The organism is Labrys sp. KB_33_2, from assembly GCF_052114505.1.
GTDB lineage: Bacteria > Pseudomonadota > Alphaproteobacteria > Rhizobiales > Labraceae > Labrys.
The window spans coordinates 1-55798 of sequence record NZ_JBFREW010000020.1; the positions used below are offsets into that span (position 1 = coordinate 1).

At 62.2% G+C, this 55798-nt stretch carries 54 protein-coding genes, 1 other RNA gene and 1 pseudogene (1 of these 56 cut by a window edge); 26 read left to right on the top strand and 30 right to left on the bottom strand.

What is annotated here, in order from left to right; translation table 11 throughout:
* Positions 1-133, top strand: a pseudogene (locus AB4037_RS28650) (IS630 family transposase); the annotation flags it as partial.
* 214 nt (positions 134-347) lie between these two features.
* Here AB4037_RS28650 and AB4037_RS28655 read toward each other — a convergent pair.
* The 3 genes from AB4037_RS28655 to fumC all read right to left on the bottom strand — a co-directional run bounded on the left by AB4037_RS28655 (position 348) and on the right by fumC (position 2283).
* A complete protein-coding gene (locus AB4037_RS28655) occupies positions 348-563 on the bottom strand; it encodes a ribbon-helix-helix domain-containing protein (RefSeq protein WP_068282176.1) in 216 nt (71 codons plus the stop codon).
* Positions 564-572: 9 nt separating this feature from the next.
* Positions 573-761 (bottom strand): DUF4169 family protein, encoded by a 189-nt coding sequence (locus AB4037_RS28660; RefSeq protein WP_434955778.1) that lies wholly within the window; start codon positions 759-761, stop codon positions 573-575.
* A gap of 112 nt (positions 762-873) precedes the next feature.
* Positions 874-2283 carry a class II fumarate hydratase gene (gene fumC, locus AB4037_RS28665; protein ID WP_434955779.1) on the bottom strand — a complete coding sequence of 470 codons (1410 nt, stop codon included), beginning with the start codon at positions 2281-2283 and terminating at the stop codon, positions 874-876.
* A gap of 195 nt (positions 2284-2478) precedes the next feature.
* Between fumC and ssrA the strand changes: the two genes are divergently transcribed.
* Together ssrA and AB4037_RS28675 are read left to right on the top strand one after the other, a co-directional pair.
* Positions 2479-2829: a transfer-messenger RNA gene (gene ssrA / locus AB4037_RS28670) on the top strand.
* A gap of 105 nt (positions 2830-2934) precedes the next feature.
* Positions 2935-3555, top strand: coding sequence for an SspB family protein (locus AB4037_RS28675; RefSeq protein WP_434955780.1), 621 nt, complete (start codon positions 2935-2937; stop codon positions 3553-3555).
* Between the two features lie 270 nt (positions 3556-3825).
* Here AB4037_RS28675 and AB4037_RS28680 read toward each other — a convergent pair whose 3' ends face one another.
* Positions 3826-5328, bottom strand: a complete 1503-nt coding sequence (locus tag AB4037_RS28680) for a Do family serine endopeptidase (RefSeq protein ID WP_441773807.1) — start codon at positions 5326-5328, stop codon at positions 3826-3828.
* 173 nt (positions 5329-5501) lie between these two features.
* Positions 5502-5705 carry a DUF2065 domain-containing protein gene (locus tag AB4037_RS28685; RefSeq protein ID WP_434955782.1) on the bottom strand — a complete coding sequence of 68 codons (204 nt, stop codon included), beginning with the start codon at positions 5703-5705 and terminating at the stop codon, positions 5502-5504.
* A gap of 168 nt (positions 5706-5873) precedes the next feature.
* Here AB4037_RS28685 and AB4037_RS28690 point away from each other — a divergent pair, with 168 nt between their 5' ends.
* Positions 5874-6038, top strand: a complete 165-nt coding sequence (locus tag AB4037_RS28690) for a hypothetical protein (RefSeq protein ID WP_441773808.1) — start codon at positions 5874-5876, stop codon at positions 6036-6038.
* Between the two features lie 61 nt (positions 6039-6099).
* On the opposite strand, the gene hflC is transcribed toward AB4037_RS28690, so the two are convergent.
* The 3 genes from hflC to miaA form a co-directional block, all read right to left on the bottom strand.
* Positions 6100-7020: a protease modulator HflC gene (hflC, locus tag AB4037_RS28695; protein WP_441773809.1), complete on the bottom strand. Its 921-nt coding sequence runs from the start codon at positions 7018-7020 to the stop codon at positions 6100-6102.
* Complete coding sequence (hflK, locus tag AB4037_RS28700) at positions 7017-8147, bottom strand: FtsH protease activity modulator HflK (RefSeq protein WP_434955785.1); 1131 nt, start codon at positions 8145-8147, stop codon at positions 7017-7019. Before hflK ends, hflC begins: the two co-directional genes overlap by 4 nt.
* Before the next feature lie 271 nt (positions 8148-8418).
* Positions 8419-9351, bottom strand: a complete 933-nt coding sequence (miaA, locus tag AB4037_RS28705; protein WP_441773810.1) for a tRNA (adenosine(37)-N6)-dimethylallyltransferase MiaA — start codon at positions 9349-9351, stop codon at positions 8419-8421.
* A 17-nt stretch (positions 9352-9368) separates the two neighbouring features.
* Here miaA and serB point away from each other — a divergent pair, with 17 nt between their 5' ends.
* From serB to AB4037_RS28725, 4 genes are all read left to right on the top strand, one after another.
* Positions 9369-10259: a phosphoserine phosphatase SerB gene (gene serB, locus AB4037_RS28710; RefSeq protein ID WP_441773811.1), complete on the top strand. Its 891-nt coding sequence runs from the start codon at positions 9369-9371 to the stop codon at positions 10257-10259.
* 51 nt (positions 10260-10310) lie between these two features.
* Positions 10311-10859: a DUF4256 domain-containing protein gene (locus tag AB4037_RS28715; protein ID WP_441773812.1), complete on the top strand. Its 549-nt coding sequence runs from the start codon at positions 10311-10313 to the stop codon at positions 10857-10859.
* Between the two features lie 180 nt (positions 10860-11039).
* Positions 11040-11993 carry a thymidylate synthase gene (locus AB4037_RS28720; RefSeq protein WP_441773813.1) on the top strand — a complete coding sequence of 318 codons (954 nt, stop codon included), beginning with the start codon at positions 11040-11042 and terminating at the stop codon, positions 11991-11993.
* A gap of 7 nt (positions 11994-12000) precedes the next feature.
* Positions 12001-12513 carry a dihydrofolate reductase gene (locus AB4037_RS28725; RefSeq protein ID WP_441773814.1) on the top strand — a complete coding sequence of 171 codons (513 nt, stop codon included), beginning with the start codon at positions 12001-12003 and terminating at the stop codon, positions 12511-12513.
* Positions 12514-12700: 187 nt separating this feature from the next.
* On the opposite strand, the gene AB4037_RS28730 is transcribed toward AB4037_RS28725, so the two are convergent.
* Positions 12701-13768, bottom strand: a complete 1068-nt coding sequence (locus AB4037_RS28730; protein ID WP_441773815.1) for a DUF1963 domain-containing protein — start codon at positions 13766-13768, stop codon at positions 12701-12703.
* 393 nt (positions 13769-14161) lie between these two features.
* On the opposite strand from AB4037_RS28730, the gene AB4037_RS28735 reads away from it, so the two are divergent.
* The 6 genes from AB4037_RS28735 (at position 14162) to AB4037_RS28760 (ending at position 21210) form a co-directional block, all read left to right on the top strand.
* Positions 14162-15925, top strand: a complete 1764-nt coding sequence (locus AB4037_RS28735; RefSeq protein WP_434955792.1) for an acetolactate synthase 3 large subunit — start codon at positions 14162-14164, stop codon at positions 15923-15925.
* Between the two features lie 129 nt (positions 15926-16054).
* Complete coding sequence (gene ilvN / locus AB4037_RS28740; RefSeq protein ID WP_434955793.1) at positions 16055-16591, top strand: acetolactate synthase small subunit; 537 nt, start codon at positions 16055-16057, stop codon at positions 16589-16591.
* A 149-nt stretch (positions 16592-16740) separates the two neighbouring features.
* Positions 16741-17760, top strand: a complete 1020-nt coding sequence (ilvC, locus tag AB4037_RS28745; protein WP_434955794.1) for a ketol-acid reductoisomerase — start codon at positions 16741-16743, stop codon at positions 17758-17760.
* Positions 17761-18008: 248 nt separating this feature from the next.
* Positions 18009-19304, top strand: coding sequence for an MFS transporter (locus tag AB4037_RS28750; protein ID WP_434955795.1), 1296 nt, complete (start codon positions 18009-18011; stop codon positions 19302-19304).
* A 172-nt stretch (positions 19305-19476) separates the two neighbouring features.
* A complete protein-coding gene (locus tag AB4037_RS28755; RefSeq protein WP_434955796.1) occupies positions 19477-19746 on the top strand; it encodes an usg protein in 270 nt (89 codons plus the stop codon).
* Between the two features lie 156 nt (positions 19747-19902).
* Complete coding sequence (locus tag AB4037_RS28760) at positions 19903-21210, top strand: class I SAM-dependent methyltransferase (protein ID WP_441773816.1); 1308 nt, start codon at positions 19903-19905, stop codon at positions 21208-21210.
* A 22-nt stretch (positions 21211-21232) separates the two neighbouring features.
* Here AB4037_RS28760 and AB4037_RS28765 read toward each other — a convergent pair whose 3' ends face one another.
* Complete coding sequence (locus AB4037_RS28765; protein WP_441773817.1) at positions 21233-22492, bottom strand: FAD-dependent oxidoreductase; 1260 nt, start codon at positions 22490-22492, stop codon at positions 21233-21235.
* A gap of 319 nt (positions 22493-22811) precedes the next feature.
* Between AB4037_RS28765 and AB4037_RS28770 the strand changes: the two genes are divergently transcribed.
* From AB4037_RS28770 to AB4037_RS28785, 4 genes are all read left to right on the top strand, one after another.
* The gene (locus tag AB4037_RS28770; protein ID WP_434955799.1) at positions 22812-23849 is read left to right on the top strand and encodes a sugar ABC transporter substrate-binding protein; all 1038 of its coding nucleotides are present in this window, start codon (positions 22812-22814) and stop codon (positions 23847-23849) included.
* Between the two features lie 224 nt (positions 23850-24073).
* Entirely contained in the window at positions 24074-25600 is a 1527-nt protein-coding gene (locus tag AB4037_RS28775; RefSeq protein ID WP_441773818.1) for a sugar ABC transporter ATP-binding protein, read from the top strand.
* Positions 25601-25641: 41 nt separating this feature from the next.
* On the top strand, positions 25642-26685 hold the full coding sequence (locus AB4037_RS28780) for an ABC transporter permease (RefSeq protein WP_434955801.1): 1044 nt from the start codon (positions 25642-25644) through the stop codon (positions 26683-26685).
* 49 nt (positions 26686-26734) lie between these two features.
* Entirely contained in the window at positions 26735-26983 is a 249-nt protein-coding gene (locus tag AB4037_RS28785; RefSeq protein ID WP_441773819.1) for a putative hemolysin, read from the top strand.
* Between the two features lie 96 nt (positions 26984-27079).
* Here AB4037_RS28785 and leuA read toward each other — a convergent pair whose 3' ends face one another.
* Positions 27080-28786 carry a 2-isopropylmalate synthase gene (gene leuA, locus AB4037_RS28790; protein ID WP_434955803.1) on the bottom strand — a complete coding sequence of 569 codons (1707 nt, stop codon included), beginning with the start codon at positions 28784-28786 and terminating at the stop codon, positions 27080-27082.
* A 400-nt stretch (positions 28787-29186) separates the two neighbouring features.
* Here leuA and AB4037_RS28795 point away from each other — a divergent pair, with 400 nt between their 5' ends.
* Positions 29187-29459, top strand: a complete 273-nt coding sequence (locus tag AB4037_RS28795; RefSeq protein WP_434955804.1) for a hypothetical protein — start codon at positions 29187-29189, stop codon at positions 29457-29459.
* Positions 29460-29474: 15 nt separating this feature from the next.
* On the opposite strand, the gene AB4037_RS28800 is transcribed toward AB4037_RS28795, so the two are convergent.
* From AB4037_RS28800 to pdxY, 3 genes are all read right to left on the bottom strand, one after another.
* Entirely contained in the window at positions 29475-30179 is a 705-nt protein-coding gene (locus tag AB4037_RS28800; RefSeq protein ID WP_441773820.1) for an NUDIX hydrolase, read from the bottom strand.
* Positions 30172-31074 carry a PhzF family phenazine biosynthesis protein gene (locus AB4037_RS28805; protein WP_441773821.1) on the bottom strand — a complete coding sequence of 301 codons (903 nt, stop codon included), beginning with the start codon at positions 31072-31074 and terminating at the stop codon, positions 30172-30174. The genes AB4037_RS28800 and AB4037_RS28805 overlap by 8 nt, the downstream gene beginning before the upstream one ends.
* A 144-nt stretch (positions 31075-31218) precedes the next feature.
* Entirely contained in the window at positions 31219-32067 is an 849-nt protein-coding gene (gene pdxY, locus AB4037_RS28810; protein WP_441773822.1) for a pyridoxal kinase PdxY, read from the bottom strand.
* A gap of 245 nt (positions 32068-32312) precedes the next feature.
* On the opposite strand from pdxY, the gene AB4037_RS28815 reads away from it, so the two are divergent.
* Positions 32313-33323, top strand: a complete 1011-nt coding sequence (locus tag AB4037_RS28815; protein ID WP_441773905.1) for a S1C family serine protease — start codon at positions 32313-32315, stop codon at positions 33321-33323.
* 30 nt (positions 33324-33353) lie between these two features.
* Here the strand turns inward: AB4037_RS28815 and AB4037_RS28820 are convergent, their stop codons facing one another.
* The 7 genes from AB4037_RS28820 to AB4037_RS28850 form a co-directional block, all read right to left on the bottom strand.
* Entirely contained in the window at positions 33354-34250 is an 897-nt protein-coding gene (locus tag AB4037_RS28820) for a hypothetical protein (protein WP_441773823.1), read from the bottom strand.
* A 433-nt stretch (positions 34251-34683) separates the two neighbouring features.
* The gene (locus tag AB4037_RS28825; RefSeq protein WP_441773824.1) at positions 34684-35520 is read right to left on the bottom strand and encodes a methyltransferase, TIGR04325 family; all 837 of its coding nucleotides are present in this window, start codon (positions 35518-35520) and stop codon (positions 34684-34686) included.
* Between the two features lie 320 nt (positions 35521-35840).
* The gene (locus AB4037_RS28830) at positions 35841-36584 is read right to left on the bottom strand and encodes an outer membrane protein (RefSeq protein ID WP_434955810.1); all 744 of its coding nucleotides are present in this window, start codon (positions 36582-36584) and stop codon (positions 35841-35843) included.
* A gap of 434 nt (positions 36585-37018) precedes the next feature.
* Positions 37019-37813 carry a 5-deoxy-glucuronate isomerase gene (gene iolB, locus AB4037_RS28835; RefSeq protein ID WP_441773825.1) on the bottom strand — a complete coding sequence of 265 codons (795 nt, stop codon included), beginning with the start codon at positions 37811-37813 and terminating at the stop codon, positions 37019-37021.
* Positions 37814-37958: 145 nt separating this feature from the next.
* Positions 37959-38849 (bottom strand): myo-inosose-2 dehydratase, encoded by an 891-nt coding sequence (gene iolE, locus AB4037_RS28840; RefSeq protein ID WP_441773826.1) that lies wholly within the window; start codon positions 38847-38849, stop codon positions 37959-37961.
* Between the two features lie 269 nt (positions 38850-39118).
* Complete coding sequence (gene iolD / locus AB4037_RS28845) at positions 39119-40945, bottom strand: 3D-(3,5/4)-trihydroxycyclohexane-1,2-dione acylhydrolase (decyclizing) (RefSeq protein WP_441773906.1); 1827 nt, start codon at positions 40943-40945, stop codon at positions 39119-39121.
* A gap of 166 nt (positions 40946-41111) precedes the next feature.
* Positions 41112-43031: a bifunctional 5-dehydro-2-deoxygluconokinase/5-dehydro-2-deoxyphosphogluconate aldolase gene (locus AB4037_RS28850; RefSeq protein ID WP_434955813.1), complete on the bottom strand. Its 1920-nt coding sequence runs from the start codon at positions 43029-43031 to the stop codon at positions 41112-41114.
* Between the two features lie 465 nt (positions 43032-43496).
* On the opposite strand from AB4037_RS28850, the gene iolG reads away from it, so the two are divergent.
* Entirely contained in the window at positions 43497-44483 is a 987-nt protein-coding gene (iolG, locus tag AB4037_RS28855; RefSeq protein ID WP_441773827.1) for an inositol 2-dehydrogenase, read from the top strand.
* 106 nt (positions 44484-44589) lie between these two features.
* Here iolG and AB4037_RS28860 read toward each other — a convergent pair whose 3' ends face one another.
* Positions 44590-45417 carry a MurR/RpiR family transcriptional regulator gene (locus AB4037_RS28860; protein WP_441773828.1) on the bottom strand — a complete coding sequence of 276 codons (828 nt, stop codon included), beginning with the start codon at positions 45415-45417 and terminating at the stop codon, positions 44590-44592.
* Between the two features lie 180 nt (positions 45418-45597).
* Positions 45598-45750, bottom strand: coding sequence for a hypothetical protein (locus AB4037_RS28865; RefSeq protein ID WP_434955816.1), 153 nt, complete (start codon positions 45748-45750; stop codon positions 45598-45600).
* Between the two features lie 219 nt (positions 45751-45969).
* Between AB4037_RS28865 and AB4037_RS28870 the strand changes: the two genes are divergently transcribed.
* Positions 45970-47112: a Gfo/Idh/MocA family protein gene (locus AB4037_RS28870; protein ID WP_441773829.1), complete on the top strand. Its 1143-nt coding sequence runs from the start codon at positions 45970-45972 to the stop codon at positions 47110-47112.
* A 70-nt stretch (positions 47113-47182) separates the two neighbouring features.
* On the opposite strand, the gene AB4037_RS28875 is transcribed toward AB4037_RS28870, so the two are convergent.
* The 3 genes from AB4037_RS28875 to AB4037_RS28885 all read right to left on the bottom strand — a co-directional run bounded on the left by AB4037_RS28875 (position 47183) and on the right by AB4037_RS28885 (position 49064).
* Positions 47183-47656 (bottom strand): hypothetical protein, encoded by a 474-nt coding sequence (locus AB4037_RS28875; protein WP_441773830.1) that lies wholly within the window; start codon positions 47654-47656, stop codon positions 47183-47185.
* Positions 47657-47942: 286 nt separating this feature from the next.
* Positions 47943-48503, bottom strand: a complete 561-nt coding sequence (locus tag AB4037_RS28880) for a GNAT family N-acetyltransferase (protein ID WP_434955819.1) — start codon at positions 48501-48503, stop codon at positions 47943-47945.
* A gap of 198 nt (positions 48504-48701) precedes the next feature.
* Complete coding sequence (locus AB4037_RS28885; RefSeq protein WP_441773831.1) at positions 48702-49064, bottom strand: hypothetical protein; 363 nt, start codon at positions 49062-49064, stop codon at positions 48702-48704.
* Positions 49065-49333: 269 nt separating this feature from the next.
* Here AB4037_RS28885 and AB4037_RS28890 point away from each other — a divergent pair, with 269 nt between their 5' ends.
* Complete coding sequence (locus AB4037_RS28890; RefSeq protein WP_441773832.1) at positions 49334-50260, top strand: PfkB family carbohydrate kinase; 927 nt, start codon at positions 49334-49336, stop codon at positions 50258-50260.
* A 251-nt stretch (positions 50261-50511) separates the two neighbouring features.
* On the opposite strand, the gene AB4037_RS28895 is transcribed toward AB4037_RS28890, so the two are convergent.
* From AB4037_RS28895 to AB4037_RS28905, 3 genes are all read right to left on the bottom strand, one after another.
* Positions 50512-50859, bottom strand: coding sequence for a GCG_CRPN prefix-to-repeats domain-containing protein (locus tag AB4037_RS28895; RefSeq protein ID WP_434955822.1), 348 nt, complete (start codon positions 50857-50859; stop codon positions 50512-50514).
* Positions 50860-51015: 156 nt separating this feature from the next.
* Complete coding sequence (locus AB4037_RS28900) at positions 51016-51765, bottom strand: arginyltransferase (protein ID WP_441773833.1); 750 nt, start codon at positions 51763-51765, stop codon at positions 51016-51018.
* Positions 51766-51882: 117 nt separating this feature from the next.
* Positions 51883-53220, bottom strand: coding sequence for a branched-chain amino acid ABC transporter permease (locus AB4037_RS28905; protein ID WP_441773834.1), 1338 nt, complete (start codon positions 53218-53220; stop codon positions 51883-51885).
* A 198-nt stretch (positions 53221-53418) separates the two neighbouring features.
* On the opposite strand from AB4037_RS28905, the gene AB4037_RS28910 reads away from it, so the two are divergent.
* Complete coding sequence (locus AB4037_RS28910; RefSeq protein WP_434955825.1) at positions 53419-53700, top strand: SelT/SelW/SelH family protein; 282 nt, start codon at positions 53419-53421, stop codon at positions 53698-53700.
* A gap of 18 nt (positions 53701-53718) precedes the next feature.
* Here the strand turns inward: AB4037_RS28910 and hemB are convergent, their stop codons facing one another.
* On the bottom strand, positions 53719-54756 hold the full coding sequence (hemB, locus tag AB4037_RS28915) for a porphobilinogen synthase (protein ID WP_434955826.1): 1038 nt from the start codon (positions 54754-54756) through the stop codon (positions 53719-53721).
* A 226-nt stretch (positions 54757-54982) separates the two neighbouring features.
* On the opposite strand from hemB, the gene AB4037_RS28920 reads away from it, so the two are divergent.
* Together AB4037_RS28920 and AB4037_RS28925 are read left to right on the top strand one after the other, a co-directional pair.
* Positions 54983-55390, top strand: coding sequence for a DUF6163 family protein (locus AB4037_RS28920; RefSeq protein ID WP_434955827.1), 408 nt, complete (start codon positions 54983-54985; stop codon positions 55388-55390).
* Between the two features lie 291 nt (positions 55391-55681).
* A protein-coding gene (locus AB4037_RS28925; RefSeq protein WP_434955828.1) for a L,D-transpeptidase family protein crosses the window boundary here: on the top strand, positions 55682-55798 show its 5' end (the start). 1128 nt of this gene lie beyond the right edge of the window; the window shows 117 of its 1245 coding nt (coding positions 1-117); the start codon lies at positions 55682-55684; the stop codon falls past the right edge of the window.

Sequence of the window (55798 nt, forward strand, 5' to 3'; positions counted from 1 at the left end):
CAAAGCCCATCTGAGGGCGGCTGCCGCTCGAACTTTCGAACAACTCTGGAACGCAATCGGCGATATCTGCGATCTCTTCAGCCCAAAAGAATGCTGGAACTATCTTAACGCCGCTGGATATGCGTACGATTAAATGTCCGATGCGCTAGCCTTTATGGACGCGCTAAGTCTGAAGCAAGCTAGGTCTTCAATTGTTCGAATGGGCTATGGCCGCTGCCGTAGAGACAAACTCCTGCAACATGATGAAGGCAAGCATCAAGCGGGAGCAAAACCAGGCCTGCCGGATGGAACCTGCTTTCCATCAATCAGGCGAACGCGACTGCAGGCCGGGCCGAATCAAGCCACCCTCATCCTCGGCGCACATTCTCCAGGACGAAGAGCCGGATTGCCGAAGACAGATTTCCTTGGGCGCGTGTGGCATCGATCTCGGCAACGACGTCCGAGAGCGTGAGATCGCGCTTGGCGGCCAGTTCTTTCAAGGTTTCCCAGAAGGCATCCTCCAGGGAAACGCTCGTCTTGTGGCCGGCAATGACGATGGAACGTTTAACGACTTTGCTTTTCATGGCAGCCCATCACTCTACATTATTGGGCTTCAGGCGGTGTCTGTCGAGGTGCCTTTCGGCCTCCTGCTTATCCGCCTGCAGCCTTTCTCTATCGATGCGCGAGAGTCCATGGATCGAGCGTTTCCGGGCAGCTTCCTGCTCGGCTTCGGCCCTTGCCCGAGCCTTGCGTACTCTCCTCAAATTCACGATCTCAGTCATCAGCTTACCGGAAAGGAACTTTCTCTCAAGTGAACAACTTCACTATCGACTTGAGGCCCGATCTGGGCACATCTTGTAAGACATATGCCTTGATTGGAAAACAACGTTCCTGTCATTCTTTATCTGGCGTTATCATCCGTGCAAGGCTCATCGCATTTTCAAAAGCTCTTTCATCCATTATTTTTGCCGCCAATATTTCCTGAAGTAGAGTGGTACCGTTATGGTGCGCTGTCTTCGCAATATAAGCTGCCTTATCATAGCCGATGACAGGTGTTAGTGCCGTCACCAGCATGAGGGAACGCGCCACGAGATCGCTGATTCGGGAAGTGTCGGCCTCGATTCCGCTGACGCAGTGATCGGTAAAGCTGTTGGCTGCGTCGGCAAGCAGGCGGATAGACTGCAATGTCGCGTCGGCGATCACCGGCTTGAACACGTTCAGTTCCAAATGCCCCTGGCTGCCGGCAAAGGTGATGGTGCTCTGATTGCCGAACACCCGTGTGCAGACCATGGTCATCGCCTCGCATTGGGTCGGGTTGACCTTGCCCGGCATGATGGAAGAGCCCGGCTCGTTTTCAGGCAGAATCAACTCGCCGAGGCCGGCTCGAGGGCCCGAACCGAGCAGCCGGATGTCGCTGGCGATCTTGAACAGGCTGACGGCCACGGTGTTGAGCGCACCATGGGCCGCCACCAAAGCATCATGCGTGGCGAGGGCCTCGAATTTGTTGGGGGCGGTGACGAAGGGTAGGCCAGTCAGGGCAGCAAGTTCAGCCGCGATCCGTTCGGCGAACCCCTCGCGGGTGTTGAGGCCGGTGCCGACCGCCGTGCCGCCCTGCGCCAGGGGCATCAATTCGGCAAGGCCAGCCTCGATCCGCCGGATGCCCTGCTGCAACTGCGTGGCATAGCCTGAGAATTCCTGACCGAGCGAGAGTGGGGTCGCGTCCTGCAAATGGGTGCGGCCGATCTTGATGATGTCCTTGAAGGCTTCGGCCTTCTGTTCCAGGGCGGAAGCCAGATGGCGCAGTGCCGGCAGCAGCCGGTCATGGATCTCCCGGGCGGCAGCCACATGCATGGCGGTGGGGAAGGTATCGTTGGACGATTGGCCGCGATTGACATGGTCGTTGGGATGCACCGGCTTCTTAGAGCCCATGGTGCCGCCGAGCATCTCGATGGCGCGATTGGAAATCACCTCATTGGCATTCATGTTGGTCTGCGTGCCGGAGCCTGTCTGCCAGACCACTAGGGGAAACTCGTCATCAAGCCTGCCGTCGGCGACCTCGCGAGCCGCGCGCTCGATGGTCTCGGCCAAAGCGGGGTCGAGCACGCCGAGCTCGCGATTGGCGCGAGCGGCCGCCAGTTTGATCAGCCCGAGAGCGTGAATCAGCGGGCGGGGCATCTTCTCGGCGCCGATGCGGAAATTCTCGAGCGAGCGCTGGGTCTGTGCCCCCCAATAATGCCCGGCGGGCACCTCGATCGTCCCGAAGGAGTCGCTTTCCTGGCGGCTGGCGGGGGTGGCTTCAGTCATGATGGTCTCCTGCAACTGGCCCCATGCGGTCAGCCCTGGATTTGGGGAGCGCATGGCGGCTCGTATTCGAGTCTCCGGTGGGGCATCCAAGGCCGCTGCCGCATGCCGATTGAGGATGGCACGGGCAGGGCGAGACGCCCTCTCTCTCAAATAAGGCATGTCAAGCCTGAGGAAAGCTCCGTCAAACCGCAATCGCCTCTTTTTTCTGCCGAACAGGCAGCCTATATTCCCTTTGCCGGCTCGCGCCGGCTATGGCGATAAATGGTCATCGAAATAAACCTTTCGGACCCGGGGGCAGTACCCGGCGCCTCCACCAGAGCCCGTCAGGGCGGGCTGCGGCGGGGGCGAAACAGGATCGACGAGGGTGTAAAGGGTGTGCTTTCGCTCGGCATGGTTCCGCCGATATCGGGCCTTTTCAATAGTTGCCAACGACAACTATGCTCCGGTTGCGGTTGCCGCGTAAGCGGTAACTAGACCGAAATCAAGTCCTGACGGGTAGCACCGGCAGGCGGGGTTCGGAGGCACCTGGCAACAGAAGCCTCCACTTCATTCCGGTCTGCCTGCAGGCCATCCGAAGATGCGGTCTGCAAGGCGTATGAATGTGCCAGCGGGCCTGATGTAATCAAAAGCTGGCCTGGTAAGAATTGCGCGATGAGTATTGACCATATCCGGTATGATCTTCTCACTCAGGATGCGCTGCGCGGCATGGTTCGCCGCGTGCTGGCCGATGCTGCCCGCATCGGACTGCCGGGCGACCATCATTTCTTCATTTCCTTCAAGACGCAGTTTCCCGGCGTCAGTATTCCGGCGCGTCTGGCGGAAAAGTTTCCGGAAGAGATCACGATCGTCCTCCAGCATCAGTTCTGGGATCTCACAGTCAGCGATTACGGCTTCGAGGTTGGGTTGTCTTTTGGCAATGCGCCCGAGCGGCTGGTCGTGCCTTTCGCTGCCATGACGGCCTTCTTCGATCCGTCAGTGGATTTCGGCGTGAAGTTCGAGGTCGACGAAGTCGAGACGGAAGAGGAAGCCGCACCGGTACCGGCGCCGGCTGCGATTCGCGCAGTTCCGCGTAGTGACGAGGGCGAAGCCGGCAAGCGTGCACCGGCCAAGGAAGCCGGGACCAAAGAGGTTGCGGCCAAGCCTGCTCGCAAGAAGGCCAGCGCTCCTGTTGAAGAGCCGGTTACTGCGACGGCAGGCGAAGGCGGTGAGGACGAGCAGCCCGCCGAGAGCGAGAAAATCGTCAGCCTCGATCATTTCCGTAAGAAGAAGTAAGCGGCCTCACACGAGTGACATCCTCGCCAGCATGAGCGGGGTCACGTCCTGCTCTGCATCAAGCTGACGGCTTGGTTGTCGGCTGAGGCCGCAGATGCCTCGTCCGCCTCTCCCTTCCCCGCACACGCTGCGTTTCCAGGAGCAGGCGAGACGCCCGCAGTTCCAGGCACATTGCTTCCCCGCACACCTTTAATTGGATCGCCCGAAGCAATTACGAATGGGCCTCCGCAAGGCGGAGACCCATCGTCTTGTAAGATCTGAAGCTCAGGCTCAGTTCAGGCTAAGTGCCACGAAGCGCAGCTCACCCTGCGTGTTCGACAACAGCAGCAGAGCCTGCTTGGTGCCGGACTTCTTCAACTCCTCGATGCGCTTGCTCACATCCTCAGGGTTGGAAACCGCTTGCTGGCCGACCTGGAGGATAACGTCGCCGATCTTGACCTGCTTGTCCTCGGCCGAGGAGCCGTTGTCCACCTTGGTCACCACCACGCCCTTGGCATCGGTGGCAAGCTTGTATTTGTCGCGCAGCTCCTTGGTGATGCCGGACATTTCCAGGCCGAGGGCCTTGGTGATCTTCGGTTTTTCAGGCGTTTCGGTGCCGCGGGTGGATGCCTTGATGGCGGCGTCGCTCTCGTCGAGGCGTGCGACGGTCACCGTCTTGGTCAGGGTCTGGCCCTTGCGCAGAATCACCACCTCGACCTTCTTGTCCACCGCCGTGTCGGCGACGAGGCGGGGCAGGTCCCGCATTTCCTTGATGTCGTGGCCGTCGAATTTCAGGATCACGTCGCCCGGCTCTAGGCCTGCCGGCTTGGCCGGGCCCTTGTCGTCGACGCCGGCGATCAGCGCGCCCTGCGCCTTTTGCATGCCCAGGCTTTCGGCGATGTCGTCACTAACGCCCTGAATACGTACGCCCAGCCAGCCGCGCCGCGTCTCGCCATAGAGCCGAAGCTGCTCGATCACGGGCTGCACCGTCGCCGACGGCATGGAGAAGCCGAGACCGATCGAGCCGCCTGTGGGCGAGATGATCGCCGTGTTGATGCCGATGACGCCGCCATCCATGTCGAACAGCGGCCCGCCGGAATTGCCCTTGTTGATGGCGGCGTCCGTCTGCAGATAATTGTCGTAAGGCCCCGAATTGATGTCGCGGTTGCGGGCCGAGATGATGCCCAGCGTCACCGTGCTCGACAGGCCGAAGGGATTGCCGATAGCCATGGCCCAGTCACCGACGCGGACCTTGTCGCTGTCGGCGAACTTCACCGCTTTCAGCGGCTTGGGCGGGTCGACCTTGAGCACGGCCACATCGACCTTCTTGTCGCGGCCGAGCAGTTTGGCCTTGAGCTTGGAACCGTCGTTGAAATTGACCTCGATGTCGTCGGCGTCGTCGATGACATGGTTGTTGGTGACGATGATGCCGCTGGGGTCGATGACGAAGCCCGAGCCGAGAGCTTCGGTCTTGCGGGGACGCTGCATCCCCTTGCCTTCCTTGTTGAAGAACTGGTTGAAGAATTCTTCAAAAGGCGATCCGGGCGGCAGCTTGGGCATCGGGGCCCGCGGCTGGTCCTCGCCGTCTTCGTCATTGCTGCCGGAGGCCACCGTCTGCGAGGTCGAGATATTGACGACGGCATCGATCAGTTCGGCCGAGAGATCAGCGACGGAGGGCGGGCCCGCCGCGGCCATGGCAGGCGGCGCCACCAGGGTTGCCGGGCTGGCGGCGATCAAGGCGGCGATGGCAACGGCGCCGCTGCGGCGCATCAGGCTGTTGAGTTGAATCGGCATCAAGTCCTCGGATGGTCACCCGCATCGGTGTTGATGTGGGGCGCGGTCGGATTGAATTTCAAGTGCGGAATGCGGCGCGAGCGTGACGCACTCGCAAGTTCACGCAAAGTTGGGGCTTGTCAGTTTCGTCTGCAACAGGAAGCGGCGGTGCGGCCCAACACCGGGCCGACACGTCACATGCCCCTTACAACCCAGATTATGATGATACCGATGATGGCGGAAATGAAGCCGGCGAGGCGAAGCTGTGCGTTGGGGGAGTTGGCGACCGAGACCATCATGCGCCGTACCGGCTCGGGAAAGGCCAGAAAGAACAACCCTTCGATCGCAAAGGCCAGTCCGAGCGCCGTGATGAAATCACCGAAAGAGAAACTATTCATCCGCCCCACACATTATATGAACCTCACCCGAACCTTCCGACGGCTCGCGATCCTAAGCAGGTTCCTCCTGATCGAGCCACGGGCGCGATCAGGAGGAACCTGCAAGATATCAACATTCGCGTAGTTCCCTGGCGAGGCCCATCCGCGGACCTCGCTAGGAAACTACGCTTGAGCAAAACGCGTTTATACCTGAACGCTTGTTTGCTCCAGTTCCTTGTTTCCAAGCCAATCCAACGGATTGGCCAGAGCGTTTTTGCGATTCTTGCTGAACTCGTCAAATCGCAGAACGCTTTTGGCAAGGGCGCCGACGGAATGTTCGCGGCGGTCCTATGAAAACGCCGGCCGCAACGAGGCGGCCGGCGCAATGGAGCTTTATCTAGGGCCGACGTCAAGCCTATTGCGCCGGAGCAGCCTGAGGAGTCGGGGCCGCAGGCGCCGGTGTTCCCGCTGGGGCAGCCGGTGAGCGAAGATAACGGAAGTAATCCCAGTCCGGGCTGATGAAGACCTGCGTGTTGTCAGGCTTCATCGCATCGACGTAGTTACGCATCGACAGGTAAAACTGGAAGAATTCCGGGTCCTTGTTGTAGGCGTCTGCCAGGACCTTGATGCGGCTCGAGTCGGCCTGGCCGGTTGTCTCCGAGGCCTTGCCGCGTGCTTCACCGAGGATCTTGGCGACCTGCCTGTCGGCGTCGGAACGGATAATCTGCGCCTGTTGCGTACCCTGCGAGCGAATCTGCTGGGCCTCCGTCTGGCGCTGCGACTGCATGCGCTTGTAGACGGCCTCCGAGTTGGCCTGCGGCAGATCGGCGCCGCGGATGCGTACGTCGACCACCTCGATGCCGAGGCCGGCGGCTTCGCGATTGACCTCGGCGCGGATCTTTTCCATCAGTCCGGCGCGCTGGTCACGCACGACGGCAGCGAAGGTCGACTGGCCGAGAATTCGGCGAACCGCCGAGGACAGGATCGAGGAAAGCTGCAGTTCCACGCCCTTTTCCGTACGCGAGGTCTGGAAGAAGCGCAGCGGATCCGAGATACGGTAGCGGGCGAAGGCGTCGACCTTCAGGCGCTTCTGGTCGCTGGCGATGACTTCCTGCGGCTGGCTGTCGAGGTCGAGCACTTGCTTGTTGATGTACTCGACATTCTCGATGAAGGGCCATTTCCAGTAGAGACCGGGCTGGGTCTTCGCCGGCTGCGCCTCGCCGAAGCGCAGTGGCAGGGCGTAGTCGCGCGGCGTCACCGTGTAGGCCGACAGATAGGCCAGGACCAGGACGGCACCGGTCGTGATCAAGGCAATGGTTCCAAGCGGGGATTTCATTGCGCCGCTCCCTGCTGGGGTTGCGCCGAGCCGGCCGGCCGCTTGAGCACACGGTCGAGTGGCAGATAGGGTACGATACCCTGGCCCTGCGTCTTGCTGTCCAAGATCACCTTGTTCGTATCGGTGAGGATGGCTGTCATGGCTTCCAGATACATGCGCTCGCGGGTGACCACGGGGGCCTTCTGATAGGCGCTGAAGACTTCGTTGAAGCGAGACGCCTCACCGGCAGCTTCGGCGACGGTGCGCGCACGATAGGCCTCGGCCGCCTGGGTGATACGGGCGGCTTCACCGCCAGCTTCCGGGATCACCTTGTTGGCATAGACCTGCGACTGGTTGATGGTGTTTTCCTGGTCGGCACGAGCGGCCTGCACGTCGCGGAAGGCGTCGATCACCTGGGGCGGCGGATCGACATTCTGCAACTGCACGAGGCGGACCATGACGCCGGCCCCGTAGCTGTCGAGAGCCCGCTGCATTTCACCCTGCACCTGCTGTTCGATCGCCTGGCGATCGCCCGTCAGGATCGGCGTGATGTTGCGCTGGCCGACGGCCTCGCGCATGGCGCTCTCCGCCACGGCTCGGATCGTTCCCCTCGGATTGGCCAGGTTGAAGGCAAACTTGTCCGCCGCCGACGGGTTGATCTGCCACTGCACCGTGAAGCCGATATTGACGAGATTCTCGTCACCGGTCAGCATTTCATTGGCGCTGTCGCTGTCGCCGCGCGTGCCGATATTGATGGTCTCGACATTGGTGACAGTGAGCTTTTCCACCGCACCGATCGGGTAGGGCACGTTGTAGCGCAGGCCCGGCGGGCTCAGCGTCTTGTAGCTGCCGAAGACGAGGTTGAGGCCGACCTCGTTGGGCTGCACGCGATAGAAGCCGGTGAGCAGCCACAGGCCGATCAGCGCCACGGCGCCGATTGCGATGTTGCGCGGCGTGAAACCGCCGCCGCCCTGGAGATTCTTGAGGCCGTCCTTGCTGCGGCGAAGCCAATCTTCGAGATCCGGGGGCTGGGAACCGCCGGATGGACCGCCACCCCAGGGGCCACCGCCCCCCGGTCGCCCGCCGCCGTTGTTGCCGCCGCCGCTACCCCAGGGGCCACCACCGCCGCTCTGGTTACTCCAAGGCATGTCTTGGTCCTTTGATTGTTCGCCTGCCTGAAGCAGGACGAAAGCCCATTCCAAAGAACGGAATAAGCTGGAGAGAAGCTGCATATAGGAATGCAACCCCCCCGATCAATCCGAAACCATGTTTGAAAACAAGCCTCTAAATCCACCAAACCCTATTGGGATGAAGCTGTCTTCACATGGCAAAGCTGCAGAAATTCATATGCAGCCCCTTGAAATTCCTATGTAAACCCGACGCTGGGCTGCGATTGCCGGCCATCGTGATGGTCACGTGTTAAATTTCGTTCATCAGCGCGGCTGAGGCAATTGCAAGTGCCTGATCAGGCTCGACGAAGCGCCACCCCGGCATCTGGTGGCGGAACCAGGTGAATTGGCGCTTGGCGTAATGGCGCGTATCGGCCTTGGCGCCCGCAATGGCCTCTTCGAGCCCGATTTCGCCGGCGAGATGGCGGCAGAGCCCAGGCACGCCATGGGCCCGCATGACGGGCAGGGCAGGATCGAGCCCCCGGTGGGAGAGTGCGCGAACCTCCTCGATGGCGCCTTGCCCTACCATCAGGTCGAAGCGCCGATCAATCCTGGCATAGAGTTCGGCGCGCTCAGGGCTAAGAAAGAGGCGCAGGCATTTGTCGGCATCGAGCAGAGGCGGCGAATGCGGTTCGCTCTGCCATTGCGACAGGGAGCGGCCGGTCGCCTCGAAAATTTCGAGGGCACGGATTAGGCGCTGGCGATCGCTGGGCCGCAGACGATTCGCCATGGCCGGATCCTTCTGGTTCAGCCAGGCGTGCAGGGCCCCGGTCTCCATGCCTTCGGCCTTGCCGCGTATCGCGTCGCGGACGCTGTCGGGAACGGCCGGCATCTCGGCGAGCCCTCTTTCCAGGGCCTTGAAGTAGAGGCCGGTGCCGCCGATCACGATGGGCAGGCGTTCCTGCCGCCGGACACTGTCCAAGGCGGCGGCCGCGTCATCGCGCCAGCGTCCCACCGAATAATTGATGGCTCCGTCGACATGACCATAGAGCAAATGGGGCGCGCGCGCCGTCTCGCTCGCATCAGGTCGGGCACTGAGCACGGCGAGATCGCGGTAGACCTGCATGGAATCGGCGTTGATGATGCTGCCGCCGAAGCGTTCGGCGAGCGCCAGGGCCAAAGCTGACTTGCCGCTCGCCGTCGGACCTGCGAGAAGCACCGCGTCATATTGAATGGCTGTCACTCCGGATACCTGCCCTCATGTCCCTTGTCGCCACGCTGATCTCCCATCCGGACCGTCCCGCCCTTGACGCAGCTACCCTGTCGCACGCGGCGCAGTCGCTGGCCTCCCCCGGAGCTCCCGTCGTCCTGGCACCCGGCGTGGCAGTAGACATAACCTGCACGGCCGATGCGCCGATCGTCGAGATCGAGGCTCGTTTGCGCGAGGCCCTGGCAGGGAGCGCGGTGGATCTGGTGGTGCAGGAAGCCGAGGAGCGGCGCAAGCATCTTTTCCTCGCCGACATGGACTCCACCATGATCGGCCAGGAGTGCATCGACGAATTGGCCGATTTCGTCGGCGCCAAAGCGGTGGTGGCCGAGATCACCGAGCGTGCCATGCGTGGCGAGATCGCCTTCGAACCGGCTCTGCGCGAGCGTGTGGCCCTGCTGAAGGGACTGCCGGAGAGCATCGCCGACGAGGTCATCCGGGAACGCCTGACCCTGACCTCGGGCGGACCGGAACTGGTGCGCACCATGCGGGCGAACGGGGCCTATACGGCGCTCGTCTCCGGTGGCTTCACCTTGTTCACCGCCAAGATCGGGGCAATGGTCGGCTTCGACGAGCATCAGTCCAACCTTCTCGTGGTGAGGGATGGCCGCCTTACCGGTGAGGTGGCCGAGCCGATTCTCGGCAAGGAAGCCAAGCGCGCCAATCTCGATCGCTTGCGGCAGGCGAGGGGGCTGGCAGCCTCCGATACGATGGCGGTCGGCGATGGCGCCAATGATCTTGCCATGCTGGGCGAAGCCGGTCTCGGCGTGGCTTATCGTGCCAAGCCCGCGGTCGCCGCGGCGGCTCGGATGCGGGTGGAGCATGGCGACCTGACGGCGCTGCTCTATGCGCAGGGATATCGCAACCAGGATTTCGTGCGCTAGACATTGGGCGCCAGGACGGGGCCACGTCCACCAACGGGAAGCGGGAGCTGCATGATGACCAACGACGGCAATCAGGACTTGCTGGACGTGCTGAAAGCCCGCTTCGAAGCCAATATGAAACGCCACAAGGGCCTCGACTGGGCCACGGTGCGGGCACGTCTGGAGGCCGATCCCAAGAAATTGCACGCCCTTGGCGAGATGGAGCGCACAGGAGGCGAACCGGACGTAATCGGCCACGATTCGGGGACCGGCGAATACGTCTTCTACGACTGCTCACCCGAAACGCCCAAAGGCCGCAGAAGTCTTTGCTTTGACCGGCAGGCGCTCGATGAAAGGAAGGAGCACAAGCCGGAGGGCAGCGCCGTCGACATGGCCGCCGCTATCGGCATCGAGCTCCTGACGGAAGAACAATATCGTGCGCTACAGGAACTGGGTGCGTTCGACCTGAAAACCTCGAGCTGGGTGAAGACGCCGCCCGAGATCAGGAAAAAGGGCGGAGCCCTGTTTTGCGATCGCCGCTATGACCATGTTTTCTTGTACCACAACGGGGCATCTTCCTATTATGCCGTGCGGGGGTTTCGAGGCGTGCTCAAGGTGTAATCCGAAGATCGGCCAGATGTCGGGCTAAAGCGACCGTCGGCGTTCGTACATAGTTTAGCAGGAAATCCGCGCTAGCCTTTCAAGAGCCGCCATCTCGACATGGCCGCGCAGACTGAAAGATTGCGTGCACAATTCTCTCAGGGGGGTCGCGGAATCGGACGCCGCGGCTAAGATCAGGCCATGCTCGACCGCTCCCACAAGCCGCACCCTGAACAGGGCTATCTTGATCTCCTCGACCGCGTCTGGCGCGAGGGCACGCCGCGGGTCGACCGCACCGGCGTCGGCACACGCGCGCTGTTCGGCCAGAGCCTGCGCATCGATCTGTCCGATGGCACGCTGCCCTTGCTCACCACCAAGCGGGTGTCCTGGAAGACGATCGTGCGCGAGTTGCTGTGGTTCCTCGATGGCGGCACCAATATCCGGCCGCTGCTGCAGAACAAGGTGACGATCTGGACTGATTGGCCGCTCGCCAAATATCGCCAGGCAACCGGCGAGGCGATCAGCCAAGAAGATTTCGAGGCGCGGATCGTCGCGGACGAGGCTTTCGCGGAGCGCTGGGGCGATCTCGGGCCCGTCTACGGTGCGCAATGGCGCCATTGGCCGCTTTTCGTGCCGACCGACGTGCCGGGCGAGGAGGGGCTCTATCGCAGGGATCCCAAGGGGATCGACCAGATCGCGCGGCTGGTGCACGACATCCGCAACAATCCGACGTCGCGCCGCCTGATCTTCACCGGCTGGAACGTGGCGGAACTCGACGGCATGGCCCTGCCGCCCTGCCACACAACCTATCAATATTTCGTCGCCGATGGCCGGCTGTCCGGCCTGCTGCACCAGCGCTCCTGCGACGTCGGCCTCGGCGTGCCCTACAACCTCGTCACGGCCTCGCTGCTGATCCACATGCTGGCCCAGCAATGCGACCTGGAGCCCGGCGAGTTCGTCTGGTTCGGCGGCGACGTGCATGTCTATCAGAACCATGGCGATCTCGTCGCCCAGCAATTGAGCCGCACGCCGATGCCCTGGCCGAAGCTGCGCTTTGCCCGCAAGCCTGCCTCGATCCTCGATTACAAGTTCGAGGATTTCATCGTGGAAGGCTATGAAGCCCATCCGGCGATCTCCGCGCCGATCGCGGTATGATCGGGGCATGATGGCTATTCCCGTCATCATGGTTGCCGCCATGGCCCGCAATCGCGTCATCGGCGTCGATAATGGGCTGCCGTGGCACATGCGCTCGGATCTCAAGCAGTTCAGGGCCGCCACCATGGGCAAGCCCTTGATCATGGGCCGCAAGACCTACCAGTCGATCGGGCGACCGCTGCCGGGGCGTCGCACCATCGTGGTGACACGCGATCCCGCTTTTCAGGCAGAGGGGGTAGAAGTGGCCGCCAGCCTGGAAGCGGCACTCGAGCGCGGGCAGCAGGTCGCAGCCGAGATGAAGGCCGACGAGGTCGTCATTGCGGGCGGGGCCGCAATCTATGCCCAGGCCCTGCCGAAGGCGAGCCGCCTGCTGCTGACGGAACTGGACCTGGAAGCGCAGGGCGACGCTGTCTTTCCCGCCCTGCCGGTCGGGGAGTGGCGGGAGGTATCGCGCACGCCCCATCCCCGTGGGGAGGGGGACGATGCCCGTTTCGAGGTCGTGGCCTTGGAGCGCATTTGAGCCTGCGATGTCGTCGCCGATTTGAATTAAGGCCATTGTCCGGAAATAACTGAAGCACCGCCTTTTGTCATGCCCGGGCATCCAGGGGCACCCTCTTCGACGTCTGGAGGGAGGGACTGGATTGCCTGGTCAAGCCCGGCAACGACAAAGGTCGAGCCAATTCGTTTCGTTTATTGACGGATGAATCCTAAGTCTGCTGATAGACGGCAATCACCTCATCGAAGTTGCGCTGTTCGAGATCTTTCCTGCGCATGAGGAAGTAGACGGTGCCTTCGCCCCAGGTGCCACCGCTCCAATCGGCGAGGTCGAGTTGGAGTAGCAGCATCCAATCATGGGCTGCGGTCATGACGGCGGCGCGTTCTTTCTTCCATTCGTCCGACGACAAGTGCTGTTTGCCGAATTGCGAGACCACGACGGCATCGTAGCGAGGATCGTCCTGCTCGGGCTGGGGGCTGCCGAGAAGCTGCTGGCGGTGCCAGCGTCCCGTCGGCTTGAGCTTGCCACCGGCGGTGAGCGCTTCACCATAGGCGTCCTCGAAGCTCTGCCCGTTCTTGCCGCTTTGTGTTCCATTAGACGCCGAATAGGCGGCATAAAGTTTGGCCGATGCCTCCATCTCGATGGCGCTGGGGTCGGGCAGGCTCAGCCCCGCACGCAGCGTCATGGCGCGTTCGGGCGCGTCGTAGTTGCTACCTTCCGGCTGCGATGGTTCGGGCAGCTTGTATTTGACCCGATTTTCGGCGGCGTCGCGGCGTGCCTTCTCCGCCGCCTGCGCCAGGTCTTCGGGCATGGCCAGCGTGGCGAGCTTGTCACGCGGTGCACGATCCCAGATCACCTTTGCCGGTCGCCTGCCGGTTTCCCAAGGCCCGACGGCAAGATCGTAGAAGAACAACAGGCGCCCGTCCGCTGGAAGCGGCGAGGCAACGCTGCCGAGCTTGGCGGCGTCCGCGAGATCGATCTGGGCGATGAAAGTGTAAGGAAGGCCCTGAGCCAGGTGCCGGCGCATCTCCGCACCCGCTTCCGCATTGCCGCGTTTGGCGATTTCCTCTGGATCGGCCGGCGCCGGCGGGCGGGGCCAGGCTGTGCCGGCCGGCAGGTCCGGCCTGCCGCCGAATTTGGTATCGCCAAGCACGACGCGTTTGCCGGGCGCTATCTCGAATACGAGGCTCGGCACCAGGGCCTCGACCAGCATTTCCACGCGCGGCGTGTCGAAATAGGCCTGCAGCGCCAGTCTGGCGTCGGAGGGGCTGTCGAACATCGTGACTTTCTTTTCATCGAGCCTCTCCCGAGTGCGCCAATGTCGAGGCGGGAGAAGGCAGGTTGCGGTCCTGGAAGATGACGGTTGCCAGATGTTGCGCAACAATTGGCAGTTTCTGCAAATCAGCGCTTGACCGCCTGTTTTTCAACCCTTACAACCCCGTAACTTTCGCAAAAAGGAGCGCTCCGTTGCGCAACATTCTTATCGTAGGTTTGGCGTTGTCGGTGGAGCGGGTATAGCCCGAATCTCCTTCGATGACGCACATGGGCCCCTTGAGGGCCTTTTTTATTGTCCGAAATCTCAGAGAACGATACTCGAAGTCCGAAAAGCCCGAGAAACCCGGAAGATAACCCAGGAAACTTGGAAGCAATTCGGAAGCCAAGGAAAAAGGCAATGTCGACGAAGCAAATGACCGGCGCGGAAATGGTGGTGCAAGCCATGATCGACCAGGGTGTGGACACCTTGTTCGGCTATCCGGGCGGTGCTGTCCTGCCGATCTATGATGCAATCTTCCAGCAGGAGCAGCTTCGTCACATTCTCGTCCGGCACGAGCAGGCGGCCGTCCATGCTGCCGAGGGCTATGCGCGTTCCACCGGCAAGGTGGGTTGCGTGCTGGTGACCTCGGGTCCGGGCGCCACCAATGCCGTGACTGGGCTGACCGACGCCTTGATGGATTCGATCCCGCTGGTGTGTATCACCGGCCAGGTGCCGACCCATCTGATCGGTTCGGATGCCTTCCAGGAGGCCGATACCGTCGGCATCACCCGCCACTGCACCAAACACAATTACCTGGTGAAGCGCATCGAGGACCTGCCGCGCATCCTGCACGAGGCCTTCCTGATCGCCGCGTCGGGTCGCCCGGGGCCGGTGCTGATCGACATTCCCAAGGACATCCAGTTCAAGGCCGGCGAATATTTCAAGCCGACCGACAACATCCACAAGACCTATCGCCCCCGGCTGGAAGGCGATCAGGACAAGATCAAGGCGGCGGTGGCGATGATCGCCGGCGCCAAGAAGCCGGTGTTCTACACAGGCGGCGGCGTGATCAATGCCGGTCCGCGCGCGACGGCGCTACTGCGCGAATTCGCCAAGCTCACCGGCTATCCGGTGACCTCGACCCTGATGGGCCTGGGGGCTTTCCCGGCGGCGGATCCGCAATGGCTCGGCATGCTGGGGATGCACGGCACCTACGAGGCCAATCTGGCCATGCATGATTGCGACGTGCTGATCAATATCGGTGCCCGCTTCGACGACCGCATCACCGGCCGTATCGATGCGTTCTCGCCGCATAGCCGCAAGATCCACGTGGATATCGATCCCTCTTCGATCAACAAGAACGTCAAGGTCGATATCGGCATCGTCGGCGACTGCGCGCATGTGCTCGATCAGATGCTGGCGGCCTGGCGCGAGCTGAAACCCGATGTCGACAAGGCGGCACACAAGAGCTGGTGGGAAGAGATCGCGGGATGGCGCGCGCGCAAGTCGCTCTCCTATCGCAACTCAGAAGAGACGATCAAGCCGCAATACGCGATCGAACGCCTTTATCAGCTCACCAAGGAGCGCGACGTCTACGTCACCACGGAAGTGGGTCAGCACCAGATGTGGGCGGCCCAGCATTTCCACTTCCAGGATCCGAATCGCTGGATGACCTCGGGCGGTCTGGGCACCATGGGTTATGGCTTCCCGGCGGCGATCGGTGCACAGCTCGCGCATCCGGAGGCACTGGTCATAGACATTGCCGGCGAAGCCTCCATCCAGATGATGCTGCAGGAGATGTCGACAGCGGTGCAGTATCGCCTGCCGGTGAAGATCTTCATCCTCAACAATGAATATATGGGCATGGTGCGCCAGTGGCAGGAATTGCTGCATGGCGGCCGCTATTCGGAAAGCTACTCGGCCGCCTTGCCCGATTTCGTCAAGCTGGCGGAGGCCTATGGCGGGGTCGGCATCCGCTGCACCAAGCCTGAAGATCTCGATGCGGCGATCATGCAGATGATCGACACCCCGCATCCTGTGATCTTCGACTGCCATGTCGACAAGTCCGAGAACTGCTTCCCGATGATCCCCTCGGGCAAGGCACATAACGAAATGATCCTGGGCGACGCGGCCGTTGACATCGGCAGCGTGATCGACGCCAAGGGCAAGCAGCTGGTGTGATCGCGCACGCATTTGCGTGCGCTGGGGGGCGCGGGCGTCTCGCCCGCTCTTCCTCTCCTGCATCCTCTCTGTTTCCAAGATGCGGACGAGATGTCCGCGCACCCGGGAACGCGCTATGTGGAATATCAAATGACCGGATCTGCCTACTTCATGGCCTCGACGGCCGAGACCATCGTGACCCACACCCTCGTGGTGGAGGTCGACAACGAGCCGGGTGTTCTTGCTCGCGTCGTCGGCCTGTTCTCGGGCCGTGGCTACAACATCGAAAGCCTCACCGTGTCCGAGACGGAGCATGCCGAGCATGTCTCGCGCATCACGGTGGTGACGACCGGCACGGCCAACGTGATCGAGCAGATCAAGGCGCAGCTTGACCGCCTGGTACCCGTGCACAAGGTCGTCGACCTCACCTTGACCGGCAAGGCGCTGGAGCGGGAGCTCATGCTGATCAAGGTCCGCGGCAAGGGGGAAGCGCGCAGCGAGGCCTTGCGCATTGCCGATGCCTTCAGGGCTCGGGTGATCGACGCCACCGTCGAGAGCTTCGTGTTCGAACTGACCGGAAAGGGCGAGAAGCTCGACCAGTTCATCGAGCTGATGCGCCCGATCGGCCTCGTCGAGGTCTCGCGTACCGGCATCGCGGCGATCGCCCGCGGCCCAGAGCCTCTCTAGACCCTTCTTTCCATGCGCGTAGCAGGCGTTGGGCGAAAGAAATGGAGCCCAACGCGCTTTTTCTCATCACAAACATTGCTTCAATTCCGATGTCGGGCTATTCGCCCGCATCATTTCCCTCATCATGAACTGTCTGAAGGACAAGGACCATGCGCGTTTACTATGATCGCGACGCCGATCTGAACCTGATCAAGACCAAGAAGGTTGTGATCGTCGGCTACGGTTCGCAGGGCCGTGCTCATGCGATGAACCTCAAGGATTCGGGCGCCAAGGAGATCGCGATCGCGCTGCGCCCGGGCTCGACCACCGCCAAGAAGGTGGAAGCCGACGGCCTCAAGGTCATGACCGTGCCGGAAGCCGCCAAGTGGGGCGACCTGTTGATGATGGCGACGCCCGACGAACTGCAGGCCGACATCTATCGCGACGAGATCGCCCCCCACATCCGGGACGGTGCGGCCATCGCCTTCGCCCACGGCCTCAACGTGCATTTCGGCCTGATCGAGCCGAAGAAGACCGTCGACGTCATCATGATCGCACCGAAGGGCCCCGGCCATACCGTGCGCGGCGAATACCAGAAGGGCGGCGGCGTGCCCTGCCTGATCGCTATCCATCAGGATGCCTCGGGCAATGCCCATGATATCGCTTTGTCCTACGCCTGCGGCGTCGGCGGCGGCCGGTCGGGCGTGATCGAGACCAACTTCAAGGAAGAATGCGAAACCGACCTGTTCGGCGAGCAGGTTGTGCTCTGCGGCGGCCTGGTCGAGCTGATCCGTGCCGGCTTCGAGACGCTGGTGGAAGCCGGTTACGCGCCCGAAATGGCCTATTTCGAGTGCCTGCACGAAGTGAAGCTGATCGTCGACCTCATCTATGAGGGCGGCATCGCCAACATGAACTACTCGATCTCGAATACGGCCGAGTGGGGTGAGTATGTCTCCGGTCCGCGTATCATCACCGATGAGACCAAGGCCGAGATGAAGCGCGTGCTCAAGGACATCCAGACCGGCAAGTTCACCTCCGACTGGATGCAGGAATACCGTGCCGGTGCTTCGCGCTTCAAGGGTATCCGCCGCCTGAACGATTCCCACCAGATCGAAGCCGTCGGCGAAAAGCTGCGCGGCATGATGCCCTGGATCGGCAAGAACAAGCTGGTCGACAAGGCCCGCAACTAAAATCTCGGAGATATTCTTTTCCGAATCTTGAAGTGTAATACCGAGAGTCGTTGTGAATGACTCTCGGTCCCGTCTTCGTGAATGGGTCAATCTTTCGCGAGTTGTTCAAGTCTTTGATGCGTCGGCATCTTCGAGATTTGAGGTAATCCTTGCGCCTCCTGCTGTGCCGGAATCGGGAGGCGCACTGGACAGCGCCCGTTTCCACCTATCAAATGTCATACCAAACCGCTTAAACGGAGAAATTTGGTATGACGGTCGAAGCATCCGCCGGAATTCTCGTTTCCGATCGCAAGCGACGGCACGCCATTGTCGCGGCGACCATCGGCAATGGCCTGGAATGGTTCGATTTCACCGTCTACGGTTTCTTCGCCGCCCTGATCTCGCGGCAGTTTTTTCCCAAGGAAGACCCGCTGACCGCCATCCTCCTGACCGTGACGGTCTATGGTGTCGGTTTTTGCATGCGCCCGGTTGGCGCCATCGTGCTCGGGGTCTACGCCGATCGCCATGGCCGCAAGGCGGCGCTCACCATCACCATCCTGACCATGGCACTCGGCACGGCCTTGCTCGGCTTTGCGCCGACCTATGCCCAGGCCGGCGTGTTCGGCGCGGCCGTCCTGATGCTGGCCCGCTTGATCCAGGGGTTTTCCGCCGGCGGCGAGGTCGGCAGCGCCACCTCCTATCTGGTCGAATACGCCAGGCCCGAGCAGCGCGGCCTGGCGGCGAGCTGGCAGCAGACCAGCCAGGCTCTCGCGGTGGTGCTGGGCGGGCTGTGCGGCGTCGCCATCACCCAGTTCCTGCCGCAGGAGGCGGTGGAGAGCTGGGGCTGGCGGGTGCCGTTCTGGTTCGGCTTGCTCATCGGTCCGGTCGGACTCTATATCCGGGCTCGCCTCGACGAGACCCCGGTTTTTGCAGCCGAGACGACGCGCAAGAGCGAGAGCCCCTTGCGCGAGACGCTGAGCGTCCACGGCCGCGGCGTTCTCTCCGGCTTCGGTGTCACCATTCTATGGACCGTCTGCACCTATGTGCTGCTGTTCTACATGCCGCTCTATGTCGAGAAATTCCTGGGCATCCCGGCCAAGGACGCCTTCATCTCCACCACGCTGGGCGGCATCGTGCTGATGTTCGGCTGTCCGATAGCCGGCAGGCTGTCGGATCTGATCGGCCGCAAGACCCTGCTGCTCGTCGCCGCCATCGGCATCGGCATCCTGGTGATACCATTGTTCGCCTGGCTCAATGCCAATCCGACCTTGCCGGTGCTCGTCACCGTGCAGGTCGTGCTCGGCCTCCTGCTCGCCGCTTTCACCGGCCCCGCGCCGGCGCTGCTGGCCGAACAGTTCCCGGCGGCCCTACGCTCGACCGGCCTGTCGCTTGCCTATAATTTCGCTGTTGCCCTGTTCGGAGGCTTTGCTGCGCTGATCGTGACGCTATTGATCGAAAAGACAGGCCTGAAGATCGCGCCGTCCTTCTATGTAGCGGCGGCGGCCCTCGTCAGCGTTCTGACCCTTGCCACCATGCGTGACCGTACCGGACAGACGATCGATTGAAGGCGGGGCGGGCGAGACCGCCCTCTATTCCTCGATAGGCAAGTTTGGCAGCACTCTTTCTTGATGAGTGATAAGATATTGATTCTTATGGATTAATTCCAATTGGATATTGCCATTTCGTTAAGGTTGCGGTGCAATCATGCTGTCTCCGATCACCATGGAGGTGACAGAAATGGTGTCTGTTGCGTTTCGTCGTCAGTTGGAAGGGTACGGCCTCACCACGGCCAATATTCTCTATCGCCTGCCAGACCATCCGGCCCTGCTGCAGGCCTATGTCTGGCAGGAATACGATCTTGCTCCGGCCTTTCCGGAATTGCATAAATTCCTGGCTTTCTGGCGCGACAAGCTGGAAGGGCCTCTACATTCGATCACCGTCTCGCATAGCGGCCTTATCAAGCCAGCCGAATTGCGGGCGATCGGGCAGGAGTTTCGTATCCACTGAGACACCAAAGCGTTTTGCGATCCGACGTATCAGGCATGAATCGCAAAGACGCGTCGAAACAAGGAGTTAGAGTAAAGGGGTTTTCGTGAAAACGCGCTTTGCTCTGGCATCGTCCACGGATCGCGGTATAACGCCCCGCAAGCGTGCGGAGGCTCCGTGGACAAATATATCAATGCCGCCAGGCGGCTGATTTCGCATCTGGCCGACCAGTTGCAGGCTGATCTCGCCGTTGAGTTGTGGAATGGCGAGGTCATTCCACTCGGGCCTAGCGCCCGCACGGATCTGCGCCTGAAGATCTCGGACGCCGATGCGATCACGCGTCTGGTGCGTCGGCCTCATGCCCTTTTCGACCAGCTCATCCAGCTTCTGGCAGATGGCAGCCTGCGAATCGAAGGCGGCACGCTCCTTGACGTCGCCGAGCGGCGCGGGAGCATGAACACCAAGGGCCTGTTCAAGCGCCTGAGCAAGCTGCAACTCGTCCGCGGCTTGTGGCCCTTCGTGACACGTTCGCTGCCCAAGCAGGGCACCGCGGAGAAGCACGATTTCGAGGGCAAGATCGAGGGCAAGGTCGAGAAGGGCAGGGACGACAAGCCGCTCGTGCAGTTTCATTACGACCTGTCGAACGATTTCTACGGCCTCTTCCTGGGTCCGACCATGGCCTATACCTGCGCCTATTGGCCGAAGCCGGAAACCACGCTCGACGAAGCGCAGACGGCCAAGTTCGACATGATCTGCCGCAAGCTGCGCCTGCAGCCTGGCGAACGCTTCCTCGACATCGGTTCGGGCTGGGCGGGGCTGATCTGCCATGCCGCCCAGCATTACGGCGTCACTGCCCATGGCGTCACGCTGGCGCAAGAGCAGTTCGATTTCGCGCAGGAACGTATTGCCCGGCTCGGCCTCAAGGACCGGGTCACCGTCGAGCTCAAGGACTATCGCGACCTGACGGGCACCTTTGACAAGATTGCCTCCATCGGCATGTTCGAACATGTCGGCCTCGACAATCACGAGGCCTATTTCAAGAAGATCCACAGCCTGCTGCGGCCGCGCGGGCTTTATCTGCATCACGCCATCGCCCGGCCGGCTAAGCGCGACATGAAGAAGTTCCGCAAGAAGCGGCCCGAATTCGCGGCGCTGACGCGCTACATCTTCCCTGGCGGCGAACTCGATACCGTCGGCATGTCGGCCAACGGCCTGGAAGGCAACGGCTTCGAGGTGCATGACGTCGAGGCCTGGCGTGAGCATTATGCGCGCACCACCAAGGCCTGGGCCGAAAATCTCTATGCCAGGCGCGACCAGGCCGCCGCCGAGGTGGGCGAGGCCAAGACCAGGATCTGGCTGCTTTATCTCGCTGGCTGCTCACTGGCTTTCGAGCGCTCCGCCGTCGGCATCTTCCAGACGCTCGCCTCGCGCAAGGCCAAGGGCCCCTCGGGCCTGCCGCCGACGCGTGAGGATCTGTACCGCTAAATGGTCTGGAAGGTCGCCGCGATCAGGCTTCTTGCCGCTGGAAGGCGATGGGTGGCTGTCCGGTGGCCGCTTGGCCAGCGAGGTCTTCGGGGCGGCTCCAGGAGAAAGGCCCTGTCTTGAGGCCGGCGAGGGTCTTGACCATTTCGGTGCGCAGCCAGGGCAATCGACTCATGGGGCCGAAGGCCAGGTTCCGTATCGGTCCGGTCAGGCGCGAATGCGACTGGAAGAACTGTGTCAACACGGTGCTCGCCATCTGATAGAAGCGGATATGGTCGCGACGCATGCGGACGAAGGCAGGCAGGGCCTTGTCGATGTCGGCATGGAGGGTGAGCGCATCGGCGAGGGCAGCCGCGTCCAGCAGCGCCATATTGGCGCCCTGGCCGAGTTGCGGGCTGGTCTGATGCCAGGCATCGCCGATCATCACGAGGCGGCCGCTTATCGGGTTGGCAACGGTCAATTGGGCATAGCGAGCCGGTGTCAACTGCTCATGTCGGGTGAACTGCTGCGTTAGCGGCTCCGTTTCCCCCCAGATCGCCGCGACCTCCGCCCGCCAGGCGGCGAGATCGGCCTGGGGCCAGCGATCCAGCTCCTCGACCGGCATGCTCCAGAAGAAGGCACTCAGCGGCGTCGGGTCATGGGGTAACCGTCCGACCGGCAGCACGCCGATCATGAAGCGCGCCGTTCTGTAGCGCTGCTGCAGCGCATCGCGGGCAAAGCCGGTATCCTCAGCCACGCCCCAGACCGCGCCATGCCGGTAGGGCCGGCGTTGCGACAGTCCGAGCTTGTCCCTGAGCCGCGAGCGCGCGCCGCTGGCGTCTACCACCAGATCGAATGGGCCGTGGCGCCGCCCGGCCCCGTCCTCGATCATGGGACGGTTGTCGATATCGCTGATCTCGGTGATATCTGCCGCCTGCTCCAGTGCTATGCCCCGCGCTTCAGCCGCGCTCATCAGCAGATGGAACAAGCTCGCCCTATGAATGCCGATGCCATGCAGCCCGGGCAGGAGCTCGTCATAGCGCCGGTCGAAGATCAACGGGCCTGTCGGGCCGCAGCGCCCGTAAAGGCGTTCGATCCGGCTGCCCAGAATGGCGGCTCCCTCGCGCAGACCGAGGCGTTCCAGCACCGCCAGGCCTGTCGGTTGCAGCAAAAGCCCTGCGCCAACCGGCTTGGCCTGGTCGAAGCGCTCGAACACCACCACGCGGTGGCCCGCATCGGCGAGGCAGGAGGCTGCTGCCAGACCGGCAACGCCCGCCCCGACGATGGCTATGGAAAGACTGACCATGCCCGCGACCCTACCGTGACGAGGCAGGCCTCGCCACCGGGGTGCCGTACTGGTCCACAGCGCATGTCTGCATGAAGAAACTATCCGCTCAAAAGAATAGCGGTTGTCAATTGTCGGAACAAACATAAGATGGTGTCAGCGCAGCGGATTCAACCGCCTGCGCCAGGCTCGCAAAGAGCCGCGTCGGTGTCGCGCACCGAAAGCAAAATGCCAGAGCTTTTGCGATTTGGCGGCGTTGCCCGCAAACGCAAAGACGCGTGGAAACAAAGGGTGAGAGCAAACAAGCGTTCCAAACGCGTTTGCTCCAGGGAGGAAATGAATGCCCAAGGATAGGACGCCGCATACGCGGCGCGATTTTATTCGTTCTGCCTCGTTCTCCGCTGGCGCTGCCGCGGCCTTGTTCGGGGGATTCGGCCTTGACCCAGCTTTCGCCGCCGAGGCTGCGAAGGTGGCCGGTCGCTCCGAAAAGCCGCTCAAGGCTGCCTTCTCCAATGCCGGCCTGCAGGCGACCTGGTGCGCGCAGGGCAAGGAAGCGGCCGAATATTGGGGCAAGCTCTTCAATGTCGAGGTGACCTGGTTCGACGGCCAGCTCGACGCGGTCAAGCAGCGCGCCGCCATCGACAACATGGCTTCGCAGAAATGGGACTTCGTCGCGATCCAGGCCTTCGGCATCGGCACGCTGACGCAGCCGGTGCAGAAGATGATCGACGCCGGCATTCCCGTCATCGACATGGACACGCTGATCGCCCCGCTCGACAAGATCAACGTGCATAGTTTCCTGGCCCCGAACAACGAGTTCATGGGTGCTTCGGTCACGCAGGCTTTGTGCACTGCCATTGGCGGCAAGGGCAAGATCATCATGACCCAGGGCGCCCTCGGCCATACCGGGGCGCAGGGACGGGCCAAGGGCTTCGAGAGCGTGGTGAAGCAGTTCCCCAATATCGAGGTGCTGGATACGCAGCCCGCCGATTGGGACGTCACCAAGGCGGCCCGCCTCTGGGAGACCTACCTGACCAAATATCCGCAGATCGATGCGGCCTTCTTTCACAATGACGACATGGCGCTGGCCGCCTACAACATCATGAAGGCACGCAACCGCACCGACATCAAGATCGGCGGCGTCGACGCCATGCCGCCGGCCATCTCGGCGGTGGCGGAAGGGCGCATGTTCGCCACCGTGCGCAACCCGTCCTGCCGCATTCATGGCGGGGCGATCGTGGCTGGTGTTGCAGCTGTGGTCGGCGGCGAGAAGTCCGGCGAAGGCGGCATCCCCAAGCAGGTCGTCACCGACGGCCCCGTGGTGACCAAGGACAACGCGGCCGGCATGCTCTGGATGGAAAAGCACTATCTGATCTGAGATCGGCGTGCCGGTTTGAACGACCAAGCCGGAAGAATGGTGGGAACCTCCACTTTTTGTCATCACCGGGCTCGTCCCGGTGATCCAGGGCCACGGACCCATCGGGTTGCGGTATCTGGATGCCTGGGACGAGCCTGGGCATGACAAAAGTGGCGTTTCTCCCAATTGGCCGCGATCTTTCGATTCCATTCCGAAACCAAGAACACCACGGCTTTCCGAGAGGCATGATGGCGCTAGACGAGAAGCAAGCGGCGACCGGTGCTCCCCCACGCCTCAGGATGACGGACATCTCGAAATCGTTTGGCGGCGTGGCTGCCCTCAAAGGCGTCGATTTCACGCTTCAGGCCGGCGAGATCCACGGCCTGGTCGGCGAGAACGGCGCCGGCAAGTCGACGATGATGAAGATCATCGCCGGAGTGCATACCGAATATCAGGGCAGCCTGGAGATCGACGGCAGGCAAGTGCATTTCCGCTCGGCGCATGACTCTCTCGCTGCCGGCATCAGCATGGTGCATCAGGAACTCAGCATCGTTTCCGATCTCACCGTCGCCGAGAACGTCTATCTCGGCAAGCAGCCGCTCAACGCCTTCGGCCTGGTCGATTGGCCCGCCATGGTGAAGGGCGCGCGCGAGCAGCTCAAAAATCTCGGCATCGAGGTCGATCCGCGCATGCGTATCGGCGCCTTGCCGATCGGCCTGCAGCAATTGATCGAGCTGGCGCGCGTGCTGTTTTCAGGCGCTCGCATCATCATTCTCGACGAGCCGACATCGGCGCTGTCGCCGCCGGAGGTGCAGCGCCTGTTCGAGGTGTTGCGCAAGGTGCGGGCCGATGGTCGCAGCATCGTCTTCATTTCGCATTTTCTCGATGACATTCTCAGCATTTCCGATGCGGTGACGATCTTCCGCAACGGCCGTCATGTGATCTCCCATTCGACGCAAGGCATCGACAAGAACTGGGTGATCGAACACATGATCGGCCGCGGCCATGAAGGGCTGGAAGAGAGTTATTCGGGTCTGATCTCGCTGCCGGCCAGGCCCGAAGGCTCCCCGGTTCTGGCGACGCAGGGCCTCTCCTATGGTCGCGCCTTTGCCGATGTGTCGCTGGACGTGCGCGCCGGCGAGGTGCTCGGCGTCTACGGCTTCATGGGCTGCGGCCAGCTCGAATTCGCCCGCACCTTGTTCGGCAAGCTCAAGCCGGCGCATGGGCATATCGAATTGGAAGGCAAGACGCGGACCCTGCGCAACACGGCGCAGGCGCGCGCGGCGGGCATTGCCTTCGTGCCGGAGAGCCGGCGCTCGATGCTGTTCCATCATCAACCGCTCTATCGCAACATCTCGATCAGCATTCTCGAGAGGATCTCGCGCCTGTGGCTGAAGCCTGGCGTGGAGCGCAAGACCGCGCAGGGACATATCGAGGCCCTCCATATCCGCCCACCGCGAGTGAATGCCTTGCTCGGCTCGCTGTCGGGCGGCAACCAGCAAAAGGTCGCGTTGGCCAAATGGCTGACCCACATGCCCAAGGTGCTGATCCTCTCGGAGCCGACGCGCGGCATGGATGTCGGCGCCAAGGACGATGTGGTCAAGATCGTGCGCGACCTGCGCGACAAGGGACTGGCGGTGATCGTGGTCTCGGCCGAGCCCGAGACGGTGTTGTCGCTGGCCGATCGGGTCGTGGTGATGAAAAAGGGGCGGATCGTCCGCGAGTTTGCCGCCGAGACGATCTCGAAGGACAAATTGCTGGAAGCGGCCTGAGGCGGCAAACCCGCCTGTCTTCAGCTTGGGAGTTTTGAGGAATGAGCACACCGGTTCAGGATGGCAGCCAGGCGACGTTCGGCCGCCAGGGCTTGGGGGCGATCTTGCGCAACCAGATGCGCAACATCGCGCCCTTCGCCACCTTGCTGGCGCTGGTGATCTTCTTTGCGGTGGCGAGTCCGTCCTTTGTGACGCTGGACAATCTAGCCAATATCCTGGTGCAGATCTCGGTGACCGGCATCATCGCCGTCGGGCTGACCTTCGTGATCCTGTGCGGTGAGATCGATCTGTCGGTGGCCTCGATCGCCAATGTCACCGGTGTGGCGGTGGCGTTCTTCACGGCGCAGGAATCCTATGTGAACATCGCCAATGCCAATTTCATCATGCCCGGCGGCGTGGCCATCGTCTTCGCTCTTATCGCATGCGCTGCATTGGGACTGGTCAATGCCTTCGGCCTGACGCGGATCGGCATTCCCTCCTTCATCATGACGCTGGCGATGATGCAGATCGCCGACGGCATCTGTGCCTTGCTGCTGCGCGGCCAGATCGCCTATGCCGTGCCGGATCTGGTCTCGACGCTGGGCTCGGGCAATATCGGCGGGCTGCCGTGGATCGTGATCGTGCTGGGGATCTTCCTCGGTGTCGGCCACATTGTGCTGACCTATACGCGCTTCGGGCGCTACATCTATATGGTCGGTGGCAACCGCGAGGCGGCGGAGTTCTCCGGCATTAATGTCAGGACGATCCTGGCCGCCGTGATGGTGATCTCGGCGGTATGCTCGGGCGTGGCGGGCATGGTCGGCGTTGCGCATTTCGGCAGCGCGCAGCAGAACGAATTCACCGGTTATCTGCTCGACGCCATCGCGGCCGTGGTGGTCGGTGGCACCAGCCTCTTCGGCGGGCGCGGCGGCATCGGCAACACCATTGTCGGGCTGTGCGTGCTCGGCGTGCTCAACAATGGCCTCGATCATGTCGAGATCGACAGCTTTCTCAAGATCCTGATCCGTGGCGTCATCCTGTTGATCGCCCTGATCATCAACGTCTATGCCCAGCGCTTGCGCGACGAAAGTGCAGCGGCGGGATAAAGGTGCCAGATAAGGTCTTATCAATCCATCCAGAAGTGCCGGAGGCGAGATGCATAAGAAGATCTATCCGGTGGTCTTCATTTGCCTGACTCTGACCGTCTGCATAGCGCGGCGAGGGCCGGATCCAATTTTGTCACCGCACGCCGTCGGTATGGCAAATCCCGCATCGGTGTACTGTGCGCAGCAGGGCGGGAAGTCCATTCCCGTGCGGACCGACGCGGGGGAGAGCGCCGATTGCCAGCTGCCGGACGGCAGGCGGGTGGAGGAATGGAAGCTCTATCGCAGCAGCCACAGGTGAAGGCGCTACCGGGAGCTTGGTTTGGCCCTTGCCGCATTTCCAAACAGAAACCGGCCCTGAGGGGCCGGTTCCGGTCGCTGAAGCAAAGCGTTCCGATCAGCGCTTGAGGATACGGTTCACGCCGGAGATTACGGCCTTGAGGGCCGACTTGGTGGTGTCCTTGTCGATGCCGACACCGAACAGGGTAGAACCGTCGGCGATGCGCAGTTCGACATAGGATACCGCCGCCGCATTGGCGCCCGATCCCATGGCATGCTCGCGATAATTGGCGACGTCGAAGTCGAGACCGCTCTCAGCGCGCATGGCGGTCACGAAGGCATCGATGGGGCCGTTGCCGATGCCGGTTATGGTCTTGTCCACCCCCTCGTCGCGAATGCGCGCGGTGATGGTCCGCTCTTCTCCCTCGCCATCGCTGACGATCTGATGGGAGATGAAGGTGTAGCGGCCATTGTCGAGATATTCGCGGGTGAAGGCATCCCACAGCCTGTCGGCGCCGAGTTCAACGCCTTCGCCATCGGCGATGCCCTGCACCGCCTTGGAGAATTCGACCTGCAGAAGGCGCGGCAGTTCGATGCCGTGTTCCTTTTCCAGAATATAGGCGATGCCGCCCTTGCCGGACTGGGAGTTGATGCGGATTACCGCTTCATAGGAACGCCCGAGATCCTTGGGGTCGATCGGCAGATAAGGCACTTCCCAGACGGGGGAGGTCGCCGTTTCCAGCGCCTTGAAGCCCTTGTTGATGGCGTCCTGATGCGAGCCCGAGAAGGCGGTGAACACCAGTTCGCCGGCATAGGGATGGCGCGGGTGGATCGGCAGCTGGTTGCAGTGCTCGGCCACGCGCACCAGGCCGTTGACATCGGAGAGATCGATCTGGGGGTCGACGCCCGACATGATCAGGTTGCCGGCCATGATGACGAGATCGACATTTCCGGTGCGTTCGCCATTGCCGAACAGCGTGCCCTCGACACGGTCGGCGCCGGCCATCAGGCCGAGCTCGGCCGCCGCGACACCGGTGCCGCGATCATTGTGCGGATGCAGGGAAATGATGACGCTGTCGCGGTTCTTGATGTTGCGCGACATCCATTCGATCTGGTCGGCATAGATGTTGGGCGTCGACATCTCGACGGTGAGCGGCAGGTTCAGGATCAGCTTGTTGTCGGGGGTGGGCTGATAGACGTCCATCACCGCCTCGCAGATCTCCTTGGAGAAATCGAGTTCGGTGCCCATGAAGCTCTCGGGCGAATACTGGTGGCGGATATTTGCCTCCATGCCCAGCTCCTTGGTGAGCTGCATGATCAGCTTGGCGCCGTTGACGGCGATGTCCCGGATGCCGGCGCGGTCCTGGCGGAAGACGACGCGGCGCTGCAGCTCGGAGGTCGAGTTGTAGAGATGCACGATGGCGCTTTTGACGCCCTTCAGGCTCTCGAAGGTGCGGCGGATCAGCTCCTCGCGCGCCTGCGTCAGCACCTGGATGGCGACGCCATCGGGAATACGTCCCGTCTCGATCAGGAAGCGGACGAAATCGAAATCAGTCTGCGAAGCGGAGGGGAAGCCGACCTCGATCTCCTTGAATCCCATGCCGACGAGCGTGTCCCACATGCGCAATTTGCGCTCGTGGCCCATCGGTTCGATCAGGGCCTGGTTGCCGTCGCGCAAATCGACGGCGCACCAGGTCGGCGCCTGGCTGATGGTGCGGGACGGCCATTGGCGATCCGGCAGGTCGATCGGCGGCCAAGGCTTGTATTTGGCTGATATATCGACCTTGGGAGCGGAGAACTGAGAGACCTTGCCTGCATATGTCATGATAAAAACTCTTTAGCCAAAGGAAGGGGTGGCGAAGTAGGGCCTGACAACAGGCCCAGTCGACCGCATTCATGTCCCCTGAGCGCCCAGGCTGAAGCCCGGCCGGCCCTCAGGGGCGGCTAAGGAGGAGGCTGGAAAGGAGGGCGAACGCCAGCGCCGGCGCCGGATGCGCGAGCGTTTCAAATTTGGCGGGCGATATCGCCACGGTTCATTCCCTTTCCTGAGACGGCCCACGGCCATCAGGTGCAAGGGCTTGTACAGTGCCGTGACGGAGCCGGCAAGGGGAAATGCCGGGAAGGGGCGGGCATCATGGCGCGTTTGCAGTGGAGAGGAAGGCCGAAGGGCTTGAGAGTGACGCCCTTGCCTGCGATCACAAGGCGTCAATCATTGGAAGACCCCGATGCGTCTGTTGATCTGCGCCGCTGTGTTCTCGGCCCTGACTTCCTCGATCCTGCCTTCGGCGGCCTTGGCCGCTTCCTGCTTCGAACGGATCACCTTCGTTCAGCGCGTCATCGACGGAGACGCGAAGACCGGCTTCGTCGACAAGAAGGTGCATGATGTCATGAGCCGGGACCTGGCTGAAGCGGGACAGGCCTGCAAGGCGGGCGACGACGCCAAGGCCCAGTCGCTGATCTCCTCGACACAGCGCCGTCACGGCTATCCCGTCCGCTGACGGCGGGACCGTGCATCACACCTTGAGCCGATGCGCCAGATAGGCGCATTGAAAAGCAGGCATGCGGTCGGCCCGAATGTCCGCCCGCGTGGCGACAACATGCATGCGGGAGAGTTCCGGGCGCTCCTCCCGGGCGAGGAAGTGCTCGATCCTGTTCTTCAGTTCCCCTGATCGCAGGGGCGATCGCACCGATTTCATCAGGGCGATGCGCTGGCCGTGAAAAACCGCGGTCCATCCGGAAGCGATATCGACGCCAGCCGGCGAAACGCCGGTCTCCTCCTCCAGTTCCCGGGTCACGCTGCCGGCGAGATTGACGGTAGTCCCATCGAGGTCGGAGGGATCGGGCGTTCCGGCGGCGAAATAGATCGCACCGGCGTTGGAGGTGTGCTCGGCCATTTCGCCGAGCAGGAAGGCGCCATCGGCGGCCTCGAGTGCGGCCATGGCGAAACAGTTCCATCGGGCCTCGCCCGGCGTGCCGAAATCCCGCCAGGCCAGGAAGCTGGCATAGTCCGTCATTAGATAGGCGCCGCGAAACCGGCGTTCCACGATCTGCCAGCGGTGCAGCAGCAGGATCTTGCCGTTGAAGCTCGCCGGCTTCGCTTCGATCACCTTTTGCCAATGCGCTTCTATCGCTTCGGCATTCTCCTCGGCGAACTGCCAGGGCTGTTGTTCCAAGCGGCAATCGATGGCGTCGAGCGCGACGATCTCCGGCTCAGACATGCAGGTTTCCCTCGCTGACGATCACGGCGGAGCCGCCGATCGAGGCGCCGGCCAGACGCGTGCCCTTGATGATCATGGACAGGTCAATCAGGGAAGGGCGGCCCATTTCGAAGCCCTGCTCGATGCGGAAATGGCGGGTGCCGTCGGCGAGGTCGTCGAAGCGGGCAATCACGCCGGTAAGGCCGGCCACCGCGGAACCAGTCGCCGGATCCTCGGGGATGCCGTCGCCGGGCGAGAACATGCGGGCATGAAAGCTGGAGCCGGCCTCAACGGTTTGGCGGGTATAGGCATAGGCGGCGCCGAGGCCTTCCTGGCCAAAAGCCTCCGTCCACAGGCTCGTATTGATCCGGATACGCCCGATCGCTTCCAGCGAACGCACGGGAACGAAGGTGTAGGGAAAGCCGGTGCCGAACACGGTGGGATGGTGGTTTTCGAAGCCGATCTGCTGTTCGCTCAGGCCCAGCGCTTCGGCGATCAAGCTCGTGGCGGTCGGCGCCCCGCGCTCGGTCGGCAGGGCCGGTATGTCGAAGCGGGCATAGGCGCTGCCGTCCTTGAGGGAGACCGCACAGGGCACGATACCGATCTGTTCTTCCAGGCCGAAGAGGTAGTCGCCCGGCCGGCGGTCATGGTCGAGCAGCGCCAAGAGCACGGCCGTGCCCACGGTGGGATGGCCGGCAAAGGGCATTTCGAGGCCCGGCGTGAAGATGCGGATACGAGCCCGGTGGCGGCCATCATCCGGTGGCAGGACGAAGACGGTTTCCGACAGGTTGAATTCGCGGGCGATCTGCTGCATGGCCGCAGCATCCAACCCTTCGCAATCGAGCACCACCGCAAGAGGATTGCCCGCAAGGGCGCGATCGGTGAAGACGTCGAGCGTGTAGAAACGACGGGGCATGGTGGGCTCCTCGCAAGGCAAAGGGACAAAAGGACCGTTCCGGTAGAAACGAAAGCGTTTTTCAGAAAAGTCGATAGACTTTTCGATTAAGAAAGCACCTTAAAACAATGAGTTAGAGCAAAGTGCGGGAAAACGCCCTTTGCTCTATACCGCGACCACCTCGAAGCGGTGGCTTGGCGTCACGAATTCGTCCTGTGCCGCCACGGTGAGGATCTCTCGCGAACCCGCCTCGGCAGTGCGCTTGAGCAGGCCGTAGATCGAGGCGCTGGCCAGGTCCAGGGCCTGTGCCGCCGAGCCCGAGCGCTTCCAGTGCAGATTGAACAGTGCGGCGATCGCATCGCCCGCCCCGTTGATGTCGAGGCCGAGGCGAGGCGTGCGAACCCGGTAAAAGCCGTGGCTGTCCGCCGCCAGGAGGTCGACGGCATCGTCCGGCGTGTCGTCGGTATCGAGCGAGGTCACCAGTACGACCTTGGGACCGGTGGCCTGCAAGGCGGTGACAGCGGCCTTGGCATCGGCCAGGGTGCGGACTTCCCGCCCGGCGAGATATTCGAGCTCGAACCGGTTGGGAGTGATGACGTCGGCAGCCGGGACCGCCTGGTCGCGCATGAACTCGGGAATCCCTGGGCGTACGAAAACGCCGCGGCCGATATCGCCGATCACCGGATCGCAGCAATAGGTCGCGGCCGGGTTGGCGGCGCGGACCTTGCCGACGGCGGCGAGAATGGCGTTGCCGATATCGGAGGAGCCCATATAGCCGGAGATCACGCCATCGCAGCGAGGCAGGACTCCACGCTCGGCCAGGCCCTCGACCAGTTCGTCCACCATGGTGCCGTCATAGACCCGGCCTTTCCAGGCGCCATAACCGGTGTGGTTGGAAAACTGCACGGTGTGGATGGCCCAGACCTCACAGCCGAGGCGCTGCATCGGGAAAACCGCCGAGGCATTGCCGACATGGCCATAGGTGACCCAGGACTGGATGGACAGGATGTTCATGATGACTCGGACAAACAAGCACTGAGCATGACACAACAGACGAAATTCAGGTCGGGCGCAACGGTTTGGCGCGAACGCCATTCATGATCATTTTTGATCGCTTCGATCAAGCGTAGCTATGCAAAGGCGAGGGGACCCGCTTTGCCGCCATGACGGCGGCGAGGGGAAGGGGACTTCCGCGAAGGCGGTGGCATTCCCATATCGGTGCTCAGTATTCATTTTCTTTGTCTTGGGTCGATACAATGTTGCTCGATATCGCACCGTCCGCCATTCTGGATGAGGACACCCATCCTCAACGGACTTCATCTCTTTCGACGCCCGAAGACGGGTTTTTGCTTGACGCTTATTCGAACGCCGTCATCGACGTTGCCGAAAAAGTCGGGCTCGCCGTCGTGAAACTCGACATCCGCAAGGGCGGTAAGCCGGCGGGGTCGGGCTCCGGCGTCATTCTTTCGCCGGACGGCCTCGTACTGACCAACAGCCACGTTGCGCAGGGCACCTCCCGGGTTTCGGTGCAGACCCAGGACGGACGCCATTTCGACGCGCGACTAATCGGCGATGATCCCGATACGGATCTGGCTCTCGTTCATATCGAGCAGCCGGTCAGCCTGCCCTCGGCGCGGCTCGGCAATTCCAGCCTGCTGCGGCGTGGGCAGGTGGCGATCGCCATCGGCAATCCGCTCGGCTTCGAGGCCACGGTGACGACCGGCGTGATCTCGGCGCTCGGGCGCTCGCTGCGCGCCAAGAGCGGGCGGTTGATCGATGACGTCATCCAGACGGATGCTGCCCTCAATCCGGGCAATTCCGGCGGGCCGCTGGTGTCCACGCTCGGCGAGGTCATCGGCATCAACACCGCGGTGATCATGGGAGCGCAGGGGATCTGCTTTGCCGTCGCGTCCAACACCGCGAGCTTCGTGATGGGGCAGCTCATCCGGCATGGTCGCGTGCGCAGGGCTTCCATCGGCATTGCCGCACAGCAGGCGTCGATTTCACGCCGTGTTCAGATGGCGGCGGGCATCGAGCAGGGCGTAGGAGTGATGATTGCCAGCGCCGAAGCCGGCGGTCCTGCGGACGGCGCCGGGCTGTTGATGGGCGATATCATCGTTGCGCTCGACGGGCGTCGCGTCGCCGCGGTGGACGATCTCATCCGCCTGCTCGGCGAAGAGCGCATCGGCAAAGCGACGCGTTTCGACGTGCTGCGCAACGGCAAGCCCCGCTCTCTCGACGTAACGCCGAGGGAGCGGCAGGGGTCGTGAGGGCAGCGGGTCGGTTGCGTCCGATCCGCGTCAGTGTCCTGAAACCTGCCTGACGACCTTGCGCACGCCTCGCAATGTCGGCGTCACCACTTGCATGACCGCGGCCTTGGCCCGGTCGGCGCCCGGGTTGGGACCCGGGCGCTGTGGCTGCATGCCGATGGCGCGCAGATAACGATTGGCTGCGCGGACGTGCCCGCGCCCGCGGCTGGCATCGGTCTCGAAGGAGAAGGCGTAGGAGATGCTGCGAACGCCGCCGGTCCGCACCCAATGGGGAGCATCCTGCGGTTGATGGAAACCGCGGCCCGGCTCCAGGTAGAAGACATGCTCCTGCTGGGGATCGCAGCCTTCGAGATCGAGCTGGCCGATGTTCACCGTGCCCCTGACATAGAAGCGTTCGAGATCACTCTCATCCACCACGTTCGGCGGAAAGACGTGATAATGCTTGGGCCCCTCGATCTGGAAGAAGTGCGTAATTTCCGGATCGAAGTGGAAGGGCGTGGTGGATGCGGCCGAGGAAATGAAGATGGCGGATTCGAGCCGGGCGATTCTCTCGTCACTTAGGCCGCCACGCAGTGCGGTGATCTTGCGGAAGAGTGTGTCCAGGAGGTCGCGGAAGCCGGAATCATGGTTCTCAAGGCGTTTCAGCAGGACGCGGGCGGGCGCATCGCTCAACTGAGCCAGGACCTCGTGCGGCCTGGCCCTGTTCTGCTCGACATCGTAGAACTTCGTGCCCGGCGTCGGCGCTGACCCCGCGATGAAATAATCCTGAGGACTGTCGGCGTAGCGCTCAGCCAGGGTCGCCAGCGCATCGGGCTGGAACATCGGCAAGCGATGAAGACTGTGCTCGAAAGCCATGGGCACGCGATCATAGGCGTCGCGATAGCCGTCTGCATCGATGGTAATGAGTTCGTCGGCGGAAAAGCTCATGGCCAGGACCGTTCGTGAAGAGAGAAGATATGCACTAATTTTGAAAGTATCCTGCTCGTTACGACAGATGGTTACAAGCTGGGAAAAATGTGAATAAGCAGCAGGCTTAGTGGATAGGTGCGGATATACTGAGGCTACTCCGAATTGCATGGTATGCCATATCCGAACGTAAGATAGCCCTTATTTGGTCGGTTGCGTGCGCCCACTTGACGGAGTGCTGTCTACTACTTTTGGTGACTGGACGCGGGAATGGCCTCATAAAGGTTGAGGCTTGCCGCCAGCAGTGCCCCAGTGAGGGATCTTGTTGAATCGCAGTTCGGCCCAAGCAGATTCCTCCCGATCGAGCCATGGACACGACCACGAGGAATCTACCGAGCCTCAAACATTTGCTGGATGTCTCGACGATGCCCGTTCTTGGGCAATTGCGAGAAGTTCAGCCCTGCCGCCGCAAATAAAAGCCTTCGAAATAGGTCAGTGTGCGTTCGGGATGGAACGGGATTTCGGCCTGGAGCTCGGGTACCAGCCAGCGATCCTGCAGGCGATAGCCGCGTGCCTCGAAATAGGCCAGGAACTTGGCGCGATTGAACAACCGGCACGGGATGACGGAGGATACGTGGTTCTGAGCCGTCCATGCGTCGGGCGCATCTGAGATCGGAATCTTGTTGATCAGAATATGCTCGGGCAAGGCCGGGACCGTGTCGAGAATGCCGGGGCCATGTTCGCCGAAGGGGTCCGGCAGATATTGGATCATGCCCAGCATGAGCATGATGTCAGGGGCTGGTGCCTCTGCCAGCTCCGAGCCGAAGCTGATCATGGTGGACTCCAGCCTTGCATGCCGCTGCCGCCCACGCTCGACCATGTCGGGCATGTCGACGACATGCCAGTTCAGAGGCGGCTTCAGAAGGCCGTAGCGCTCGCACAGTTCATAGAAGATGCCGCCCGCGCCACCGAAATCGAGCACGTTGCTGCCCGGCTGGAGCAGTTTCGACAGCCACAGCATGACGGCAAATTGCGAGGTCTGGAACACGGTGGGTGCTTCGACCTCGGCGTCGCGAACCAGCAATTCGGCGAGAGCGTCGTCATGCCAGCCGACCTTGCCGATATTTGCGGAAAATCGCTCGGCTTCGGCGTAGCTGCCGAAGACGCCGTAGAACAGATCCATCCGTCCCGCCCAGACATGCCTGATGTAAAGTCCTTTCACGAAGGGAAGTTTCCCCAGCCAGGCGCCAATGGCGCTGTGCATCATGAGGGCTTTGAAGAGCTGTTTCATGGAAGTCCCGGCGGTGAGGGGGCGGCATGCTGGCGAAGCTGGGTGTCGAGTTCCGACGGCACCCCGAACGTGCCTTCATACTGTGGTCGCGCCCGATTTGCTTCATTCCGATTGGGATATGAAGATTAATTGCGTGCAATGAAAGTGGATTGCGGTCGATCAGCATGCCTGCGCTGAATAATGCGAAGGCCGATCGAGACGAGGGACAGGCGGCATAAACAGACCGTCAGAGCGCAAAGAGAAACGCGCCGGCGTGACCGGCGCGTATCAATTCTTCCTGGTCCTCGCTATCGCTAGATAGCGAGTGGGGTAGAGGTCGATCAGAACTTGTAGGAAATACCCGCGCGGATCGTATGGGTTTTCAGATTGATCCGATCATTGTAATTTCCGGCTGCCGTTGTTGAGTAGTTGAAATAATCCTTTTTGCCGTAATCGGCATAACGATACTCGACGCGAGCGATCAGATTATCGGTGACGGCATATTCCAGGCCAGCACCCACGGTCCAGCCCACGCGGGTGCTGGAATAACGCAGCGGGCCGTCGACATTCCAGATGGGCGCGAAGTCATATTTCCCGAATGCGACGCCGCCAGTGATGTAGGGCAGGAAGCGATCGATGGCATAGCCGACCCGCAGACGAACCGAACCATCCCATTTCAGCTCTGCTCGCTGCTTATAGGTCGTGATCGGATCTGGGGCTCCATGCGAGAAGTTGAGGTTGCCTCGAGCCCTCGCGCTTCCCTTCAGGGAGTCATAATTGATGTCGCCTTCGACACCGACCACCAGATTGTTCTGGAACTGGTAATTGTAACCAGTATAGACGCCGGCCGTGAAACCGTTGGCAGTCAACTTGCCCTTGTAGTCCCACTCGCCGCTGGCGATCCAATAGTCCGAATAGTCGGACTTGCCCCAGGTATAGCCTGCCTGAACACCGCCGTAGAAGCCGGTCCAGGAATAGGGGGCTGCGACCGGAGCGATCGGTTCGACAGGCTGCGGAGCGAGATCAGCGGCGTAGACGGCCGTTGAGGAAAGCAGGATTGCCAGAGCTGCGGCAGAAATTTTCATGGCTACATGTCCTAACAACATTTTCCGAATAATGACGTTTCTCGGACGTTGAGTCTGTAACAAGAAAGACACACCCGGTTGATTTTTATAGATACCGTGGAGATGGCGGTATATAATTGCCATTCAATGGTGGTTGCAATTAAAAATTCGGGGAGTATCTCCTAGCTTTAGGTTAAATAAAGCTCATTATTTAGAAATATTAACCTTCAATCGGTTCCAAATGACCTACGGAGATGTAGGCCTTGTTATCAATGGGGGATGGGTTTTGAGACCAAGCGGACAGAGACGCTACCTCCAAGGTATTATGTCAGTATCTTTTGTCGGTGGGCGCTTGAACGTATCGTCATCGTGAAATGACGAAAGGCCCGCAAGCCGGGCGCTTGCGGGCCTTAGAAGAACGGATAGTCGACGGGGAAGTATCGGTAGACTGAACCTCAGACCTGGACGAGCCAGGCGTGATCAGGATCGTTGTGGAACTTCCACACGCGTTTGGGACCTGCCATGACGTTGAGATAATAGAGGTCGTAGCCGTGGGCCGCGCCGACAGGGTGATATCCCTTGGGCACGAGTACGACATCACGATCGGAAAAGGCGATCACCTCGTCGAGCGAACGATCATCCGTGTAAACGCGCTGGACGCCAAAGCCCTGGGCAGGGTTGAAGCGGTGGTAATAGGTTTCTTCCAACAGGCTTTCGGCAGGCAAGTTGTCCTGGTCGTGCTTGTGAGGCGGATAGCTAGACCAATTGCCGGACGGGGTGATCACCTCCACCACCAGCAGGCTCTCGGCCGGTTCCCATTCCGGCAGGATGTTGCGGACATGGCGTGTGTTCGAGCCCTTGCCGCGTGTTTCCTGGCCGACTTGATCGGGGCCGATCACGCGGGCAGGCAGGGCGCCGGTGCCCGGTGCCGCACATATCGCGAGTTCGACCGGCGTTTCAGCCTTGACCTCATAGGACGAGCCGGCGGGGACGTAGACCGACCAGGGCGCGCCCTCGAAGGGATTGGCGCGTTCGCCCAGCACGCCGAAATCCTGGCGGCCGGCCTTGATCGAAGCCTTGCCGGCCACCAGCACGAGGCAGATTTCGGTGGCGCCGGTCTCGGCGCTCAGGCTTTCGCCCGCCGCGAGATCGTGGACTTCGAAGCCGACATAGGTCCAGCCGGCCGATTGCGGCGTGACCCGGTGGATACGGGAGCCGGACCGGCCGGGCTTGAGGAGAAGTTTCGACATCATGGCCTCCTGGCGCAAAGTGCGATTCCTGCGAACCGCACTTTGCTCTGACTCTTTGTTTCGACGCATCTTTGCTATTTGAAGTGACCCAGTGAAATCGCAAAATGCCTTAGGGCTCATTGCTGCTGGTGTATCGAAGTGGCCGTCAGGCCGCTTTCAATCCCGTCTCGCCGAGCACCTTCCGCAGATGGGCGTAGCCGGCCTTGGCGTAGGCCAGCGGATTGGCCTTCTTGGGGTCCTGCTCGGCCTCGACGATGACCCAACCGGAATAGCCCTGGAGTTCGCGGAACACGCTCGCGAAATCGATCATGCCGTCACCGGGAACCGTATAGACCCCGGCGAGCACGCTATCGAGGAAACTCCAATCCTCGGCATCGGAGTGGGCCCTGACCTCGGCGCGCACATCCTTGGTGTGGACATGGCTGATGCGGTTGCGATAGCGGCGGGCGAGATCCGCCGGATCGGAGCCGCCCCAGGTGGCGTGGCCGGTATCGAGCAGGAGGTGCGCGGCCGGGCCGGTCGCTGCCATGAAGGCATCGATGTCGGCCTGCGACTGCACGATGGTGCCCATGTGATGGTGATAGTCGAGCTGCAGCCCCTCGGCCTTGAGCATCTCGGCATAGGCGGTGATGCGACGGCCATATTCGGCCCAATCGGCAGACGCCATCACCGGACGCTGCGACAGCGGCCTGGCCTTGTCGCCATGGATGGCGTTGGAAGTTTCGGCAACGATGAAGACGCTGGTACCCGCAGCCTTGAGCAGGTCGATGTGGGCCCGCGCCGCCGTGAACTCGGCGTGCTCGTCCCGGGTCAGCAATTCGATCGAGTGCCAGCCACCGACGCAGGCGAGGCCGAAGGGCGCGAGTGCGGCCTTGAGCGCATTCGCCTCGCGCGGGAACTTGTTGCCGAGTTCCATGCCCTCGAAGCCGACTTCCCTGGCCTCGGCCAGGCAGGTTTCCAGCGGTGTGTCGCCACCGATCTCAGGCATGTCGTCATTCGACCAGCCGATGGGGTTGGCGCCAATACGGATAGGCATAGATAGGCTCCGGTATGTGCTGTTTCGGGGGGCGGGTCTTCTTCAGACCCGCTTATCTGCAAGAGTAGGTGAAGTGATACCAAGTCGCATTAATGCTGACTCTTGACGCATCTAGCGGGATTGGTGTGCCGGTCTTCTCAGCTCCATCTCTCGATGGAGCTGAGAAGACCGGCACACCAATTACCGTCATCGCAGACCATGGGTCGATCTTTCTGCGACTTGGTATGATTTGACGAAGGCGGGCCTGAAGACCCGCCCCCAACTCAGGCTCAGTCGCCCACGCGCTGCAGCGCCTTTTGGGTCACATAGGCGGCATGGGCGGCCTCGACCTCACGACGCTGGGAAACCTCGGGCACGGCGACATCCCACCAGGTTCCGCCCGCATCGGTCGATTCGAGAGGATCGGTATCGATTACTACGACGGAGGTTCTGACATGGCCGCGCGCGGCGGTGACGGCGGCCTCCAACTCGGCCAGGCTCTTGACCTTGATGGCATGGGCACCAAGGCTGGCGGCATGCGCGGCAAAATCGATGTCCGGCAGCACGTCGTGGCGGGTGTCGCGCAGGAGGTTGTTGAAGCTTTCGCCGCCCGTCGCCCGCTGCAGGCGGTTGATGCAGCCATAGCCCCTGTTGTCGAGCACGACGATGGTCAGCTTGGCACCGGCCATGATCGAGGTGGCGATCTCCGAATTGGCCATCAGATAGGAGCCGTCACCGACCATGACGATGACCTCGCGGTCGGGCTCGGCCATCTTCACGCCCAGCCCGCCGGCGATCTCGTAGCCCATGCAGGAATAGCCATATTCCATGTGATAGCCACCGGGAGCACCGGCCTGCCAGAGCTTGTGGAGTTCGCCCGGCAGGCCACCAGCGGCGCAGACCACGACGTCGCTGGGCTTGCCGACCCGTTGCACGGCGCCGATCACCTGGGCGTCGGACGGCAGTTCGGCGTTGCTGGCGTCGGTGTAGCGGGCTGATGTCTTCAGCCATTCTTCGCGGCCGGACACCGCCTTGCCTGTCCAGTCCTCCGGCGCCTTCCAGTTGCCGAGCGCGCTCGACAGCAATTCGAGACCCACCCTGGCATCGCAGACCAGCGGCAAAGCCCGGTGCTTGGCGGCATCGAAAGGCTGGGTGTTGAGGCCAACGATGCGATGCGTGTCGGCCTTGAACAGAGACCAGGAGCCGGTGGTGAAGTCCTGCAGGCGGGTTCCCACGGCCAGAACCAGATCGGCTTCCTCGGCCACCGTATTAGCAGCGCCGGTGCCGGTCACGCCGATGGCTCCCATGCCGAGAGGATTGTCCTGCGCGATGGCGCTCTTGCCGGCCTGGGTTTCGCCGACCGGAATGCCGTGCTTTTCGGCAAAGGCGGCGAGGGTGGCTTCGGCCTGCGAATAGAGCGTGCCGCCGCCGGTGACGATCACGGGCTTGCGGGCAGCCTTCAAGGCCGCAACGGCAGCCGCCAATTCGTCCTCGTCGGGACGTGTACGCCGACTGGTCCAGATGCGCTCCTCGAAGAAGGAGGCGGGGTAGTCATAGGCCTCGGCCTGCACGTCCTGGCACAGTGCCAGAGTGACCGGACCGCAATCGGCCGGATCGGTCAGCACGGTCATGGCTCGAGCCAGGGCCGGGATGATCTGTTCGGGCCGGGTGATGCGGTCGAAATAGCGCGAGACGGGTCGGAAGGCGTCGTTCGGGGTCAGGGTGCCGTCGCCGAAATCCTCGAGTTGCTGCAGCACCGGATCGGGCCGGCGATTGGCGAAGACGTCCCCGGGCAGCAGCAGGAGCGGCAAGCGGTTGACATGGGCGACAGCCGCGGCCGTGACCAGATTGGTCGCGCCCGGTCCAATGGATGTGGTGCAGGCCATCATGCGGCGGCGGCGCATCGCCTTGGCATAGGCGGTGGCGGCATGTGCCATCGATTGTTCGTTATGGGCACGATAGGTCGGCAGGGTCTCGCGGGCCTGGTAGAGAGCCTCGCCGATGCCGGCGACGTTGCCATGCCCGAAAATAGCGAAGACGCCGGCGAAAATCCGCACCGTCTCGCCATCGAGGACCGTCTTTTGGGCGGTGAGAAAGCGGACCAGGGCCTGGGCCATTGTAAGACGGATGGTAGCCACGAAATCTCTCCCTGAGCGTATTGGACTCAACTATCAAAATGGTTGAGTGGCCTGCTCCGAATGCCATTTATCGAAAAGTGGAGGCCCTGCGCCGCCCCTGCCTGGGATGCCGGACCATAGCGCGCACGAACCCGCTTCGCGAGGGCTATTGGGCAGCCGCCGCCTGCCCGGAGGCGCTCTGCCAGGCCTGAACCAGCCGGGCGAAGCGCGATGCCATGGCATCGACGGCGTCTTCATCGCTGAGGGCGCCGCGCAGCCAGGCCCTGGCCGGTTCGTTGAAGATGGTGCGTCCGACGGCAAAACCCTTGACCATGGGCTGGCTCGCCGCCACCGCGAAGGCGGCTTCGAGATCCTCCTCAGGCGCTTCCAGGCCGAGCAGCACGATGCCGCGGCAAAGCGGATCGTTGCGTTCGATCACCTCAGCGACGGCACGCCAGGCCGCGGCGGTCTTCAGTGGCTCCAGCTTCCACCAGTCCGGCTTGATGCCGAGATCATAGAGGCGTTGCACCACGCTCGACACGGTGTCGTCCTCGAGCGGACCATGCTTGCCGGCGATGATCTCGATCAGCAATTCGCGTCCCACCGTGCGCGCCGCCGCGTGAAGGCGCAGCAATTGGCGTTCCTGCTGCTCCCTGAGGGCAGCGGGGTCGCTCGGATGATAGAAGCAAAGGCATTTGATCGTGTGTCCGACCGGCCATTCGATCAGGCTGGTGCCGACGTCTGGGCCGCCTTCGAACTCCAGCGGCCGGGAGCCTGGAAGTTCAACCGGCCGACCGATCCAGAAGGGATGGTCAGCGGCACGGAACAAGGCTTCGCGGCCATAGATGCCGTCGATCAGCATGCCGTAACCAGGTCGCCCGGCTGCGATCCTGGCGGCGGCCTTGACCGCCAGGGCCTTGAAGACGGAGATGCGCTCCCGCGATACGCCGATTTCGTCCGCCATCGCCTCCATCTGGGCGCGGTGGTCGACGGCGAGCGCCATCAGCCCTTCGGGGGCCGGGCGGCGGGTGGTGGCCCAATGAATGTGGTTGATGGCAGCATCCTTGCGCAGGGCGCGCTCCTTACTGCCATGGTCGAGGAAATAGCTCAGCTCGGTGAAAGTCGGAATTTCCGGCGAGCAAAGCAGACGGGAAACCGCGAAGGCACCGCTGGCATTGGCATAGGCGCAGGCGGTTTCGAGCGGCTCGCCGCGCAACCACCCGCGCAGGAAACCCGAGAGGAAGGCATCACCCGCGCCTAGGACATTATAGACCTCGACCGGAAAGCCCGGTCCACGGATACCGTCGTCGAGACTTGCCGGGATGGCGCCTGGAAAGACGACGCAGCCCATCGGCCCGCGCTTGCAGACGATGGTGCCGGCGGAGATGGCCCGGATGCGCCGCAACGTTTCGAGCGTGTCCTCCGAACCGCCGGCAATGGCGAGTTCCTCTTCCGTGCCGACGATCAGGTCGCAGTCGGGCAGGATGGTCTGCAGATGCGCGGTGACGTGATCGGCTTTGATGTAGCGCTCCTCGCCGGCGCCGTGGCCGGCGAGGCCCCAGAGGTTGGGCCGATAGTCGACATCGAACACCACCTTGCGGCCATGCTTCTTGGCAAGGCGTATGGCCTTGCGCTGGGCGGCGTCGGTGTTGGGCTTGGAAAAATGCGTGCCGGTGACGACGATGGCCGCAGCCGAGGCGATCAGCGTCTCGTCGATGTCGCTTTCGTCGAGCGCCATGTCGGCGCAGTTGTCCCGATAGAAGATGAGGGGAAATTGCTTCTCGTCGCGCACGCCGAGAATCACCAGGGCGGTGAGGCGGGCGGGATCGGTATGGATCCCTTCGATGGCAACACCCTCGCGCTGCATTTGCTCGCGGATGAAGCGGCCCATGGCTTCGTCACCGACCCGGGTGATCAGGCCGGATTTCAGGCCCAGGCGGGCGGTGCCGATGGCGATATTGGCGGGGCAGCCCCCAACAGCCTTAGTAAAGGAGGACATGTCCTCCAGCCTGCCGCCGACCTGCTGGCCATAAAGATCCACCGAAGCGCGGCCGATCGTGATGACATCGAGTGCGGGCGTGCTCATCCTTGACCTCCAGACAGGCAGGCCACCTGATCCCTCGGTCCCGGCTGCAAAGTTGCAACCGCGTCGGGCAGGAACGGCCGGCGCATAACGCTTCCTCTTGGCGACGCCATGGCGAGCCGCCGCCTTGTTTTTGTCGCCGCGCTCGGTGGGCGTTGCGGCGATTGCCGCGCCCTTCGGTCGGCGCTTCAAAAATGAAACATATATTCTATTGTGTTGTCAATATAGAATAAAAATGCCATATTTTGGAACGAAGCAGGCGTTGCCACCGCCTCCGCATGAAAGATTGCGATTCGAGGGCGTGGCGCCATTGCCCCAGCAGAATTTCACGGCACTGCCCATGAATGAGCAATATCGGGAAATTCCGCAAGCGTTTGGAATTCTGCAGATTCCTCAGGAATCTGCGTGTGATTATCGTACAGCAAAGAGGCCCGGTCCTCGGGTCAAATCGACAGATTGGGGAGAGAAATGGTTCGTCTCGCAGTTCTCGGCGCCGGCCGCATCGGCAAGATCCATGGCCGCAACGCGGCGTTGCACCCGCAGGCCAGGCTGATTTCGGTTTCCGATCCGCATCAACCCTCCGCCGAGGCGCTTGCAGCCGAGACCGGCGCACGTGTCAGCACGATCGACGAGGCTATCGCGGCCGACGACGTCGACGCGGTGCTGATCTGCACGCCGACCAGTACGCATGCCGATTTGATCGAACGAGCCGTGCAGGCGGGCAAGGCGGTGTTCTGCGAGAAGCCGGTCGATCTGTCTTCCGACAGGATCCGCCGCTGCCTCGCCGAGGTCGGCAGGGCCGGCAAGCCGCTGATGATCGGCTTCAACCGCCGATTCGACCCCAATTTCGCAACGCTCAAGCAGCGTCTCGTCGACGGATCGGTCGGGGAGGTGGAACTGGTCACCATCATCTCGCGCGACCCGGCGCCGCCGCCTGTCTCTTATATCGAGAGCTCGGGCGGTCTCTTCCGCGACATGATGATCCATGACCTCGATTTGGCCCGCTTCCTGCTGGCCGAGGAGCCGGTCGAGGTGCATGCGGTCGCCTCCGCGCTCGTCGATCCGGCGATCGGGAGGGCGGGTGACGTCGACACTGCCGCCGTGCTGCTGAAGACGGCTTCGGGCAAGATCGCCCAGATCTCGAATTCGCGACGCGCGACCTATGGTTATGACCAACGCATCGAGGTGCACGGTTCCAAGGGGTTGATTCGTGCCCACAACGTGCCGAAGACCACCGTGGAAGTGGCGACGGGAGCCGGCTTCCTCGCCGATCCCGTGCAGGACTTCTTCCTGGAACGCTATGCCGAGGCCTACCGCCTGGAGATGACGGCCTTCGTCGATGCCATCCTGGCGGGCAAGGTTCCCAACCCCTCGGGCGAGGACGGGCTGAAGGCCCAGATCCTGGCGGATGCCGCCACGCAGGCCGCCCAGACGGGCAATGCGGTAAAGCTCTAGGGCAGGCGCGGGAGATACGGCGTGTCGATCCCCTCGGTTCCATCGAAAGATGGAGCGGGATCGACACTCCAAGTGCTGGCCTCGGCCGCGCTCGCAGTTTGCCCCCTCAGTCGCGTCCCTTGTGTTCGGCCGTGCCGACGGCAAGCGTCATGGCCAGGGCGAATGTCGCCGCCAGCGAACGGAAGGCACCATGATCGGCCTCTTCCACATCCAGGCGAATGCGCGCGAGGCGTGCGAGAGGGCTCGCCGGGCTGTCGGTAATGGCCAGGATGGCATTGCCGCGCTGATGCGCGATGCCGGCCAGTTCGATGGTATCGGGCGAGTAGGGGTTGTAGGAAATCGCCAGCACCACGTCCCTGGGGCCGGCCAGCGAAATCTGTTCCTTGCCGAGCTGGCCGACATGGTCGACCAGCGCACAACGCTGGCCGAGATTGCCAAAGGCATAGGCGAGATAGGCGGCGACCGAGAAAAGCCGGCGGGCCGCGACCAGATGGATGATGTCGGCACCGGCAAGCAATTCGATGGCTGCGTCGATCTTTTCGGGATCGGCGGACGCACGCAGGCGTTCGATCGAAAGCGTGGCGGCATCGGCAAAGCCGTTGAGCAGCGGTGCCGAAAGCGAGCCTTCGTTCGGCTCGGCCCGCAGCAAGGCCACTCTCTGTCGATAATCGGGAAAACGCTGCTTCAGGCGGGTGAGAAAGACCTGCTGCAGGTCGGAAAAACCGGAATAGCCCAGCGTCTTGGCAAAGCGAACCAGGGTGGAAGCCTGCACGCCGGCATTTTCGGCGATCGCGGCGGCCGTGCCGAGCGCAATCTCGTCGGGATGGTCGTTGGCAAAATGAGCCACTTGCCTCAGGCGTTTGGGCAATTGGTCGATCCGGTCGGCGAGGCGCGCGGAAAAGTCGGCAAAGTCGCGCGTCTCGTCCTCAGCCATGGTCCTATCCCGTTCCAGAAGCGGGGCAGTGTTCTCGCTGCCCTCCCTATCATTGACGCCGCTGGCAGTGATGCCACGCGACTGCGATGCCGGATCGTGCCGCAAAAGCGCGCCCCAGGGAAGGTTAGTGCAACTGGAAAGGCTGCGAAACCCGTTTCGCAATCGGGGGTGTGGATCAGCTCAGTGTCGGCGCGTGAGCGGATCGACACTGTCGGTTGTCGGTTTTTCCTCATCCCGGTCGCGTGGTGCATCGGAGGAGGGCGGCGGCAGATGCCGGGCCGGGTCGTCGGTGAAGCGGGCAATCAAGGCCGCGATGATGCCAGTAAACAGCATGGCAGTTGTCCCCTTGGCTGCGACGGCGAACGGCGCGAGCCAGTATGGATATCCTTTCTTCCTCCGAGAGGCCGCAGGAGCGCTCCCGGTGAGTCGAATCGATCTATGCCGATTTTGATGCACTGCAACATACAGCAGATCTGTGCTGCGATGCACAATGAAATGGAATGACGGCCATACCATGGCGGTATGGCAGATGAACGCGAATGGAGGCAGGTGATGGACGCGTTGGCCAAATCGGACGGCAGGGGGCTTGGAATCGGCCTGATCGGCACGGGTTATATGGGCAAATGTCACGCCCTGGCCTGGAATGCGGTGGCTTCGACCTTCGGCGATCTCGCCCGGCCCCGCTTGCTCGCGCTTGCCGAGGCTTCGGCCGATCTCGCCCACGCCAAGGCGGAGGAACTCGGCTTTGCGGCCTCGACAGGCGATTGGCGTGAACTCCTGGCCGACCCGCAGATCGACGTGATCTCCATAACCACGCCGAACCGCTTCCATGCCGAGATGGCAATCGCTGCGCTGGAGGCGGGCAAGCATGTCTGGTGCGAAAAGCCGATGGCGACCGCTTTTGCCGACGCGCAGGCGATGCACGCCGCCTGGCGCCGCAGCGGCAAGGTCGCGGTGCTGGGCTATAATTATATACAGAACCCCGCCATGCGGCTGATCCGCAAGCTGATCGGCGAGGGCGCGATCGGCGTCGTCAACCACGTCCGCCTGGAGATGGACGAGGATTTCATGGCCGACCGGCAAACCCCCTTCGCGACCCGCAACGAGGCCAGCGCCGGGTACGGGGCTCTCGACGACTTTGCCGTGCATCCCCTCAGCCTGCTGCGTTTCGTCCTTGGCGGGGTCGCCGAAGTGTTCGGGGAGATGGCCAGGCCCTATGCGGACCGCCCGCATCCAGACGGTGGCAGGCGGGCCATCGAGAATTATGATATCGCCACGGCCCTGCTGCGTCTCGAGAGTGGCGCCTCGGGTGTGCTCACCGTCAACCGCGCGGCCTGGGGGCGCAAGGGGCGGATCCAGCTGCAGGTCTTCGGTGATGCCGGGGCCGTCGTGTTCGATCAGGAGCGTTTTAACGAGGTGCAACTCTTTCGCCGTGAGGGGGCCGAGGAAACCCAAGGGTTCCGGACCATCCTCAGTGCGCCCGTGCACAGACCCTATGATCGCTTCATTCCGGCGCCAGGCCATGGGCTCGGCTTCAATGATCTGAAAGTGATCGAGTGCCGTGAACTGATTGCCCGCATCCAGGGCAAGGAGGCGTCAGTTTTCGATTTCGATGATGGCCTTGCCATTGAACGCACTGTCCATGCCATCGCGGAGAGCTTTACAAAGGGAAGCTGGGTCAAGGTCGGAGGTTGATTGTTTTGCCCTTATCGCAAAATAAAACGGCCGCGGAGGGTATCCGCGGCCGCATGAAAAAGGAAGGAGATCAGCCCTTCAGCTTCTTGTTGCATTCGCTGTAATAGCCACCGCCCTTCTGAATCCATTTCAAGCCGCCATTGCCATTGCTGGTCTTGTTGGCGTTGTACTGGTCGAGGCAAGTGTGCATGCGCTGCTTGCCGGCAGATTCCTTGGCATATTTCGGATCGATAGCCGACGGAAACACCGCGTTGCCCGATGCTGCGGCGGTCGGAGCCGGCTTGGCGGCGGGAGCCGGTTTGGCAGCCGTTGTCGTGGCCGGGGCCGCAGGTGCTGCCGGCGCCGTGGCAGCCGGCGTCGCTTCCGTACCGCATTGTGCCTTGCGGAAATCGTTCCAGCTCGCGCCATTGAGCGTGTTGCCAGTTTTGGCGGCCTGATATTTGTCGCTGCACTCCTTCATGGTGAGCGCCTGAGCCGGCGCAGCAAGAGCGACCGCGCTAGCGATCAGTAGTCCGGTACCAATGATGGCGGAACGAAGCATCATTCTAACTCCCTCATTTTCGGCGGATATTGCCCGCCGCCGACTCTGGATAAGCCTCAGCCGGAATGCCTATTTTTGTGATCAGGAATGCGGCGAAGGTACGGCACACCCTGGTGATAGACCGAGTCTGCCAAAGAAAAAAGCGGAACCTTCATCAGCTCGGATCAGTTTCCACCTCGGCGAAAGCTTGCCGACGCTCTGCGGCCGCAAGCTTTCCTGATCGAATCTCAGTCAAGGCCTTGCTGTCCCTAACGTCATCGAGCCGATCAAGCCATGGTTCCACATTGCTTCATGGCGAGGGAGCGATGACTCTACGCCGGCGAAAGATCGCGACCGGAGAACCCAGATGAATGGACTGGCGCAGATAATCATAGCCGCATTTGAGGGCGACCCGCTGGGAGTGGATATTGTCGGGGCTCGTCATGCAATTGGTATGCGGCAGGTCGATATGACCGTCGAACCAGTTCAGCACGGCCTTGGCCGCCTCGGTGGCATAGCCCTTGCCATGGGCTGCTCCAATCAGGGAGTAGCCGAGTTCCGGCGTACCTGAAAATTCCGGTTCGATGTCACGTTCGAAATTATGAATGCCGACTTCGCCGAGGAAACGGCCGTCGGCCTTATCGGTCACGATCCAGAAGCCGAACCCCATCCAGAGCCAATGGCCGGCATAGCGCAGCATCCGAGTCCAGACTTCCTCGCGCGGATAGGGGGACTTACGCACATAGCGAAGCACCGCGGGCTCTGCCCACATAGCCGTGACGCTCTCCAGATCGCCGGGTCGGTGCGCCCGAAGAATCAGGCGCGACGTTTCGATGGTGGGAGCGACGGTGAACGCCGACAGAAGGGGCATAGGTGAACTTTCCTCGATCTCATCCGTGCGATCGGTCGTATTGATAGGTGCAAAATGCGTGTTGGTTCCCTTCGACAATTCGGAGGGCGGTTGGTTAGTCAGGTAGGCGATAGTCCTAGCTCCTGGGTTTGGGCTGTTGCGAAAAGGCCCACATGATAGCCATGCGCTCGCATCGCTATAGGGCCGGTCTGGCGCATGTTATGTTGCACCGCAACAAACGGTGAATTCGAGAAAATGACGATGATTGCTGCCAGCGTCCTTGCCGATCTGCGCATCCGCTGTCAGGCGTACCGGGCCTATCAAAAGCGCCTGGAGGCCTGTCGGATGCGGACCCGAAAGGATCTTGCCGAAATCGGTTTCAGTCGCAGCGACATTGCGGATCTGGCCGGTCGCGGTTGATCTTACTCGGCGATTGAATGCCCTATTCGAGCCATCCGACCGCCCGACAGCGTTTGCATGGACCGGGCTTTTCATTGCCTCTTGGGGAGCGCAAGCGACCAAGTCCGCCGGTAATTTATTACAGCATTGCGAGGCGAGCGCTTTTGTCCATAGCTGCAACATGCGCTCTTCCCCGATCCCCGAACGTTGGTCTGACAACACCAGCACGAGCGTGACGCGAGTGTTATATCGGTAGGGAAACTGACGTTTGGTAAGGCTTGCCAACCCGATCCGGTCATGGTTTGCGCTGCCCGCAAGGCCCTTCGGGAGAGCCGATCACCATATTGTTTTGTCTGACAAACTGGCCTTATATCACCGCGAGGAAACATCCTGAAAGGACCCGCGGGCGGAACGCCCCGGGCGGCGAAGACAAGGCTATCATGCAAGAGCCGATGAGAACGAGGGGCCCTGTCATCTGTGTCGGCACCACAACGGTGGATCAGGTGCTGGAGATCGACGAAATGCCACGGCAGGCGATCAAGGTCACGGCCCGGCACCATTTCAAGCGGGGCGGTGGGCCGGCAGCGACGGCGGCTGTGGCTTGTGCCCGTCTCCTGCAGCCGGTTGAATTGTGGAGCCGCCTGGGCAGCGATGCCGAGGCGTCCTTCCTGTGCGAGCGCCTGCGCCATCACGGTGTTGGGATCGATGGCGTGAAATGCAGTGGGGAGATGGATACGATCACTGCCGTAGTGATCGTCGATCGCCAGGGCGAACGTTTCATCGTTGGGCATGATCATACCGATCTGCCGGCCTCGCCGGCCCATCTGCCGTTGCAGGAGATCGCCAAGGCCGGCGCAGTGCTGGCCGACATCAATTGGCACGAAGCCTCTCTTGCCGTGCTGAATGCGGCCGCTGCGGCCGAAGTCCCGTCGGTGCTCGACGCGGAGGTCACCGATCCGGCGGTGCTGTTCGAACTGGCGCGACGGGCAAGCCTCCCGGTGTTCTCCGAGGATGGATTTGCGCTTGCCAGCGCCGGAGCGCAGCCGGATACGGATGGCTGTGAAGCGCTGTCGCGGCGCCTCGGCGGCATGTTCGGCCTTACATTGGGTGCACGAGGCTCACTGTGGTGGGTCGATGGCGCTTTGACCCTCGTGCCCGCCTTGCCGGTGAGTGTGCTGGATACTACCGGTGCGGGAGACGTGTTTCACGGCGCCCTGGCGGCCGGGCTGGCGGAAGGGCGGTCGGTGATCGACGCCGCCCGCTTTGCCAGCGCTGCCGCGAGCCTCAAATGCGAACTCGGCAATGGCTGGGACGGCATGCCCGAAAGGCGAGCCGTCGAGGAAGCGGCGGCCCGGCTGGACCCGCTTCGCGTCTCCTGAGGCGCGGCGCACCTGCCAAAAAGCCTATCATCGTACTCTCCGGCGCGACGCAGTTTTGCATGTGACGCGGCAACGATTGAAATGCAAAACGGTGCCGTCAGGCGCCTGCATGTGTCTCGCTTTCGCAAGGCGAGCGCTTGCCTGGGGCACCGTTTTTACGCGTGAGCCAGTTACGCAGGACACCGGTGGCTCAACCGGATGAGGAGGGCGGGTTCGATCCAGCCGCCCGCCTCATGGCTTGCTTTGTCGGATCAGTAGTCGCGCCACTGACCGCGGCCATAATAGGGGCGTTCCCAGCCGCCACGGCGGCCGCGACCCCAGTCGTCACCCCACCCTCTGCGGGGGCCGTGACCCCAGCCATAGCCACCGCCGTAGCCATAGCCCCCGCCATAGCCGTAATAGGGGCGGCGAACCGGGACGCAGCGGCCCCAGCGATTGGGCTGCCAGCCAGGGCCACAGCCCCAGCGGACATCCTGGACCAGCGGCGAGGCGCCCGGCGTCGTGGGAGCAACGTTCATGGCGGAGGACGAGCCGACACTGGCCATCAGGCCCGTCAGCGCGAAGGAGGCCGCAATCATGGTCTTGCCGAGAAGATTCATCGGTTACCTCATTGAGGGATCCCGAGTTCTTGGGAACTCGAGGAGCAATGAGGACACGATGCCATTTCCTCCCTGAACGCGGCGCGAACGCCCTGGTCATCTGGCGTTCAGAAACATGATGGCGGGATGACGGGCCGTGCCCGGCCGATCCGACGCCTATTTCTCGACGCGATCCCAACCATTGGGACCGAGCCGCTCCTGGGGCAGGAAGCGGCCCTTATAGGCCATCTTGCGTGATCCCTCGACCCAATAGCCCAGATAGAGATAGGGCAGTCCCATCGCCTGTGTGCGGGCGATATGGTCCAGTATCATGAAAGTGCCGACGCTGCGCCCCGCCATGGCGGGTTCGTAGAACGAGTAGACCATGGACAGGCCGTCGGCGAGCACATCGGTGAGGGAAACCCCGATCAACGGACCCTCGCCCTGACGGTTCAACGGCAGGCCGGCGCCGGACAGTCGGTACTCCACCAATTGGGTGTTCACATGGGTATCCTCGACCATCATGGCATAGTCGAGCACCGTCATGTCAGCCATGCCGCCATCGGCGTGACGCTGGTCGAGATAGGCCCTGAAGGTGGAATATTGTTCCGATGTCGGCGTGGCGCTGCGCATGTGCGAGGTGACGTCGCGATTGTCGGCCTGCACGCGGCGGAAAGATTTCGTCCTGACGAAATCGGCAACCGGTACGCGCACCGAAACACAAGCCTTGCAATTCTCGCAGGCCGGCCGATAGGCGATGGTTTGCGAACGGCGGAAACCGCCATGGCTGAGCACGTCATTGAGGCGCGCGGCCCGTTCACCGATCAAGTGGGTGAACACTTTGCGCTCCTGTTTGCCCCTCAGATAGGGGCAGGGCGATGGTGCGGTCAGATAGAATTGCGGTGAGTCGCGTATTTCAATGCTCAACGCCATTCTCCATGCATGAAGGCGAAAGTTACCACCGGGCGCTGCGTCTCGCCAGAGTCCCCCTGCCTGGCGACATCAAATTATCGCGCTGAAGGCCGTTTTTGAAGCCGCCGCCTCTCATACCTGCCGGGGCGTGGTGTCAGCAAAGCCGAACAGCCCGCCCGGGCGGAAGATCAGCATGAGAACGAGAAAGATCATCACGGCCACGTCGCGGTGCTCAATCGGAAAATAGGCCTGCCAGATGACCTCGAACAGGCCGAGCACGAGGCCACCGAGCAAGGCTCCTTCGATGGAGCCGATACCCCCGATGACGGCTGCGACCAGGCCTTTCAGGCCGATCATGGCCCCGCCATAAGCGTCGGCCCCGCCATAATAGACGGTCATGATGAAACCGGCGAAGCCGGCCAGCGCCGAAGCGAGGCCGAAGGTCAGTGCCAGCATGCCTCGGCTCGAAATCCCGACGAGGTTGGCCATGAGCGCATCGTCCGATATGGCCCGCCAGCGCCGGCCGAGTTCGCTGCGGCGCATCAGCATGACGACGGCGATGGCGACGATGGCGGCCGCCGCGCCGATCGACATCTGCATAACCGTGATGTGGGCGACGAAATTGCCCGACCGCACCACGGGCAGATAGGGGCTGGTGATCGGCGGCGCCCAGCGATCGTTGGGCCCCTGGGCGACACGCATCGCCTCGCGCATCACCGAGGCCACCGCCACCGTGGCGATCAGGATGGTCTGGCCGCGCCGGAAGGCGAGGGGAGCGAAGACGAGTTTCTCGACCATGTGGCCGGCCAGAACCACCAGCCCGACGGCGGCTGCGAACACGATGATGAGGTCCAAGGCCGGCGAGCGGGAGCCCAGCGCCAGCATGATCAGCATGATCGAGACGCTCATCACGCCGCCGAGCGTGGCAAAATCGCCGAAGGCCAGGTTGATGCGCTGGACCAGGCCGAACACGAGGGCATAGGCGACGGCGATCAGCATGGTCATCGCCGTGGTCGGCACGCCATTGCCAAGACTCTGCACCAGAAAGGCGACACTGCGGGGAACCTCGGGGACGTCGGCTATGGTTTCGCCGGCGCCGGGATCGGCGAGGACAGCCTCGGGCCGCTCGAGCCAATAGCGTTTGAGGAGGTGGAGCTTCCAGGGAGGAAAGGACCTGCCATCCGCAGCCAGGGCACTCAGCTCGATGAACCGATTATCCTGCGAGCTCAACCCGAAGGCGCAAAGCACGGTATGATCGGTGGCGCGCCCGTCCTGCAAAGCCCGATAGTCGATGCGCATCTTGAACGGTGCGGAAGCCGGGGCGATGGCAGTGACCGTGAGCTCATCGGGCTCGATCGTCACGGCAGGCAATGTCTGCCGGCAGATGCGAACTTCCTGCGGGTCGAGGCTGTCACGGCAGGAAGCCAGGCATAAAGTGACGAGAACCAGGGCGATGACACGATGGATCAATGGTGCCGCCTGAATCTTCGCGCCAGATCGGTTGACCCGAGTTTTGATATCGGCGCTGTCTATCGGCGAGATTACAGACTCGCCGCGATTCGGACAGCAAGCCTCGCCGCTCCGGATAGCAGGTCACTTAACCGCGAGCTTTTCCTGGCGCGGCTACGGGGATATCGTACAACTCCCGTTCTTGGTTCGAGACTCGTGATGCGTGACGGCAAGCCCAGTGTGACCATCGTTTATTGTCGGCAATGCCAATGGCTGCTCAGGGCGGCATGGATGGCCCAGGAACTGCTCTCGACCTTTTCCGAGGATCTGGGCGAGGTCACGCTGGTACCGGCCACCGGCGGCGCCTTTCGCATCGAGTATGACGGCCAGGAGATCTGGGAACGCAAGCGCGATGGCGGCTTTCCCGATGTGAAGGCGCTCAAGCAGCTGGTGCGCGACCGGCTCGATCCCGACCGCGACCTCGGCCATATCGACCGGTAGGGCCGCAAGCGCGGCCTGCTATTTGCCGCGCAGATATTCGGCGGCGCGCGGTGCGAAATAGGTGAGGATGCCGTCGGCGCCGGCGCGCTTGAAGGCGGTGAGGCTCTCGATCATCGCCTTTTCGCCGTCGATCCAGCCGTTCTGGGCGGCCGCCATGATCATCGCATATTCGCCCGAGACCTGATAGGCGAAGGTCGGACGGCCGAAGCTCTGCTTGAGGCGGGCGACGATGTCGAGATAGGGCAGGCCCGGCTTGACCATGATCATGTCGGCGCCTTCTGCGATGTCGAGTTCGGCCTCGCGCAGGGCTTCGTCGGTATTGGCGTAGTCCATCTGATAGGTGCGCTTGTCGCCCTTGAGCGCACCGGATGAGCCCACCGCCTCGCGGAAGGGGCCGTAGAAAGCCGACGCATATTTGGCCGAATAGGCCATGATCTGCACGTCGAGGAAACCGGCGGCATCGAGCGCAGCACGGATGGCGCCGACGCGGCCGTCCATCATGTCGGACGGCGCGATGATGTCGGAACCGGATTCGGCCTGGACCAGGGCCTGGCGCACCAGCAAAGCGACGGTCTCGTCATTGAGGATGCGTCCGGCTTCCAGCAGCCCGTCATGGCCGTGCGAGGTGTAGGGATCGAGTGCGACGTCGGTCAGCAAGCCGATTCCCGGTACCTTGGCCTTGATGGCGCGGCAGGCCCGGCAGGTCAGATTCTGCGCGTTCAGCGCCTCGCTCCCGGTGGGATCGCGCAGGGAGGGATCGGTGTAGGGGAAGATCGCCACCACGGGAATGTCGAGGGCGGCGGCCCGCTGGGCCTCCTCGACGGCAATGTCGATGCTGACCCGGTCGACACCCGGCATCGCTGCCACAGGAGTCCTGAGATTCTCGCCTTCCTGCACGAAGATCGGCCAGATCAGATCATTGGTGGTGAGCACATTCTCCTTCACCAGCCGGCGGGCCCATTCGCTCTTGCGGTTGCGGCGCGGGCGTTCGACCAGGTCGAGACGGTCCGAGGCGGAGGCGAGGGCTGATATGAGCGGGGTGACGGAGGAGGGCATCGCAGTCTCTTCGAATTGAACTTTGCACGGGTTTTATCACATCCAGGCAGGCGCAGGCATGTCCTCATGTCACACCCCCGCAGCTCGGAACGCACAGGTCAGGATTGCTGCTCCAGCCCGCGGGAAGGACGCTATTGGCTTGCAGCCGATTTGCCCTCGGCGGCGCACGCCGTTAGAACGGCCTCCAGCAATGACGACGCGCCCAAGACAAGAGTGATCCAAGGACATGAGCGATATCGAGTTTGACCGCGACGGCCCGCCCTATGGCGCCTATCTGTTGTGGTTCATGCGCGCCGTCGCCGTGCTGTGGATGGCCAAGGGTATCATCCATTGGTGCCTGATCCTCGGGATCGGCCAGGCCGATCCGGATCGTTTCCTCGGCATGCCTGTTCTCACCCAGAGCGCCGTGATCGTGTTTGCCGTGTTCGACCTGGTCGCGGCGGTCGGCCTGTGGATGGCTGCGACCTGGGGCGGGGTCATCTGGTTGATCGCTTCCGGCAGCTATTTCATCATCTCGTTGTTCCGGCCCGAAATTTTCGGACGGCAATATGCGATGATGACGACGATCGGCGTCTTGATCGTGCTCTATATCGGTCTTGCCTTTCTCGCCTCGCGCGAGCGGCGCCATCCGTGAGTGGCGATGAGCAGGCTGTTGCAACTATGTCACGCGGGCTTAATTCGCGCTCACATGGCGGTGATCGTGACAGGGCTTGCCACATTTGTCCCGGTTTTGCCGCTTTCTGGCGGTAGGGCTTCTCGCGAGTTTCCTATATCGGGATTGTGAATGGGGGATGTCGAGGCCTGATTTTGGTCTCGGTTCGTTTACCTCTCCCGTGTAAAGAGCTTCGTTAATTCATGGCCGCAGGAAATTACCGGTACGGTAGGTGTGTGATGCAAGCGGGCTTTGCTGCAGGATTGGAACAAGATGTCTGACTATTCTCGTCGTGGTTTTCTCTCCACTCTGGCCTTGGGCGCCGCTGCGACCGCATTGGCGCGTCCGGCTGCCGCGCAAGACTACGGCCTGGGCCAGATGGAGATGAAG

Bases quoted from the DNA above. Each gene is read 5' to 3' on its own strand.
- AB4037_RS28910 (WP_434955825.1), top strand. From the start codon at position 53,419: ATGCGTGACGGCAAGCCCAGTGTGACCATCGTTTATTGTCGGCAATGC.
- AB4037_RS28755 (WP_434955796.1), top strand. From the start codon at position 19,477: ATGGTGTCTGTTGCGTTTCGTCGTCAGTTGGAAGGGTACGGCCTCACC.
- AB4037_RS28730 (WP_441773815.1), bottom strand. From the start codon at position 13,768: ATGTTCGACAGCCCCTCCGACGCCAGACTGGCGCTGCAGGCCTATTTC.
- AB4037_RS28850 (WP_434955813.1), bottom strand. From the start codon at position 43,031: ATGAGCACGCCCGCACTCGATGTCATCACGATCGGCCGCGCTTCGGTG.
- AB4037_RS28870 (WP_441773829.1), top strand. From the start codon at position 45,970: ATGGACGCGTTGGCCAAATCGGACGGCAGGGGGCTTGGAATCGGCCTG.
- ilvN (WP_434955793.1), top strand. From the start codon at position 16,055: ATGACCGGATCTGCCTACTTCATGGCCTCGACGGCCGAGACCATCGTG.
- AB4037_RS28830 (WP_434955810.1), bottom strand. From the start codon at position 36,584: ATGAAAATTTCTGCCGCAGCTCTGGCAATCCTGCTTTCCTCAACGGCC.
- leuA (WP_434955803.1), bottom strand. From the start codon at position 28,786: ATGACATATGCAGGCAAGGTCTCTCAGTTCTCCGCTCCCAAGGTCGAT.
- AB4037_RS28660 (WP_434955778.1), bottom strand. From the start codon at position 761: ATGACTGAGATCGTGAATTTGAGGAGAGTACGCAAGGCTCGGGCAAGG.
- AB4037_RS28865 (WP_434955816.1), bottom strand. From the start codon at position 45,750: ATGCTGTTTACTGGCATCATCGCGGCCTTGATTGCCCGCTTCACCGAC.
- AB4037_RS28820 (WP_441773823.1), bottom strand. From the start codon at position 34,250: ATGAGCTTTTCCGCCGACGAACTCATTACCATCGATGCAGACGGCTAT.
- AB4037_RS28655 (WP_068282176.1), bottom strand. From the start codon at position 563: ATGAAAAGCAAAGTCGTTAAACGTTCCATCGTCATTGCCGGCCACAAG.
- hflK (WP_434955785.1), bottom strand. From the start codon at position 8,147: ATGCCTTGGAGTAACCAGAGCGGCGGTGGTGGCCCCTGGGGTAGCGGC.
- iolE (WP_441773826.1), bottom strand. From the start codon at position 38,849: ATGCCTATCCGTATTGGCGCCAACCCCATCGGCTGGTCGAATGACGAC.
- pdxY (WP_441773822.1), bottom strand. From the start codon at position 32,067: ATGAACATCCTGTCCATCCAGTCCTGGGTCACCTATGGCCATGTCGGC.
- AB4037_RS28785 (WP_441773819.1), top strand. From the start codon at position 26,735: ATGCATAAGAAGATCTATCCGGTGGTCTTCATTTGCCTGACTCTGACC.
- AB4037_RS28720 (WP_441773813.1), top strand. From the start codon at position 11,040: ATGCTCGACCGCTCCCACAAGCCGCACCCTGAACAGGGCTATCTTGAT.
- AB4037_RS28675 (WP_434955780.1), top strand. From the start codon at position 2,935: ATGAGTATTGACCATATCCGGTATGATCTTCTCACTCAGGATGCGCTG.
- AB4037_RS28765 (WP_441773817.1), bottom strand. From the start codon at position 22,492: ATGGTCAGTCTTTCCATAGCCATCGTCGGGGCGGGCGTTGCCGGTCTG.
- AB4037_RS28800 (WP_441773820.1), bottom strand. From the start codon at position 30,179: ATGTCTGAGCCGGAGATCGTCGCGCTCGACGCCATCGATTGCCGCTTG.
- AB4037_RS28895 (WP_434955822.1), bottom strand. From the start codon at position 50,859: ATGAATCTTCTCGGCAAGACCATGATTGCGGCCTCCTTCGCGCTGACG.
- AB4037_RS28725 (WP_441773814.1), top strand. From the start codon at position 12,001: ATGATGGCTATTCCCGTCATCATGGTTGCCGCCATGGCCCGCAATCGC.
- AB4037_RS28775 (WP_441773818.1), top strand. From the start codon at position 24,074: ATGATGGCGCTAGACGAGAAGCAAGCGGCGACCGGTGCTCCCCCACGC.
- AB4037_RS28680 (WP_441773807.1), bottom strand. From the start codon at position 5,328: ATGCCGATTCAACTCAACAGCCTGATGCGCCGCAGCGGCGCCGTTGCC.
- ilvC (WP_434955794.1), top strand. From the start codon at position 16,741: ATGCGCGTTTACTATGATCGCGACGCCGATCTGAACCTGATCAAGACC.
- hflC (WP_441773809.1), bottom strand. From the start codon at position 7,020: ATGAAATCCCCGCTTGGAACCATTGCCTTGATCACGACCGGTGCCGTC.
- AB4037_RS28825 (WP_441773824.1), bottom strand. From the start codon at position 35,520: ATGAAACAGCTCTTCAAAGCCCTCATGATGCACAGCGCCATTGGCGCC.
- AB4037_RS28860 (WP_441773828.1), bottom strand. From the start codon at position 45,417: ATGGCTGAGGACGAGACGCGCGACTTTGCCGACTTTTCCGCGCGCCTC.
- AB4037_RS28795 (WP_434955804.1), top strand. From the start codon at position 29,187: ATGCGTCTGTTGATCTGCGCCGCTGTGTTCTCGGCCCTGACTTCCTCG.
- fumC (WP_434955779.1), bottom strand. From the start codon at position 2,283: ATGACTGAAGCCACCCCCGCCAGCCGCCAGGAAAGCGACTCCTTCGGG.
- iolG (WP_441773827.1), top strand. From the start codon at position 43,497: ATGGTTCGTCTCGCAGTTCTCGGCGCCGGCCGCATCGGCAAGATCCAT.
- AB4037_RS28920 (WP_434955827.1), top strand. From the start codon at position 54,983: ATGAGCGATATCGAGTTTGACCGCGACGGCCCGCCCTATGGCGCCTAT.
- AB4037_RS28780 (WP_434955801.1), top strand. From the start codon at position 25,642: ATGAGCACACCGGTTCAGGATGGCAGCCAGGCGACGTTCGGCCGCCAG.
- iolD (WP_441773906.1), bottom strand. From the start codon at position 40,945: ATGGCCCAGGCCCTGGTCCGCTTTCTCACCGCCCAAAAGACGGTCCTC.
- AB4037_RS28805 (WP_441773821.1), bottom strand. From the start codon at position 31,074: ATGCCCCGTCGTTTCTACACGCTCGACGTCTTCACCGATCGCGCCCTT.
- iolB (WP_441773825.1), bottom strand. From the start codon at position 37,813: ATGTCGAAACTTCTCCTCAAGCCCGGCCGGTCCGGCTCCCGTATCCAC.
- serB (WP_441773811.1), top strand. From the start codon at position 9,369: ATGTCCCTTGTCGCCACGCTGATCTCCCATCCGGACCGTCCCGCCCTT.
- AB4037_RS28770 (WP_434955799.1), top strand. From the start codon at position 22,812: ATGCCCAAGGATAGGACGCCGCATACGCGGCGCGATTTTATTCGTTCT.
- hemB (WP_434955826.1), bottom strand. From the start codon at position 54,756: ATGCCCTCCTCCGTCACCCCGCTCATATCAGCCCTCGCCTCCGCCTCG.
- AB4037_RS28735 (WP_434955792.1), top strand. From the start codon at position 14,162: ATGTCGACGAAGCAAATGACCGGCGCGGAAATGGTGGTGCAAGCCATG.
- AB4037_RS28750 (WP_434955795.1), top strand. From the start codon at position 18,009: ATGACGGTCGAAGCATCCGCCGGAATTCTCGTTTCCGATCGCAAGCGA.
- AB4037_RS28890 (WP_441773832.1), top strand. From the start codon at position 49,334: ATGAGAACGAGGGGCCCTGTCATCTGTGTCGGCACCACAACGGTGGAT.
- AB4037_RS28685 (WP_434955782.1), bottom strand. From the start codon at position 5,705: ATGAATAGTTTCTCTTTCGGTGATTTCATCACGGCGCTCGGACTGGCC.
- AB4037_RS28885 (WP_441773831.1), bottom strand. From the start codon at position 49,064: ATGTTGCAGCTATGGACAAAAGCGCTCGCCTCGCAATGCTGTAATAAA.
- AB4037_RS28875 (WP_441773830.1), bottom strand. From the start codon at position 47,656: ATGATGCTTCGTTCCGCCATCATTGGTACCGGACTACTGATCGCTAGC.
- AB4037_RS28715 (WP_441773812.1), top strand. From the start codon at position 10,311: ATGATGACCAACGACGGCAATCAGGACTTGCTGGACGTGCTGAAAGCC.
- AB4037_RS28880 (WP_434955819.1), bottom strand. From the start codon at position 48,503: ATGCCCCTTCTGTCGGCGTTCACCGTCGCTCCCACCATCGAAACGTCG.